The organism is Pantoea sp. ANP04, assembly GCF_041982285.1.
Classification (GTDB): Bacteria; Pseudomonadota; Gammaproteobacteria; order Enterobacterales; family Enterobacteriaceae; genus Pantoea; species Pantoea eucalypti.
The window spans coordinates 1-56,775 of sequence record NZ_JAUTYS010000008.1 but is presented as its reverse complement, the minus strand read 5'-3'; the positions used below and the strand labels follow the sequence as shown (position 1 = coordinate 56,775).

Annotated in this window: 54 protein-coding genes and 1 other RNA gene; 34 read left to right on the top strand and 21 right to left on the bottom strand. The window is 55.5% G+C overall.

Features of this window, described 5'->3' with window-relative positions; translation table 11 throughout:
- The first annotated feature begins 478 nt into the window (after positions 1 to 478).
- The 9 genes from Q7C21_RS12370 (at position 479) to Q7C21_RS12330 (ending at position 9,111) form a co-directional block, all read left to right on the top strand.
- Positions 479 to 1,084, top strand: a complete 606-nt coding sequence (locus Q7C21_RS12370) for a DsrE family protein (protein ID WP_003848761.1) — start codon at positions 479 to 481, stop codon at positions 1,082 to 1,084.
- A gap of 30 nt (positions 1,085 to 1,114) precedes the next feature.
- Positions 1,115 to 1,723, top strand: a complete 609-nt coding sequence (locus Q7C21_RS12365) for a DsrE family protein (RefSeq protein WP_003848763.1) — start codon at positions 1,115 to 1,117, stop codon at positions 1,721 to 1,723.
- Between the two features lie 125 nt (positions 1,724 to 1,848).
- Complete coding sequence (locus Q7C21_RS12360) at positions 1,849 to 2,871, top strand: substrate-binding domain-containing protein (RefSeq protein ID WP_283543906.1); 1,023 nt, start codon at positions 1,849 to 1,851, stop codon at positions 2,869 to 2,871.
- Positions 2,855 to 3,877, top strand: coding sequence for an ABC transporter substrate-binding protein (locus tag Q7C21_RS12355; protein ID WP_003848768.1), 1,023 nt, complete (start codon positions 2,855 to 2,857; stop codon positions 3,875 to 3,877). Before Q7C21_RS12360 ends, Q7C21_RS12355 begins: the two co-directional genes overlap by 17 nt.
- Positions 3,877 to 4,752, top strand: a complete 876-nt coding sequence (locus tag Q7C21_RS12350; RefSeq protein WP_283543905.1) for an ABC transporter permease — start codon at positions 3,877 to 3,879, stop codon at positions 4,750 to 4,752. Before Q7C21_RS12355 ends, Q7C21_RS12350 begins: the two co-directional genes overlap by 1 nt.
- The gene (locus tag Q7C21_RS12345; protein ID WP_008926548.1) at positions 4,749 to 5,564 is read left to right on the top strand and encodes an ABC transporter permease; all 816 of its coding nucleotides are present in this window, start codon (positions 4,749 to 4,751) and stop codon (positions 5,562 to 5,564) included. The genes Q7C21_RS12350 and Q7C21_RS12345 overlap by 4 nt, the downstream gene beginning before the upstream one ends.
- Positions 5,561 to 6,544, top strand: coding sequence for an ABC transporter ATP-binding protein (locus Q7C21_RS12340; protein ID WP_187512848.1), 984 nt, complete (start codon positions 5,561 to 5,563; stop codon positions 6,542 to 6,544). The genes Q7C21_RS12345 and Q7C21_RS12340 overlap by 4 nt, the downstream gene beginning before the upstream one ends.
- A 10-nt stretch (positions 6,545 to 6,554) precedes the next feature.
- Positions 6,555 to 7,385: a phosphodiesterase gene (locus tag Q7C21_RS12335; protein WP_003848775.1), complete on the top strand. Its 831-nt coding sequence runs from the start codon at positions 6,555 to 6,557 to the stop codon at positions 7,383 to 7,385.
- A 160-nt stretch (positions 7,386 to 7,545) separates the two neighbouring features.
- Positions 7,546 to 9,111 (top strand): sensor domain-containing diguanylate cyclase, encoded by a 1,566-nt coding sequence (locus Q7C21_RS12330; protein ID WP_008926546.1) that lies wholly within the window; start codon positions 7,546 to 7,548, stop codon positions 9,109 to 9,111.
- Between the two features lie 93 nt (positions 9,112 to 9,204).
- Here the strand turns inward: Q7C21_RS12330 and bcp are convergent, their stop codons facing one another.
- A complete protein-coding gene (gene bcp, locus Q7C21_RS12325) occupies positions 9,205 to 9,672 on the bottom strand; it encodes a thioredoxin-dependent thiol peroxidase (protein ID WP_003848783.1) in 468 nt (155 codons plus the stop codon).
- A 155-nt stretch (positions 9,673 to 9,827) separates the two neighbouring features.
- Positions 9,828 to 10,409, bottom strand: a complete 582-nt coding sequence (locus Q7C21_RS12320) for a glycine cleavage system transcriptional repressor (protein ID WP_003848785.1) — start codon at positions 10,407 to 10,409, stop codon at positions 9,828 to 9,830.
- A 143-nt stretch (positions 10,410 to 10,552) separates the two neighbouring features.
- On the opposite strand from Q7C21_RS12320, the gene dapA reads away from it, so the two are divergent.
- The 6 genes from dapA (at position 10,553) to ypfH (ending at position 17,073) form a co-directional block, all read left to right on the top strand.
- Positions 10,553 to 11,431, top strand: coding sequence for a 4-hydroxy-tetrahydrodipicolinate synthase (dapA, locus tag Q7C21_RS12315; protein ID WP_003848787.1), 879 nt, complete (start codon positions 10,553 to 10,555; stop codon positions 11,429 to 11,431).
- 14 nt (positions 11,432 to 11,445) lie between these two features.
- Positions 11,446 to 12,477, top strand: a complete 1,032-nt coding sequence (bamC, locus tag Q7C21_RS12310; protein WP_003848789.1) for an outer membrane protein assembly factor BamC — start codon at positions 11,446 to 11,448, stop codon at positions 12,475 to 12,477.
- 145 nt (positions 12,478 to 12,622) lie between these two features.
- Positions 12,623 to 13,336 (top strand): phosphoribosylaminoimidazolesuccinocarboxamide synthase, encoded by a 714-nt coding sequence (gene purC, locus Q7C21_RS12305; RefSeq protein WP_003848791.1) that lies wholly within the window; start codon positions 12,623 to 12,625, stop codon positions 13,334 to 13,336.
- Between the two features lie 140 nt (positions 13,337 to 13,476).
- Positions 13,477 to 14,346 carry a neutral zinc metallopeptidase gene (locus tag Q7C21_RS12300; protein ID WP_110411154.1) on the top strand — a complete coding sequence of 290 codons (870 nt, stop codon included), beginning with the start codon at positions 13,477 to 13,479 and terminating at the stop codon, positions 14,344 to 14,346.
- On the top strand, positions 14,343 to 16,295 hold the full coding sequence (locus Q7C21_RS12295; protein WP_337026979.1) for a GNAT family N-acetyltransferase: 1,953 nt from the start codon (positions 14,343 to 14,345) through the stop codon (positions 16,293 to 16,295). Before Q7C21_RS12300 ends, Q7C21_RS12295 begins: the two co-directional genes overlap by 4 nt.
- Before the next feature lie 97 nt (positions 16,296 to 16,392).
- Complete coding sequence (gene ypfH, locus Q7C21_RS12290; RefSeq protein ID WP_003848796.1) at positions 16,393 to 17,073, top strand: esterase; 681 nt, start codon at positions 16,393 to 16,395, stop codon at positions 17,071 to 17,073.
- 31 nt (positions 17,074 to 17,104) lie between these two features.
- Here the strand turns inward: ypfH and Q7C21_RS12285 are convergent, their stop codons facing one another.
- The 6 genes from Q7C21_RS12285 to narQ form a co-directional block, all read right to left on the bottom strand.
- Complete coding sequence (locus tag Q7C21_RS12285) at positions 17,105 to 17,293, bottom strand: YpfN family protein (protein WP_003848800.1); 189 nt, start codon at positions 17,291 to 17,293, stop codon at positions 17,105 to 17,107.
- A 22-nt stretch (positions 17,294 to 17,315) separates the two neighbouring features.
- A complete protein-coding gene (gene dapE, locus Q7C21_RS12280; RefSeq protein ID WP_105098927.1) occupies positions 17,316 to 18,443 on the bottom strand; it encodes a succinyl-diaminopimelate desuccinylase in 1,128 nt (375 codons plus the stop codon).
- Between the two features lies 1 nt (position 18,444).
- On the bottom strand, positions 18,445 to 18,813 hold the full coding sequence (locus tag Q7C21_RS12275) for an ArsC family reductase (RefSeq protein WP_008926544.1): 369 nt from the start codon (positions 18,811 to 18,813) through the stop codon (positions 18,445 to 18,447).
- 580 nt (positions 18,814 to 19,393) lie between these two features.
- Positions 19,394 to 22,510 carry a multidrug efflux RND transporter permease AcrD gene (gene acrD, locus Q7C21_RS12270; protein ID WP_003848807.1) on the bottom strand — a complete coding sequence of 1,039 codons (3,117 nt, stop codon included), beginning with the start codon at positions 22,508 to 22,510 and terminating at the stop codon, positions 19,394 to 19,396.
- Positions 22,511 to 22,678: 168 nt separating this feature from the next.
- Positions 22,679 to 23,308 carry a response regulator gene (locus tag Q7C21_RS12265; protein ID WP_008926542.1) on the bottom strand — a complete coding sequence of 210 codons (630 nt, stop codon included), beginning with the start codon at positions 23,306 to 23,308 and terminating at the stop codon, positions 22,679 to 22,681.
- Between the two features lie 128 nt (positions 23,309 to 23,436).
- Complete coding sequence (gene narQ / locus Q7C21_RS12260) at positions 23,437 to 25,125, bottom strand: nitrate/nitrite two-component system sensor histidine kinase NarQ (protein ID WP_105098928.1); 1,689 nt, start codon at positions 25,123 to 25,125, stop codon at positions 23,437 to 23,439.
- Positions 25,126 to 25,382: 257 nt separating this feature from the next.
- On the opposite strand from narQ, the gene Q7C21_RS12255 reads away from it, so the two are divergent.
- The 4 genes from Q7C21_RS12255 (at position 25,383) to Q7C21_RS12240 (ending at position 29,418) form a co-directional block, all read left to right on the top strand.
- Positions 25,383 to 25,655, top strand: coding sequence for a DUF1471 domain-containing protein (locus Q7C21_RS12255; protein ID WP_008926540.1), 273 nt, complete (start codon positions 25,383 to 25,385; stop codon positions 25,653 to 25,655).
- A gap of 280 nt (positions 25,656 to 25,935) precedes the next feature.
- Entirely contained in the window at positions 25,936 to 27,432 is a 1,497-nt protein-coding gene (ansP, locus tag Q7C21_RS12250; protein WP_008926539.1) for an L-asparagine permease, read from the top strand.
- 144 nt (positions 27,433 to 27,576) lie between these two features.
- On the top strand, positions 27,577 to 28,155 hold the full coding sequence (nudK, locus tag Q7C21_RS12245) for a GDP-mannose pyrophosphatase NudK (RefSeq protein ID WP_003848817.1): 579 nt from the start codon (positions 27,577 to 27,579) through the stop codon (positions 28,153 to 28,155).
- Positions 28,156 to 28,344: 189 nt separating this feature from the next.
- A complete protein-coding gene (locus Q7C21_RS12240; protein ID WP_039659577.1) occupies positions 28,345 to 29,418 on the top strand; it encodes a DUF1176 domain-containing protein in 1,074 nt (357 codons plus the stop codon).
- Here the strand turns inward: Q7C21_RS12240 and ampH are convergent.
- From ampH to amiA, 5 genes are all read right to left on the bottom strand, one after another.
- A complete protein-coding gene (gene ampH / locus Q7C21_RS12235) occupies positions 29,415 to 30,578 on the bottom strand; it encodes a D-alanyl-D-alanine-carboxypeptidase/endopeptidase AmpH (protein WP_003848822.1) in 1,164 nt (387 codons plus the stop codon). The genes Q7C21_RS12240 and ampH overlap by 4 nt on opposite strands.
- Positions 30,579 to 30,837: 259 nt before the next feature.
- Positions 30,838 to 32,838: a transketolase gene (gene tkt / locus Q7C21_RS12230; RefSeq protein WP_008926536.1), complete on the bottom strand. Its 2,001-nt coding sequence runs from the start codon at positions 32,836 to 32,838 to the stop codon at positions 30,838 to 30,840.
- 57 nt (positions 32,839 to 32,895) lie between these two features.
- Positions 32,896 to 33,846, bottom strand: coding sequence for a transaldolase (gene tal, locus Q7C21_RS12225; protein ID WP_003848827.1), 951 nt, complete (start codon positions 33,844 to 33,846; stop codon positions 32,896 to 32,898).
- 346 nt (positions 33,847 to 34,192) lie between these two features.
- Positions 34,193 to 35,107 (bottom strand): oxygen-dependent coproporphyrinogen oxidase, encoded by a 915-nt coding sequence (gene hemF / locus Q7C21_RS12220; protein WP_105098929.1) that lies wholly within the window; start codon positions 35,105 to 35,107, stop codon positions 34,193 to 34,195.
- Between the two features lie 100 nt (positions 35,108 to 35,207).
- Entirely contained in the window at positions 35,208 to 36,053 is an 846-nt protein-coding gene (gene amiA, locus Q7C21_RS12215) for an N-acetylmuramoyl-L-alanine amidase AmiA (RefSeq protein ID WP_105098930.1), read from the bottom strand.
- Positions 36,054 to 36,260: 207 nt separating this feature from the next.
- Between amiA and Q7C21_RS12210 the strand changes: the two genes are divergently transcribed.
- The 10 genes from Q7C21_RS12210 to Q7C21_RS12165 all read left to right on the top strand — a co-directional run bounded on the left by Q7C21_RS12210 (position 36,261) and on the right by Q7C21_RS12165 (position 45,034).
- Positions 36,261 to 36,686 carry a GNAT family acetyltransferase gene (locus Q7C21_RS12210; protein WP_003848834.1) on the top strand — a complete coding sequence of 142 codons (426 nt, stop codon included), beginning with the start codon at positions 36,261 to 36,263 and terminating at the stop codon, positions 36,684 to 36,686.
- Positions 36,676 to 37,143 carry a DUF2919 family protein gene (locus Q7C21_RS12205; RefSeq protein ID WP_003848836.1) on the top strand — a complete coding sequence of 156 codons (468 nt, stop codon included), beginning with the start codon at positions 36,676 to 36,678 and terminating at the stop codon, positions 37,141 to 37,143. Before Q7C21_RS12210 ends, Q7C21_RS12205 begins: the two co-directional genes overlap by 11 nt.
- Before the next feature lie 65 nt (positions 37,144 to 37,208).
- A complete protein-coding gene (locus Q7C21_RS12200; RefSeq protein ID WP_039659582.1) occupies positions 37,209 to 37,826 on the top strand; it encodes an RpoE-regulated lipoprotein in 618 nt (205 codons plus the stop codon).
- A 252-nt stretch (positions 37,827 to 38,078) separates the two neighbouring features.
- Positions 38,079 to 39,095 carry a sulfate ABC transporter substrate-binding protein gene (locus tag Q7C21_RS12195; protein WP_003848840.1) on the top strand — a complete coding sequence of 339 codons (1,017 nt, stop codon included), beginning with the start codon at positions 38,079 to 38,081 and terminating at the stop codon, positions 39,093 to 39,095.
- Positions 39,095 to 39,928, top strand: a complete 834-nt coding sequence (gene cysT / locus Q7C21_RS12190) for a sulfate/thiosulfate ABC transporter permease CysT (protein WP_003848842.1) — start codon at positions 39,095 to 39,097, stop codon at positions 39,926 to 39,928. Before Q7C21_RS12195 ends, cysT begins: the two co-directional genes overlap by 1 nt.
- Positions 39,928 to 40,803, top strand: coding sequence for a sulfate/thiosulfate ABC transporter permease CysW (gene cysW / locus Q7C21_RS12185; RefSeq protein ID WP_008926532.1), 876 nt, complete (start codon positions 39,928 to 39,930; stop codon positions 40,801 to 40,803). Before cysT ends, cysW begins: the two co-directional genes overlap by 1 nt.
- Positions 40,793 to 41,881 (top strand): sulfate/thiosulfate ABC transporter ATP-binding protein CysA, encoded by a 1,089-nt coding sequence (gene cysA / locus Q7C21_RS12180; protein WP_003848847.1) that lies wholly within the window; start codon positions 40,793 to 40,795, stop codon positions 41,879 to 41,881. The genes cysW and cysA overlap by 11 nt, the downstream gene beginning before the upstream one ends.
- Positions 41,882 to 41,962: 81 nt before the next feature.
- On the top strand, positions 41,963 to 42,847 hold the full coding sequence (gene cysM, locus Q7C21_RS12175) for a cysteine synthase CysM (RefSeq protein WP_003848848.1): 885 nt from the start codon (positions 41,963 to 41,965) through the stop codon (positions 42,845 to 42,847).
- 169 nt (positions 42,848 to 43,016) lie between these two features.
- Positions 43,017 to 43,697, top strand: coding sequence for a response regulator transcription factor (locus Q7C21_RS12170; RefSeq protein WP_003848852.1), 681 nt, complete (start codon positions 43,017 to 43,019; stop codon positions 43,695 to 43,697).
- Entirely contained in the window at positions 43,694 to 45,034 is a 1,341-nt protein-coding gene (locus Q7C21_RS12165) for an ATP-binding protein (RefSeq protein ID WP_003848854.1), read from the top strand. Before Q7C21_RS12170 ends, Q7C21_RS12165 begins: the two co-directional genes overlap by 4 nt.
- A 61-nt stretch (positions 45,035 to 45,095) precedes the next feature.
- Here the strand turns inward: Q7C21_RS12165 and crr are convergent, their stop codons facing one another.
- The 3 genes from crr to ptsH form a co-directional block, all read right to left on the bottom strand.
- Positions 45,096 to 45,596, bottom strand: coding sequence for a PTS glucose transporter subunit IIA (crr, locus tag Q7C21_RS12160; RefSeq protein WP_008926530.1), 501 nt, complete (start codon positions 45,594 to 45,596; stop codon positions 45,096 to 45,098).
- A 42-nt stretch (positions 45,597 to 45,638) separates the two neighbouring features.
- The gene (gene ptsI / locus Q7C21_RS12155) at positions 45,639 to 47,366 is read right to left on the bottom strand and encodes a phosphoenolpyruvate-protein phosphotransferase PtsI (RefSeq protein ID WP_003848857.1); all 1,728 of its coding nucleotides are present in this window, start codon (positions 47,364 to 47,366) and stop codon (positions 45,639 to 45,641) included.
- 161 nt (positions 47,367 to 47,527) lie between these two features.
- Positions 47,528 to 47,785 (bottom strand): phosphocarrier protein Hpr, encoded by a 258-nt coding sequence (ptsH, locus tag Q7C21_RS12150; RefSeq protein ID WP_003848868.1) that lies wholly within the window; start codon positions 47,783 to 47,785, stop codon positions 47,528 to 47,530.
- A 95-nt stretch (positions 47,786 to 47,880) separates the two neighbouring features.
- Here ptsH and Q7C21_RS12145 point away from each other — a divergent pair, with 95 nt between their 5' ends.
- Positions 47,881 to 48,195 (top strand): hypothetical protein, encoded by a 315-nt coding sequence (locus Q7C21_RS12145; protein WP_153574537.1) that lies wholly within the window; start codon positions 47,881 to 47,883, stop codon positions 48,193 to 48,195.
- Here the strand turns inward: Q7C21_RS12145 and cysK are convergent.
- Entirely contained in the window at positions 48,173 to 49,141 is a 969-nt protein-coding gene (gene cysK, locus Q7C21_RS12140) for a cysteine synthase A (RefSeq protein WP_003848872.1), read from the bottom strand. The genes Q7C21_RS12145 and cysK overlap by 23 nt on opposite strands.
- Before the next feature lie 141 nt (positions 49,142 to 49,282).
- Positions 49,283 to 50,050 carry a sulfate transporter CysZ gene (cysZ, locus tag Q7C21_RS12135; protein WP_039659590.1) on the bottom strand — a complete coding sequence of 256 codons (768 nt, stop codon included), beginning with the start codon at positions 50,048 to 50,050 and terminating at the stop codon, positions 49,283 to 49,285.
- Positions 50,051 to 50,268: 218 nt separating this feature from the next.
- Between cysZ and zipA the strand changes: the two genes are divergently transcribed.
- From zipA to Q7C21_RS12120, 3 genes are all read left to right on the top strand, one after another.
- Complete coding sequence (zipA, locus tag Q7C21_RS12130; protein ID WP_008926527.1) at positions 50,269 to 51,273, top strand: cell division protein ZipA; 1,005 nt, start codon at positions 50,269 to 50,271, stop codon at positions 51,271 to 51,273.
- A 75-nt stretch (positions 51,274 to 51,348) separates the two neighbouring features.
- Positions 51,349 to 53,367: an NAD-dependent DNA ligase LigA gene (ligA, locus tag Q7C21_RS12125; RefSeq protein ID WP_182629653.1), complete on the top strand. Its 2,019-nt coding sequence runs from the start codon at positions 51,349 to 51,351 to the stop codon at positions 53,365 to 53,367.
- Between the two features lies 1 nt (position 53,368).
- On the top strand, positions 53,369 to 53,587 hold the full coding sequence (locus Q7C21_RS12120) for a DUF3820 family protein (protein ID WP_003848878.1): 219 nt from the start codon (positions 53,369 to 53,371) through the stop codon (positions 53,585 to 53,587).
- A 27-nt stretch (positions 53,588 to 53,614) separates the two neighbouring features.
- Here Q7C21_RS12120 and Q7C21_RS12115 read toward each other — a convergent pair whose 3' ends face one another.
- The gene (locus tag Q7C21_RS12115) at positions 53,615 to 54,631 is read right to left on the bottom strand and encodes a bile acid:sodium symporter family protein (RefSeq protein WP_003848880.1); all 1,017 of its coding nucleotides are present in this window, start codon (positions 54,629 to 54,631) and stop codon (positions 53,615 to 53,617) included.
- A 95-nt stretch (positions 54,632 to 54,726) separates the two neighbouring features.
- Here Q7C21_RS12115 and Q7C21_RS12110 point away from each other — a divergent pair, with 95 nt between their 5' ends.
- The gene (locus tag Q7C21_RS12110; RefSeq protein WP_008926526.1) at positions 54,727 to 55,647 is read left to right on the top strand and encodes a LysR family transcriptional regulator; all 921 of its coding nucleotides are present in this window, start codon (positions 54,727 to 54,729) and stop codon (positions 55,645 to 55,647) included.
- Here the strand turns inward: Q7C21_RS12110 and Q7C21_RS12105 are convergent.
- Positions 55,644 to 55,982 carry a FlxA-like family protein gene (locus Q7C21_RS12105; RefSeq protein WP_008926525.1) on the bottom strand — a complete coding sequence of 113 codons (339 nt, stop codon included), beginning with the start codon at positions 55,980 to 55,982 and terminating at the stop codon, positions 55,644 to 55,646. The genes Q7C21_RS12110 and Q7C21_RS12105 overlap by 4 nt on opposite strands.
- Before the next feature lie 543 nt (positions 55,983 to 56,525).
- Positions 56,526 to 56,658, bottom strand: a non-coding RNA gene (locus Q7C21_RS12100) — RtT sRNA.
- Positions 56,659 to 56,775 lie beyond the last annotated feature (117 nt).

Sequence of the window (56,775 nt, the reverse complement as noted above, 5' to 3'; positions counted from 1 at the left end):
TACATTGCGTTTCGTTGAATCAGAGCAGAATCTGCTGCCAGACAACCGAAGCCAGTAAGCTTATTTTTATAAAGTTATGTAAATTCACTCAAAAAAACTGAACATGGCATGTGTTTTTCCAGGTCTACTCTGAAAAAATAGCGCACTCTGCGCCGCTAAATGCCTTTCAACCATTGATAAATCAAATCGTCTCTCCCGCCTTATCCCACGTATTCCAAATTAGCCTGGTTGTTATTTTTATATAATAAATAGCATCGAAAAGGAAAAAGAAGAAATAGTTAGGTCCACTTCAGATAAGACTTTTTATTTCTCATCATAAAACTTTTCGATTAATTCCGGCTGTGAATAATTTCAATAGTTATCAGCGCTGCGTTGACCTGAATTTACAGAGGCAAGAATTACACCTGCGCTGTGGTATAGATAGCCGACCTGATTCAATTCTGAATCTGCCAGACATAATATGCCGGAGAAAAGGGTTATGCGTTCAGTTGTTTCATACGCGTTAATCGCCATTATTGGCGGCGTCGTTGGCGCGGCTGTCACACAGAGTGGCGATATTTACGACAAAGTGACACGCCATTTTGCAACCGAGCCACAGGAAGCACCCGGATTCTGGAGCACGCCGGCGATTGAAGGTTACGGAAAAATTCATTACGAGCCTGACGCCGCGTTTAAACCGGTGCCGGGCCTGAGTAACAAAATTGTTTTCCAGATTACCCGAAGTGACGGGGCGATGACCGCACCCAATCTGGGGCTGGAACGTGTAGCCAGGGTGGTCAATCTCTATATCGCCTCGGGTATTCCGGCTGACCAACTGAAGTTTGTGGTGTCAGTCACCGGAGATGCGACGCCCGCCATGCTGGACAATGCCCATTTCAAACAATTTTATGGCATCGAAAATCCAAACCTGAAGCTGATTAATGAGCTGAATCAGGCGGGAGTGAAAGTCTCGGTCTGCGATCAGTCCGTGGCATTCCATCACTATCCCAATAACTGGATTGATAAATCCGTGGTACATGCGCTTTCCAGTCCAACCACCGTATCAACCCTGCAAAATCAGGGATACGCGTGGCTGGCAATGTAATTCATATTTAAATAATTGGGAGAAACGTAAATGCGTCCAGCAGCTTTAGTGGTGATGGCAGCCGTTGCCGGATTTATTGGGGGCAATGTTTTACAGTTGCCGGAATTATACGATAAGGTCAGCGGGAAAATGGCGGATAATAAATCTGAGCCTGCTGATTTCTGGAGTACGCCAGCAATCGAGGGCTACGGTAAAATACATTATGTGGATACGCCCGCATTTAAACCCGGCACGACAGCGGGCCTGAGTAATAAAATTGTTTTCCAGATTAACCGTAATGAAGGCGATATTCGTAAGCCGAATCTGGGTCTGGAGCGCGTAGCGCGCGTCACCAACCTCTATTATGCGGCGGGTGTGCCACTCGACCAGCTGAAATTTGTGGTGTCGATTAACGGTGATGCAGTGTCATCAGCGCTGAATAATGATCAGTTCAGCAAAGCTTATGGCGTCGATAACCCGAACCTGAAGCTGATCAGCGAGCTGAAAAAAGCGGGCGTTCAGGTCACTATCTGTGATCAGTCTGTCGCGTTTCATCAGCTTGATCGCAACTGGATTGACCCGATGGTCACTCATACCATCTCCAGCGGCACCACCGTTGCCACCCTGGAAAACAGCGGTTACGCCTTCCTGATGCTTTAACTCTCCAGCAGCGGCGTCACTGCCGCTGTCATCTGTCAGTCAACTTCCTGAGATACGCCTGTCATATAACGCCACTAGTTTAAACCGCAATGAGATCGATCTCATTGACGATAAACGAGGCAGACATGACCGATTTAATCAGCGTAGCCAGACTGGCAGGGGTTTCCCGCGCAACCGCTGCGCGCGCCTTCTCTGATCCTCATCTGCTTAAACCGGGTACGCTGCAAAAGGTGCTTGCCGCCTCAGAACAGATAGGTTTTCGGCCGAATCACATTGCCCGTCAGCTCCGTACCCGCCACTCCACCACGCTCGGTGTACTGCTGCCTTCTCTGCTCAATCCGGTTTTTGCCATGCAATTGCAGGCGATGGAGCAGCAGGCGCAGCAGGCAGGCTATGCGTTGCTGGTGGCGACCAGTGATTATCAGGCTGAGCGGGAAGCAGCCATTGTCGAACATATGCTGCACCAGCGTGTTGCCGGTCTGGTACTGACGGTGGCAGACGCCGACCGCAGTGCGCTGCTGCCCACACTGGCGGCAGCGAAGATGCCATTTGTACTGACCCACAGCGTGCCGCAACAGCACGCATGGCCTGCTTTGCACGTCGACAACCGCAAAGCGATGGCCGAAGCGACCACCCATCTCATCTCTCTGGGTCACCGTCACATCGCGATGGCCGCAGGCCCAATGCAGCAATCCGATCGCGCGCGTCTTCGTTTTCTCGGCTACTGCCAGGCCATGCAGCAGGCTGGTCTGACGCCGCAGGCGATGATTGAGATGCCCAGCCATATCCACTCCGATTTCAAGCCGCTGCTGCCGCTGATGAATGCACCTTCGCCGCTGACTGCAGTGATTTGCAGTAACGATCTGCTGGCTATCAGCCTGCTGGGGGCGGCTGCGCGTGCAGGTGTCAGCGTGCCGCATCAATTGTCAGTGATCGGTTTCGACGGCATTGCGCTGGGCGAACAGCTTTCACCGTCACTGGCGAGCGTGGTTCAGCCGATTGCGCTGATGGGAACGCTCGCCATTGATCTGCTTCTGAATCCGGGCAGTGAAACCCACCTGCTGCCCCATCATTTACGGATCGGGGAGAGTATCGCCCCGGCATTTTATGGCTCTTCTTCAGGGAAACATCATGTCACTCACGTTTAATCTCAGATATATCGCCAGCGCCGCGCTGCTGGCTGGCTGCACGCTGACCAGTTCATGGGTCCAGGCGGCGGAAAATGCTATCTGCTACAACTGCCCGCCTGAGTGGGCCGACTGGGCCACGCAGCTTCAGGCGATTGAAAAAGCGACCGGGATTCATGTGCCGCAGGACAATAAAAACTCGGGTCAGGCGCTGGCGCAGCTGGTGGCAGAGAAAAATAATCCGGTTGCCGACGTGGTCTATTACGGCGTCAGCTTCGGCATTCAGGCTGTCAGTGCTGACGTGGTCAGCGCGTATAAGCCGGCTCACTGGGATGAAATCCCGGCCGGTATGAAAGATCCGGCGGGCAAATGGGTAGCGCTGCACTCCGGCACCATGGGCTTTATGGTGAATGTTGATGCGCTGGGTGGCGCGCCGGTGCCACGATCCTGGGATGATCTTCTGAAGCCGGAATATAAAGGCATGGTGGGTTATCTTGATCCGGCCAGTGCCTTTGTAGGCTATGTGGCCGCAGTCGCGGTGAATCAGGCCAAAGGCGGCAGCCTGCATGACTTCACTCCCGCCATCAACTGGTTCAAAGCGCTGCAGCGCAACCAGCCCATTGTGCCTAAGCAGACCGCCTATGCGCGGCTGATTTCAGGCGAAATCCCGATTCTTATCGACTATGACTTCAACGCCTATCGCGCCCGCTACAAAGATCACGCCAATGTCGAGTTTGTGATCCCGAGTGAGGGAACGGTGACGGTGCCGTACGTTATCAGCCTCGTGAAGAACGCGCCGCATCCGGCCAACGGTAAGAAAGTGATCGATTTCGTGCTGTCCGATGCGGGCCAGGCAATCTGGGCCAATGCCTGGCTGCGTCCGGTACGGGCTGGCGCAATGTCACCTGAGGCGAAAAAATATTTTCTGCCTGACAGTGATTATGCGCGCGCCCACACGGTCGATTATCAGCAGATGGCCGATGCACAGAAGGGCTTCTCCGCCCGCTATCTGAGTGAGATTCGCTGATGTCACTTTCAGACATTAATTCCTTAACCACGGGCGGGCCGCTTCGCCATCGGCTCCGCCCGCTGGGGGTAAACTGGCCGTGGATGCTGTTGCCTGCGCTGCTCTTCTTTGCCGCCTTCTGGGTGCTGCCGTTTGCCCGCCTGTTGCAGATCGGCATGACGGAGGATCGCACCACGCACCACAGTGGCTACTGGACGGTAATCAGCCAGCCACAATATCTGCAAAGCCTGCTGAATACCGTCCTGCTCTCGGCGGCGGTGACGCTGGTTACGCTGCTGATTGCGGCGGTGGTGGGCTGCTTTCTGGCGCGGCAGCGCTTTACCGGGCGAGGGACGCTGCTGGCGCTGCTGACCTTTCCGCTGGCTTTTCCGGGCGTGGTGGTGGGATTTCTGATGGTTATGCTGGCGGGGCGTCAGGGGGTACTGGCGCAACTCAGTCTCAGTCTGTTTCATGAACGCTGGGTCTTCGCCTATTCACTCAGCGGCTTATTTGTTGGCTATCTCTACTTTTCGCTGCCGCGTGCCATCGTAACGCTGGTGGCGGCCAGTGAGAAACTGGATAGATCACTGGAAGAGGCGGCCCGTTCACTGGGTGCCAGCCAGTGGCGCATCATCATAGACGTCATCATACCCGGACTGAAACCGGCGCTACTCTCCTGTGGCGCACTCTGTTTCGCCACCAGTATGGGCGCGTTTGGCACCGCCTTTACGCTGGGTACCGAACTCGCTGTGCTGCCGCTGACCATTTACGGTGAGTTCACCAATTACGCTAACTTTGCCACTGCGGCGGCACTCTCAGTCGTGATGGGCGCCGTGGCCTGGCTGGCGCTGATGCTGGCTAATGGCCTTACGCGCCGGAAGGAGCATGAATCATGAAACGACGGGGTCTCTTCTGGCTGCAGGTGGCGATCACAAGCCTCACCGCACTGTTTATGATCGTGCCGGTCATGCTCTCGATGCTGGCGGGCGTTACACAGAACTACTTCGCGGGCCTGCGCAGTGGCCTGACACTGAAGTGGGTGGAGCAGGTGTGGCAGATGTATGCCGACACCTTCTGGCTGTCACTGCTGATTGCGCTGAGCTGTCTGGCGGTGACGGTCATTGCTGGCATACCCGCCGCCTGGGGCTTACTCAAGTCACCGTCACGCTGGGCCTCGCGTATTGAGGAGTGTCTGATGCTGCCGGTGGCGTTGCCGGGCCTCGCCACCGCGCTGGGCATCATTCTGCTTTACGGTCAGTTCAGTGCGTTGCGCGACAGCTGGCTCTTTATCCTGATCGGCCATGTGCTTTTTACACTGCCCTTCATGATTCGCCCGGTGCTGTCGGTGATGCAGGCGATTGATCTTCCGCGCCTGGAAGAGGCCGCCGCCAGCCTGGGGGCGAGTTTCTGGCGTCGCTTTTTTACTGTGGTCGTTCCGAACTGCCGTAACGGCATTCTGGCGGGTGCGTTTATGGTCATCACCCTGTCGGTGGGGGAGTTCAACATTACCTGGATGCTCCACACACCGCTGACCAAAACGCTGCCGGTGGGGCTGGCCGACAGCTACACCTCCATGCGGCTGGAAGTCGGTTCTGCCTACACACTGATCTTTATCATGATGATTTTACCGCTGCTGCTGTTGCTTAACGCCTGTAATCACTGGCTGGAACGGCAAACGTCGCGGCAGCAGAGAGAGGAAACCGTATGAATGAGGCCATCAATGTGACGCTGCGCCACTGCTCGCGTCGCTTTAATCAGCAGGTCGCGCTGCATCCGCTCGATCTGCGCGTGCACGCCGGAGAAACGCTGGTTCTGCTGGGACCGTCGGGCTGCGGTAAAACCACGCTGCTGCGCATTATCAGTGGCCTGGAAAGCAGCGATCCGCCGGGCGAGATCTGGTTTGATCAACGTAACGTTACCGCGCTGCCGATTGAGAAACGCAATGTCGGCATGGTGTTCCAGAACTACGCGCTGTTCCCGACACTTAACGTGGCGCAGAACGTCGCCTATGGCCTGAAGGTGCAGGGCGTGCCGCGTGCCGAGCGAGAGGCGCGGGTTGCAGAGATGCTGGCGCTGGTTGATCTGACGCCTCTGGCACATCGCGCGATTGATAAGTTGTCCGGCGGGCAGAAACAGCGTGTGGCGCTGGCACGTGCGCTGGCCGCCCGGCCTAAAGTGCTGCTGTTTGATGAGCCGCTGGCGGCGCTTGATGCCAGGCTGCGCGACCGACTGCGTCTGGAGATCGGTGCGCTGCTTAAGCGGCTGGCGATCACCGCCGTTTACGTCACGCATGATCAGCAGGAGGCGATGGCGCTGGGCGATCGCATCGCAGTGATGGAGCAGGGCCGTCTGGTGCAGCTTGATACCCCGCAGGGCATTTATCAGCGTCCGGCCTCCCGCTTTGTGGCCGATTTTGTGGGTGCGATTAACTGCGTAGCGCACGACCCGGAAGGCAATCCTGTGCGTTTTTGCCGCCCGGAAGATGTTCTGCTGGCCGATGATACGCGCTATGCCCAGCGCGGCGTGGTGGTGGGCAGTATGTTTCTCGGCGCTTCACAGCGCTTACTGATTGATATCGGACTGGATAATCCCATTCAGGTCGATCGTCATGCGCGCGAAATCTGGCAGGCGGGGCAGCGTATCAGCTGGTCGCTGACCAGCCACGCCGCGCTGGAATTCAGTTGCTAAGGAGTCTGTTGTGTCTCTTCAACCCACATTGATTGCTCAAATCAGCGATCTGCATATCAAGGCCCATGGCCGCCTCTCATACAAACAGGTCGATACCCATGCGGCGTTACTGCAGGTTATCGATACCCTCAACTCGCTGCAGCCGCGACCTGATGCAGTGGTAATTACCGGCGATCTGGTCGATTTTGGCAGGCCGGATGAGTATCAGACTTTGCGGGAAGCCCTGCAGCGCCTGCAACCGCCGTTTTATCTCATGGCGGGCAATCACGACGACCGCGAGGCGCTGCGGGCTGCCTTCCCTGATCACGGCTATCTGCAATCCGGACCCACACTGAACTGGCAGCTGAGTGTGGGCGGCGTCAGGTTGATTGCCCTGGATTCCAGCGTACCGCAACAGCCGTGGGGTGAGGTAGATGAGGAACAGTTAGAATGGCTGGACCAGGCGCTGGGCATGTCCGCGGATCAGCCCACCCTGGTCATGCTGCACCATCCGCCTTTTGCCTGCGGCATTGCGCATATGGATCGGCAACGGTTACGCCATCCGCAGGCTCTTGAGGCGATCATTGCCCGTCATCCGCAGGTAGAACGGGTCTTGTGTGGACATCTGCATCGCAGCCTGCAGACCCGCTTTGCTGGCACGCTCGCCTGTGTCGCGCCGGGCGTATCGCATCAGGTCGCGCTGGATCTGCATCCGGAGGGGCCCGCGCACTTTATCCTGGAGCCGCCCGGCTATTTACTGCATTGCTGGCAACCCGGAGAGGGAATGGTCACACATCAGTGCGCGATTGGCCATTTTTCAGGACCCTGGCCATTTTACGATAGTCAGGGATTAATCGATTAGTGCCAGCTAAATCTGTATTAAGCGGGGTAAAATTTGTCTTAGTGCTGCTCAAAAATGCCGACACAGTGTAGACTTAAGCCCGGATATCAGGGCCTCTGGCACACTTAAAAAAATAATCAGGCATTCACGACATGACACTCATCTTCGGCGCGGCGACGCCATGCTAAAGCACATCCGGCCCAAGGCCGATTTGCGCAATCTGATCGCCCTGCTGGTGATTGTCAGCATTGTTATCACACTCGCGAACGCGCTCTACGCTACCTGGCGGGTTCAGCGCCAGGTGCTTATTGACACCACGCTTGAGGCTAACCGGGCGTATGCCGCCAAGCTCGCCTCAACCAGTGAAATTTTCTTCCAGCTGGCGCAGTCTCAACTTCATTACAGCGCCAATCAGCTCAGCCGTGACTTTACTAATCAGGGGCTGCTGAACAATGAAGTCAATCGACTGCGTGAGCAGACCACCAGTTTCAACTCCGTCGCGATCGTGGATGCGCAGGGCGTGATCAAAGCAATTTCCCCCGAGTCACTGACGTTACAGGGTATGCACCTCACCAGTGACGCCTCGCGAGAGGCGCTGACCCTGCGACAGCCGATCATCAGTAAACCCTCCCTTTCTGCCGCCAATAATCTGCTGGTTTTTGTCTCATGGCCTGTCTGGAGTCCCGAGGGTGACTACCTGGGCTACATCGGCGGCACGATCTACCTGAAGAAGAAAAGCATACTCAATGCGCTGCTGGGTGAGCAGTTCTATCGCGATGGCACAACGGTTTATGTGCTCGATAGCAACAATGAGGTGTTGTATCACCAGAATCGTCAACTGATTGGCAAAACGCTGCCTGCCATCGTCAATCCGCGTGATGACCAGACCAATGGCTCGCTGATGCTTGCCGGTCCGGGTAATGCCACACAGCTGGCGGGCTTTGCCGTGGTGCCGACGACCGGCTGGACAGTGGTAGCGTTGAAGCCGATTAACGTCACACTGGATCCGCTGTCCGGTCTGTTGATGAAAGTGCTGAAAAATTCTGTGCCGTTCGCGCTGCTGACTCTGCTGGTGGCCTTAGTCATGGCACGTCTGATTGCCCGGCCACTCTTCCAGCTGGCGCGCAAAGCCAGCCGGATGGATGCGCAGGGCGTATCAAAAGAAATTGGCGGCATCACCGCCTGGTATTTTGAGGCGGCCCAGGTAAAGCGCGCGCTGCTCACCGGTATTGGGCTGGTGCAGGATAAAATTGGTCGCCTTAACTCAGAAGCGCAGACCGATCCGCTGACTCAGGTACTCAATCGCCGGGGTCTGAATGCGGTGCTGGAGTACTATCGGACCCTGCGCCAGCCTTTTTCGGTGCTGGCACTGGATATCGATCATTTCAAAAACGTTAATGACAGCTGGGGCCACGACGTGGGCGACCGGGTCATTCAGCAGGTGGCAAGTACGCTGCGTGCCAGCGCCCGTCAGTCTGATGTGGTCTGTCGCAATGGCGGAGAGGAGTTTCTGATGCTATTGCCAGGAACGGCCCTGGATGAGGCGCAGATCATCGCAGAACGCGTACGGGTGGGCATTGCTGAAGCCTGGCTGACTGACGTGGGGCGCATTACCTTGTCTATTGGCGTGGCGGCCTGGAATGGTTCGCAGGATGCGGGACTGGAAAACAGCCTGAAACAGGCGGATGCGGCGCTCTATGAGGCGAAGAGTGCCGGACGTAACTGTGTGATCGTTGCCGACTCCTAGTCGGGTGAAACCGGATGTTTCATTACGGCAGGGTAAACGTGCGGGAAAAAGAGAAGCAGGGGCGCGGCGGTCAGACTAACGCGCCCCTTAACATCAGGCTGATTTGACGTAATCCAGCACCATGTCGTGGTGATTCGACGTCTTAAAGTTATCAAACACTTTTTCGATCTTGCCCTCGGCATCAACCAAAAAGCTGATGCGATGAATACCGTCATAGGTTTTCCCCATAAACGTTTTTTCACCCCAGACGCCAAACGCCTGGCAGACTTCATGATTTTCATCTGACAGCAGCGTAAAGTTCAGCAGCTCTTTTTCGACAAACTTTGACAGTTTTTCCGGTTTGTCGGTGCTGATACCCAGCACTTCCACGCCCGCTTTTTTCAACTCATCCATGTTGTCACGCAGACCGCACGCCTGCACGGTGCAGCCTGGTGTCATCGCTTTCGGGTAGAAGTACACCAGAACGCGCTGTCCCTGGAAGTCGGTCAGATTCACGTGTTCGCCGTCCTGGTCAGGCAGGCTAAATGCGGGTGCAGTATCTCCGGCTTTCAGTGGATTCATCACATCTCTCCATTTTCTTATTCAGGCTGTGGGTAATACACCATCCGGCCAGAAACGGCCAGCAGCAACATTACCATCAGGGGGTATTTCACCACATAGCCGAGCATTCAGGCGTCAGTAATGTGGAGAAATAACTCCGGTTTAAGGACCAAAGCTTAGCGTATCGCGCTGACAGGTTCGCTGCTGTCGGCGTCTGAGACACTGTAGAGACGTAGCGTTCCCTGGGCATTCAGCTCCTGGCACAGGGTATTAAAAGCCTGCTCAAACGACGTGCCACGGGTTCGCGTTGGACTGTGGGCCGTCATTTGAATATAGAGTGTCGGTGGCAATTCGTGTTGCGCAGGTGTGATTCGCGACACCAGTTCGGCCACGTTCATCTGATGCTTATCAATAAGATCGGTGAAACGCTCAATAATATGCGGCGAATCGGCCACTTCAACCTGGATGAATGCGGTGTCGGGCATCGGCGGACGAAGCCGGGCATTGGTTCGCTTCATGACGATCAGCAGCTCCAGCTCTGCGCCTTTCAGCGGCAATGTCGATTCAATCAGTGTGATTGCGTTCCAGCTGCCCGACAGCAGCATAATAAACGTGAACTCATCCCCGAGCATGGCAAGACGGCTATCTTCAATATTACAACCGCAGCTGCTGACGTGTCGGGTAATGGTGTTGACGATACCCGGACGGTCAACACCAAGCGCGGTGATCACCAGATGATGGGGCTGAGATTGCGGCAAAATGGCTTTTCCTCTGCTTTCGCTAATAACCATAAGGTAAACATAAAAAAAACTGCTGACAAGCGCGGGAATGGCGTGGCTTGCTTGCTTTTCCCTAAGTGTAAAACGTACCATGAAGCACTTGTTTGTCGAGGGGATCGCCAATGTTTACGGGAAGTATTGTTGCACTCGTTACGCCAATGGATGACAACGGTAATGTCTGCCGGTCGAGTCTGAAAAAACTGATTGATTATCATGTCGCCAGCGGCACCGCGGCGATCGTTTCCGTCGGCACCACAGGCGAATCTGCAACCCTGAGCCATGAAGAACATGGTGATGTGGTGATGCTGACCCTGGAACTGGCTGATGGCCGTATCCCGGTGATAGCCGGAACCGGTGCAAACGCCACCGCTGAAGGCATCTCTCTGACGAAGCGTTTTGAAAATTCCGGCGTGGTGGGTTGCCTCACCGTGACGCCTTATTACAATCGTCCGACCCAGGAAGGGCTGTTCCAGCACTTCAAAGCGATTGCGAATAGCACCAGCCTGCCACAGATGCTGTATAACGTTCCCTCGCGCACCGGTTGTGACATGCTGCCGGAAACCGTTGCCCGCCTGGCCGAAATCAAAAATATTATCGGAATCAAAGAGGCAACCGGGAACTTATCGCGTGTTAGTCAGATCCAAGAGCTGGTAAATGAAGATTTCATTCTGGTGAGTGGCGATGACGCGACTGCGCTGGACTTTATGCAACTGGGCGGTAAAGGCGTCATTTCGGTGACCGCAAACGTCGCTGCACGCGAAATGGTTCAACTGTGTCAACTTGCACAGCAGGGCAATTTCGTTGAAGCACGCCGCCTGAATCAGCGTCTGATGCACCTGCACCAGACGCTTTTCTGTGAACCCAATCCTATCCCGGTGAAATGGGCTGCGAAACAGCTAGGATTAATCGCTAACGACACGCTGCGTCTGCCAATGACGCCACTGACTGCAGCTGGCCAGCCGAAAGTGGAGCAGGCGCTGGTGAAAGCGGGTTTGCGATAATTTAGGGAGTTTGAATGAATTACTCAGTAAAGCGGTCAACAGTAGCCACAGTGGTGGGGCTTTCTACCCTGATGCTGTTGTCGGCCTGTTCAAGTGATCAGCGTTATAAGCGCCAGGTCAGTGGTGACGAATCTTATCTTGAAGCCAGTCAGTTAAGTGAACTGAAAGCGCCGGCCGGCATGATCCTGCCGGTACAGCGTGGTGATTACGATGTACCGCGCACCAGCAGTCAGGCACCCACCGGCAAGCAGCTCGACATTCGTCCACCTGCCCAGCCGCTGGCGCTGATGAACGGCACCCGTGCGCAGTTCAGCAACAACACGGGCGCACTGATGATTGATAGTAGCCGTGGTTCAGTCTGGCCCCGCGTCGTGAGCGTCGTGCAGTCAAACAATTTCGCGATTGCTTCACGTAATGACGCCGGCCAGCAGCTGACGACCGACTGGGTACAGTGGAACCGTGCTGATGAAGATCAGCAGTATCGTGGTCGCTACCAGATCAGTGTGCAGTCGCAGAGCTATCAGCAGCAGCTCACCGTACGTCTGCTGGAGCTGCAGCAGGCGGGCAAAACCGTTACCTCACCTGTGCAGATTCAGCGCTATACCGCGCAGATGCTGAATGAAATCAGCACCGGTCTGGACAAGATTGATACCGCCAGTGAAAACGCGGCGGCAGGTCGGGTGAGTGGGGCTATTGATGTGCAGAGCGGCGCAGATGATACCGGCCTGCCAATGCTGATCCTGCGCACGCCATATAATGTGGCGTGGCAGCGTCTGCCTGAAGCGATGAAACGCGTTGGGATGGAGGTGACGGATACCACTCGCTCAACGGGTAGCATGAAAGTGACCTACAAGTCACTGAGCAGCAGCGACTGGGATTCCATTGGCGCAAAAGACCCGGAATTACCTGACGGTGATTACAAAGTGCAGGTCGGTGATTTGGACAACCGCACCAGTCTGCAATTTATCGACCCGAAAGGGCATGTGCTGACCCAGTCGCAGAACGATGCGCTGGTGGCCGTGTTCCAGGCGGCGCTGAACAAATAAAGTTGCCTCAGGCCGGAGATTCTCCGGCCTTTTTATTTTGTTTTTGGCATAATAGCGCGCGGCGAAGTAAACGATTGCGTCAAGGCAATCGCCGCAGCGGCACTGGCCGCTGAACACCCGTTATTTCAAGTCTGGAGTGAATAAGATGCAAAAGCGAGCTGAGTTGTATCGCGGTAAAGCGAAAACCGTATACAGCACCGATAATCCGGATCTGCTGATACTCGAATTCCGCAACGATACGTCAGCAGGTGATGGCGCCCGAATTGAGCAATTTGATCGCAAAGGAATGGTTAACAACAAGTTTAACCACTTCATCATGACCAAATTGCAGGAAGCGGGTATTCCAACCCAGATGGAAGCGCTGCTGTCTGATACCGAAGCGCTGGTGAAGAAGCTGGAGATGGTGCCGGTAGAGTGCGTGGTCCGTAACCGCGCCGCAGGTTCGCTGGTAAAACGTCTGGGCGTGGAAGAGGGCATTGTGCTCAATCCCCCGCTGTTTGATCTTTTCCTCAAAGATGATGAAAAGCATGACCCGATGGTCAACGAATCCTACTGCGAAACTTTTGGCTGGGTCAGCAAGCAGAACCTGGCGCGGATGCAGGAACTGACCTTTAAAGCCAACGAAGTGCTGAGCAAGCTGTTCGACGATGCGGGTCTGATTCTGGTTGATTTCAAACTTGAGTTTGGTCTGTTTAACGGTGAAGTCACGCTGGGCGATGAGTTTTCGCCAGATGGTGCACGCCTGTGGGACAAAGAGACCCTGGATAAAATGGACAAAGACCGTTTTCGCCAGAGCCTGGGTGGCGTAGTCGAAGCTTATGAAGCAGTGGCACAGCGGCTGGGTGTAAAACTCGACTGAGTCAGCCTGCAGTGCAGTAAGTAAGCAGAATAAAACGGAGAGCCCAGGCTCTCCGTTTTCATTTCAGCCTAAAGCTGGTGATTGCCCGGTCACGCAACTAAAATCATGCCATCTGAAAAAAATGACTGAGGGAAGAGAGCATGCGCTGGCAAGGGCGTCGCGAAAGCGACAATGTAGAGGACCGTCGCGATCAATCGTCCGGTTTAGGTGGCGGAGGCCGTCAGATTCGTCTGCCGCGCGGCAAAGGCGGTATCATCCTGTTGGTGGTGGTGGCTATTGCAGGTTATTACGGTTATGACCTGACCGCGCTGCTGACGGGTGGGGACGTTGCACCAACCAGCCAGCAGCAACAGCGCAGCGTCAGCACCAATGATGACGAGGCTGCAAAATTCACTAAGGTGATTCTTGCAACCACGGAAGATACCTGGGGCAAGCTGTTCAAACAGATGAACAAACAGTATGTTGCACCGAAGCTGGTGATGTATCGCGGGGCAACCCGAACCGGCTGCGGCACAGGCCAATCCGTGATGGGACCCTTCTACTGTCCTGCCGATCAGACTGTCTACATCGATCTCTCTTTCTATGACGAGATGAAAAACAAACTCGGCGCTGACGGCGACTTCGCCCAGGGCTACGTTGTCGCGCATGAAGTGGGCCACCATGTTCAGAAACTGCTGGGTATTGAGCCTAAAGTACGTGAAATGCAGCAGGGCGCGAGCCAGACGCAGGTCAATCAGCTCTCTGTGAAAATGGAATTGCAGGCAGACTGTTTTGCCGGTGTCTGGGGACACTATATGCAGCAAGAGAACATCCTTGAAGCAGGGGATTTGCAGGAAGCGCTGAACGCCGCGGAGGCGATTGGTGATGACCGTCTGCAGCAGAAGGGTCAGGGCCGCGTAGTGCCGGACAGCTTTACCCATGGCACCTCTGAGCAACGCTACACCTGGTTTAAGCGCGGATTTGATGGTGGCAATCCAGGACAGTGCAACACCTTCGCCAGTAACGGATGATCGCAACACAGTCTATGCAGCAGGCCGGTGTGCGTCGCCTGGCCGTGATCAGCGGCGACCCGGACTGGTGCCTGGAGCGTGCTGCAGAGTGGCATGAAGCGTTGCCAGGCGACTGGCTGGTGCTAAGCCCGGAGCCGCTCCTTTCTGCTTCCTCTGGTGAGTCACTTATACACAAACAGCCAGGTGCGGTTCGCACGCTGCTTGGCCGTGAATTTCGTCATGGGATATTCGATGCCCGCCAGGGCTTTCATGCCGAGGCTTTCGCTGCGCTGGCTGGCACGCTCACCGCAGGTAGCTGGCTGTTACTGCTGGTCCCGCCCTGGGAACGGTGGTCGCAGCAGCCTGACACCGACAGCCTGCGCTGGGCCGATGTCGCTCAGCCCATTCCAACACCCCGTTTTGTTCACCATCTGCAACAGCTGATCCTGGCGGATGACCAGGTACTGCTGGAGCGGCAGCATCAGCCATGCCGTTTTCCGGTGCAGCCTGACTGGCCAGAATGGCACTGTCAGGCCCCGCAACAGCAGCAGGCGATACTCGATCAACTGATGAGACTGCCATCGGGGATCGCGGTGCTGACCGCCGCCCGTGGACGGGGTAAATCGGCGCTGGCGGGGATGCTGGCCCGCCAGAATCGCCATTGTCTGGTCACGGCACCCGCGAAAGCTTCAACGGAGGTGCTGGCCACCTTTGCCGCTGAGCATTTTCACTTTATGGCGCCGGATGCACTGCTGGCGCTGGAGCCGCCGCCCGAGGCGGATTGGCTGATTGTGGATGAAGCGGCGGCGATACCGGCCCCGCTACTGCAGGCGCTGGTCAGCCGGTATCCCCGTGTGCTGCTCACCACCACTGTACAGGGCTACGAAGGCAGCGGGCGCGGCTTTATCCTTAAGTTCTGCGCCGGGCTTAGCGGGGTGCACTATTTCACGCTGGACGAGCCGCTGCGCTGGTCGCGTTGTGATCCGCTGGAGCAGTGGCTGAATCAGGCGCTGCTGTTTGACGATGCCAGCGCGACGGCACCCGATTCTCCGGCCACACCGCATCCTGTTGAACGTCACGATTTCAGCACGCTCGAAGCCGCCTATCGCCTGCTCACCAGCGCGCACTATCGCACGTCGCCACTTGATCTGCGCCGCCTGCTGGATGCGCCGGGTATGACGTTGTGGCGGGCGGGCGAGACACCTGCATTACAGGGTGCACTCTGGCTGGTGGAGGAGGGCGGTCTTGAGCCAGCACTGGCGCAGGCGGTCTGGGCGGGCACCCGGCGACCACGCGGGAATCTGGTGGCGCAATCGCTGGCAGCCCACGCCGGTCTTGCCGAAGCGGCAATCCTGCGCTCGCAACGAATCAGCCGTGTTGCCGTGGCAACGGAGAGCCGTCGCCGCGGAATCGGTCAGCAGCTTGTGGCCGCCGCGGCCCGTGCGGCTGCCGAACACGACTACCTCTCTGTCAGCTTCGGCTACACTGAATCACTCTGGGCGTTCTGGCGCGCCTGTGGTTTTACTCTGGTGCGAATAGGCAGTCAACTCGAAGCCAGCAGCGGCTGCTATGCGGCAATGGCTATTCTGCCCTGTTCTGCTGCGGGCAGGGCATTAGCGCGCCGGGCGGCAGAACAGCTGGCGCGTGACTGGCCACTGTTGCGACAACATATCGCGCTGGACCTGCAGTTTGATCAGATCCCAGATAATGGATTAACAGCCCAGGATATGCATCTGGCCATCGGTTTTGCCTGGGCGCAGCGGCCCCTGGAGGCGAGCCTGCCGGTATTGCAGCGTCTGGCAGAAGCCAGTGTCGCGCCCGCCCCGTTATTGGCCGCAGTCGTTGCCGCCCCCGATGCGCTAAGCGAGCTTGCCCGGCAGGCAGGCGTGAGTGGCCGTAAAGCGCTGGTCGCGGTGTTACGTCAGCAGGCAGCAACAGCGCTCCAGAGCCTGGGTGTGACTGCGGACTGACTGCACCGGCCGTTGAAATAATTCGACCAGCTGGTTCAAATTATCCCCATATCATTTTTTGCTACGCGGCGTAGAGTGAACACAGGAGGTCAACAACATGACACTGAAATATGTAATCGTTCAACAGCCTGCTACCACAGCACAGCTGTTTCTGCTCTACCATGGCGTTGGCGATAACCCGGATTCAATGGGTGAGATTGGTCACTGGTTTGCGAAAACCTTTCCCGACGCGCTGGTGGTGTCCGTTGGCTCGCCTGGCGCGGTTCGTCAGTGGTTTGGCGAAACTGACCTGCACGATCAGACTATCCAGCAGCGGGTTGATGCGGCGATGCCGCAGTTTGTCGAGTCGGTGCGGCACTGGCAAAAAAAGAGCGGCGTGCGGGCGGAAGCGACAGCCTTAGTCGGTTTTTCCCAGGGCGGCAGTATGGTGCTGGAAGGCGTCAAAGCGAATCCTGATCTGGCGGGCCGCGCGGTGGTGTTCAATGGCAGGTTTATCACGCTGCCGGAGAAAGCCAGTACCCGCACCACGATTCATCTGATCCACGGTGATTATGATGAGCAGATCCCGTTGCACCATGCACAGGAGGCGGAGCAGCGGCTGACCGCCCGCGGGGGCGACGTCACTCTGGACATCGTTGACGATCTGGCGCATGCCATCGATCATCGCAGTATGGAACTGGCGCTGAATCATCTGCGTTATACGGTGCCAAAACGCTACTTTGATGAGGCGTTAAGCGGCGCAAAACCCGGTGACGATGACGTTATCGCGTTGATGTAAAAATGCCCCTGCAGAGCAGGGGCATTTTCGTTTACTTCTTCTTCGGCCAGTTATCGTCGTCATCCCATTTATCGTTGAAATCACGATGCGGCGGCAGGTCTGGTTTGTTATCCATAAACTTCTTGTGATCGATGCGTTTCAGATCTTTATAAACGTTCATCAGCACGCCAACCATCAGCAGGATCACCAGGATCCACCAGTAATCTTTAATAAATTCCATTTGCTGCTCCTTAACATCGCCATCAGGCGATCAGTTGTTCCATGATGCGTTGGTACATCCGGCTCAGCATCTGCAGATCTGAAGCTTTCACACACTCATTGATTTTATGAATGGTGGCATTTACCGGTCCCAGTTCAACCACCTGCGCCCCCATCCGGGCAATAAACCGGCCATCAGAGGTTCCACCCGTAGTCAGCAGCTGCGGCTTAATTTCATTATAGTGCGCGACAGCTTTTACGACGGCATCAACCAGCTTACCGCGCGTGGTCAGGAAGGGTTGACCCGAAAGTTTCCACTCAATGGTGTAACGCAGCTGGTGACGATCCAGCAATGCTTCGACGCGCTGACGAATCAGCTCATCAGTGAGTTCAGTGCTGAAGCGGAAGTTAAACTGCACAAACAGCTCGCCAGGAATCACGTTGTTGCTGCCGGTGCCCGCCTGGACATTGGCAATCTGCATGCTGGTTGCCGGGAAGAACTCATTCCCCTGATCCCACTCCGTGGCGACCAGCTCATTCAGTGCTGGCATTGCCCGGTGGACCGGATTATCCGCAAGGTGCGGATAGGCGACGTGCCCCTGCACACCATGCACCGTCAGGTTGGCAGTAATTGATCCACGACGGCCATTTTTCACCACGTCACCGACCACTTCCGTACTGGACGGCTCACCGACCAGGCAATAGTCGAGCCGTTCCCGGCGCGCCATCAGCCGTTCAACCACTTTAACCGTGCCGTTGGTCCCGCTGGCCTCCTCATCAGAGGTAATCATAAAGGCGAGTCGCCCTCTGTGATGGGGACGTGCTGCAACAAAACGTTCGGCAGCTACCACCATGGCGGCCAGTGAACCTTTCATGTCGGCCGCACCACGACCAAACAGCATGCCATCGCGTATGGTGGGCTCAAAAGGTGGGTTGATCCAGCGACTGGCATCGCCAGGCGGCACCACATCGGTGTGACCGGCAAACGCCAGTGTTTCACCTTCGCCACGGGTGGCCCAGAAATTCAGGGTGTCGTCGATGTTCATCGTTTCAATCTTAAAACCAATAGTTTCAAGACGGGCGATCAGCAGAGCCTGACATCCGGCATCATCGGGGCTGAGGGAAGGGCGACGAATAAGCTGCTGCGTCAGCTCAATGACCGGGCAAAACATATTATGACCTCTCCTGGATAGCATTCTGATAGGTGGCTTCGCTGAAACCGGCGAGCAAACTGCCATCCGGGGTGCGCAACAGCGGGCGCTTAATCATGGCGGGATGCGCCAGCATCAGCGCTTTGGCGCTGCTGGCATCGGTAACCCCTTCACGGTCGGTCTCTGGCAGTTTACGCCAGGTGGTGCCGCGGGTATTAAGCAGGGCTTCGTAGCCCAGCGCATCGATAAATTCCTGCAGCAGGACATCGCTCAGGCCATCGGCACGGTAATCGTGAAAGTGATACTCAACGCCTGCGTCTGTTAAAAAGCGCCGGGCTTTTTTTATGGTGTCGCAATTTTTAATCCCGAACATCACCCACTGCGTGCTCATTGCCCGATCCTTATTGTCCTGTGAGAAGTAAAAGCTAAAAAAGCAGCCAAAGCGCGAGTTTACCATAGTGTGATCCGTTGCGGCAGTTGCCGGGGCGCGGGAATCTGACCCGCGATCGTGTCGTGAAAGCCACCGTTTATCCTCGGGTAACCGCTGTCAATTTCTCAGGTAATCATTACCTTGCTTAGCATTATTTTATTCGGAATTTCGCCATGCAGATAAAATAGTCTACCGCTGGGCTTAAAATAAATTATTTTCAATCGGGTTAAGGAGTTGCTGAAATGTGCGTCAGCTTCCAGAACCGGCAGAATTCATGTTTTTATCAGGCTTGCCGATAAATAAAACAGGTGTAACCGTATTCACCTGATTAAAAAAAGAGCGTAACATCGCCAGCACAATAAGAGAGGGCATCATGATTGACACTGAAATGGGAACCTGGAAAGAATTTATCGAAGCAATGTTACGCAACAAGTAACAGGCTGAGGTAAAGGCGGGGTAAACCTGCTGACTGGAATTCTTACCACACACAGAAATAAGGCGGCCACTGACATCAGTGGCCGCTTTTTATTTGCCTCAGTGATCAGTCGAGTGGCTTCTCTTTAAGCGGGAAGCGACGGCGAACCAGCACAAAGAACAGCGGCACAAAAAAGATCGCCAGCAGCGTGGCGGAGATCATTCCACCCATCACACCGGTTCCTACCGCGTGCTGACTGCCGGAGCCTGCGCCGCTGCTGATTGCCATCGGCAGCACGCCAAAGATAAAGGCCAGCGAGGTCATCAGAATCGGTCGCAGACGCTGACGCGATGCCTCCAGCGTGGACTCCACCAGTTCGCGTCCTTTACTGTTAATCTCATTAGCAAATTCCACAATCAGGATGGCGTTTTTGGCGGATAACCCGACGACTGTCAGCAGGCCCACCTGGAAGTAGACATCATTCTCCAGTCCGCGCAGCCAGGTCGCAATCAACGCGCCGACGACACCCAGTGGGACCACCAGCATCACCGAGAACGGAATTGACCAGCTTTCATACAGTGCGGCCAGGCAGAGGAATACAACCAGCAACGATATCGCATACAGCGCCGGTGCCTGTGAGCCAGAGAGGCGCTCCTGATAAGAAGCACCTGTCCACTGGAACCCGACGCCCAGCGGCAGGGCATTCACCAGCTTTTCCATCTCGTCCATTGCCGTGCCGCTGCTGACGCCATTAGCCGCTTCCCCGACAATCTCCAGTGAAGAATAACCGTTATAGCGTTCAAGACGGGGTGAGCCGGTCTCCCAGCGGCTGGTGGCAAACGCGGAGAAGGGGACCATTTTGCCGCTGCTGTTGCGCACATACCACTTATTGACGTCGTCCGGCAGCATGCGGAATTCGGCGGCGGCCTGTACATAGACCTTTTTCACCCGGCCGCGATCAAGAAAGTCGTTCACATAGGTTGAGCCCCAGGCCGTGGTCATCGTGTCGTTGATGGTATCCAGCGACACGCCCAGCGCCTGCGCTTTACGGGCATCCACATCGATCTGCAGCTGCGGACTGTCATCCAGTCCATTGTGCCGTACCCGTGACAGCGACTTATCGTTGCCGGCCATCTCCAGCAGTTTGTCGCGCATCGCCATCAGTTGGGTATGGCCGATACCGGCGTGATCCTGCAGTTCCATGTCAAAACCAGAGCTGCTGCCCATGCCGGTGATAGCAGGTGGACTGCTGGCAATAACCCGGCCCTCTTTAATCTTCTGAAACGCTTTGGTCGCGCGATCGATAATCGCAAACGAAGTCCGATCGGCGCCGGGCCGCGCTTCCCAGTCTTTCAGACGGACAAACAGACGTGCGACGTTCTGTCCATTGCCGCCCGGCCCGGCACCGATAGTGGAGAAAACCGACAGTACGTTGGCCTTCTCCTCGGTGAGATAATAATTTTCGACTTTGGCAACGACGCTGGCCGTTTGCTCAAGCGTCGCACCTGCCGGAAGCTGAACCTGAGTCAGGAATACGCCGCGATCTTCCAGCGGCAGAAACGACGTCGGCAGACGCAGAAACAGAAACGCCATCAGGCCAATAATCGCGACATAGACCAGCAGCCAGCGACCACCTGTGCGCAGGATGCCCGCAACGCCGCGTTCATAGCGGTCAGCGTTACGATTAAAGTGGCGATTGAACCAGCCGAAGAAGCCGCGACGCTCGTGCACCTCGCCCTGCGTAGCGGGTTTGAGCAGTGTGGCACAGAGCGCTGGCGTCAGGATCATCGCCACCAGCACCGACAGCACCATCGCCGAGACAATGGTGATAGAGAACTGACGATAAATGGCGCCAACGGTACCGCCGAAAAACGCCATTGGCACAAACACCGCAGAGAGCACCAGCGCAATACCCACCAGTGCACCCTGAATCTGTCCCATCGATTTTCGTGTGGCAGCACGCGGCGAAAGTCCCTCTTCATGCATGATGCGTTCAACGTTTTCCACCACCACAATGGCATCATCCACCAGTAGTCCTATCGCCAGCACCATGGCAAACATGGTCAGGGTATTGATGCTGAATCCAAAGGCATAAAGGACGCTAAAGGTGCCAAACAGCACTACCGGCACCGCAATGGTGGGAATTAAGGTGGCGCGGAAGTTCTGCATAAACAGATACATCACGCCAAATACCAGCACGATTGCTTCAAGCAGCGTCTTCACCACATCGGTAATTGATGCTTTGACGAACGGCGAGGTTTCATAGGCAATTTTTGCTTCCAGGCCGTGAGGGAAATAGTGCGAGAGTTCCTCTATACGCGCCCGTACCAGCTTATCGGTGTTCATCTCATTAGCACCGGACGCGAGCTTCACGCCCAGGCCTGACGCAGGCTGGCCGTTATAGCGGCTCAGATAATCATACTTCTCTGCGCCCAGCGCCACGGTGGCAACATCGCCCAGCGTCACCACAGAACCGTCGGGATTGTTCTTCAGGGTAATGGCCCGGAACTGCTCGGGGGTCTGCAGCATCGACTGGGCGTTGACCGTGGCGTTAAGTGCCTGTTTCTCCACCGACGGCAGGCCACCGACCTGACCCACAGCCACCTGGGTATTCTGCGACTGGATTGCATTAACGACATCGTCGGTGGTGAGCGCGTAAGCGATCAGTTTGTTGGGATCGAGCCAGATGCGCATCGCATATTGCGAGCCATAAGCATCAACCTGGCCAACGCCATCAATACGGCTCAGCGGGTCCTGAATATTACTGGCGACATAGTCTGAAATATCCTGCTTATCCATACTGCCGTCGGTCGAGACGAAGGCCACCATCAGAATATTGCTGTCACCGGTTTTGTTGACCGTCACGCCCTGCGACTGCACCGCCTGCGGCAATTTGCGCAGGGCGGACTGCAACTGGTTCTGAACCTGCTGGCGGGCTTCGTCGGGATTGGTCCCGGCAGTAAAGGTGAGGGTGATTTGCGCCTGACCGGTGTTGCTGCTGTTCGAGGACATGTACATCAGATTATCGATGCCGGTCATGTTCTGCTCGATCACCTGAGTCACGGTGTTTTCCAGCGTCTCGGCGGATGCGCCGGGATAGTTAGCGGTGATACGCACATTAGGTGGAGCCAGATCGGGATACTGCTCAACAGGCAGCGAAATAATCGAAAGGGTGCCACACAGGCACAGCAGAATCGCCAGCACCCAGGCAAAAATGGGGCGGTCGATAAAGAAATTCGACATTAAATCGACACTCCTCAGGACTTATTATTATCGGTCAGGCCCACCGGCAACGGGCGCACAGGCAGAAAGGTCGCAGGGTCTTTGCCACGATTCTCCGCCGCCTTTCACTTTACGTGCGGCAGCGAGGGAAATCGTGGAGAAATTGAGGAGAAAATGTAAATTCGTTGGCTATTTGCGGCTTTCAAGCCACATCACCGTGGCGGCAACGCGTGAACGGACATCCAGCTTACGCAGAAGGTTACGGATATGCACTTTCACTGTCTCTTCAGAGATATGCAGAATGGCAGCGATCTCTTTGTTTGACAGGCCACGCGCCACCTCCTGGAGCACGTCGCACTCGCGGTCAGTGAGAAGACGCAGAGGGTCGGCGCTGTGCTGACGGTTATCCAGATAGCTGGCGACGCCCTCACTAAAGACTTTCTCGCCCCGCGATGCCTGCAGAATATGTCCCAGCAGAATCTCTGGCTCGCTGTCCTTGAGCAGATAGCCGTCGGCACCGGCATCCACCATGGCAAAAATATCACTGCGGGCATCGGAGACGGTCAGCACCAGGATGCGCGAGCTGATACCTTCGTGGCGCAGCGCCTTTAGGGTATCCAGCCCGGACATGCCTTTCATATTGAGGTCGAGCAGAATGATGTCAGGTTCCTGACGGCGGGCTTCCGCCAGCGCTTCGGTGCCATTGTTAGCCTCGGCGATCACGTCCAGCCGGGGATCCAGTGCCAGCAGCTGACGAACGCCGCGGCGCATCAGAGGGTGATCATCCACAATCATCAATGTTAATGCGGGCTGTTGCATAATTTCTCCGTTTTATCGTTTCAGACTGCGGCGGGGCAACACGTATCGCGCACCGGTATGCCTGTGTTCAGCCTTTAATAGCCTGCTATCTGTAGCCAGTAGCGTGTTTTAATTATTTGAAGGATAAATTACGTTAGCTGCCGTGCCGGTTGCGGTGGAAAGCGCAGTTCAACCCGTGTCCCTTGATCCTGTGCATGAAGGGTCAGATTACCATTAAGGCGCTGGGCACGTTCAGCCATAATCGTCAGACCGTAATGGCCTGGAGGTTCGTCAGTACTGCCGATGCCCACGCCGTCATCCGTTATCGTAAGTAAGTGCTCACCCTTATTGCTGTGCTGATAGTCCACGTTGATCACCTGCGCACTCGCATGATGGATCGCATTCAGCAACGCCTCCCGGGCGATCTGCAAGACATGCACCTGCTGCTGTGCCTCCAGATTCTGCAGGCCGGTCTGATAGTTGAAATGTATCTCTGCGCCGCTCTTTTCCTGCAACGAGGCGATCATTGCCCGCATCGCCGCCACCAGACCTGCCTGCTCAATGGTCAGGCGGAAGGTGGTCAGCAGTTCGCGCAACTGACGGTAGGCATCAGCCAGCGCCTGATCGAAGTCAGCGATAATCGCATGGGCGGCACTGTCATCCTTGTCCACGGTGCGGCGTAACAGGGTCAGCTGAATACGTAAAAAGGAGAGTGACTGCGCCAGTGAGTCATGTAATTCCCGGGCAATCGTCGTTCGCTCTTCAATCAGCAGCATTTGTTGATACTGCTGCTGTGCCTGCCAGATCCAGATTGCGCGTCCCAGCATCGCCGCAAGACTGCGCATCAGCTCATCCGGTGGGGAAGCGCCACATGTCTGCCAGCGCAATTCGCCAATCTGCTGCTCATCCTGCTGTAATGGCTGACGTTGCCACTCACCAGCCGCCTTTTCGTCACCGGCGCGGAACTGAAACTGGTCGCTTTCGAGCCAGATTGCCGTCAGTTTTTCACGCGTCAGCACCGTGGTCAGCACCGCTTCAAACAACGCCGGATGCAGTGGGCTGGCGGTCAGCATTTGTGAGCTGTCATAGAGTAGCGACAGCGTGCGATTCGCCTGAGTTAAGTCTTCCGTCTTTGCGCGAACCGTACTCTCCAGCAACTGGTAATGCGAATGCAGGCGTGCCGCCATACCGCTAAAGGCATGCGACAGAACCCGCAGCTCATTTTGTTGCTCAACGTGCAACGGCGGAAAAGCAAAGTTGCCATTCTCGACGTAGCGGCTGGCCTTGACCAGCGCATTCAGTGGCCGCACGACATGCAGTCGGGTAAAGCGAATCGTCATGAGCGCCAGCGCCACAATCGCAATAACACCGACCAGGCTGCTGGCGGCCACCAGATGCATTTTTAATTCGGTATAGCGTTGCAGACCCAGAACAAAGCGATCAATTTCCCCGACGTAAATGGGCACCTGCTGCTGCAAGGCCACGCTATCACCCCGTTGCAACGCCTGTTTCAGGAGAGGCCAGGCGGCGCGCAGTCGCTGGTAGCGAACGCCCACTTCGCGTGGTACCCAGGGCCGATCAAGATTGTGCAGCACTGGCGCATCCAGCGTTTGCTGATAGCGCGCGAAATGTTGCGGCAGGTTTTGCGGCTGACGGCTGGCATCCCAGGCCATGCGATAGCTCTGCATGCGCAGTGAACCCGCCAGATTAATCGCCTCGGCGTCGCGCTGACTGCTGAGTAGCGTGACTAAGGCCAGACTGGTGGTGAGCAGCGACAGCAGGACAATGGCGCTGAGGGCCCGAGCGATGCTTTGTGTAACTGAACGTTTAACGATCACATGAATGGCCCTCTTCTGAGTGGGGGGATTATATGAGCGAAGTCACGCAACGCAAATGATCCCTTCCCTGTTTATCGCACAGGACATTACAGGTCGCACATAAAATGACCTCGACTGACACTTCCCAGGATGCGTTACGATTTTACGGTTAAAAAGGGAACAGGTTTACATCGTGCCGATGTTGCTTTTCATTGCAGCGCTAATAATTCACTCAGTCATTAGCAACGCAATCCCGATCACAGATCAAGGAGCATCCAATGAAAAAACTGAGTGCTGTACTGGCGGGTGCTTTACTGGCTACCGCCTCATTTGCCACCTTCGCCGCCGCGCCAGTCGATCGGTCACAGGCGCTGGGTATGCAGAGCATCGGCAGTGTGTCTGTTTCCGGCGTACGCGGTTCACTGGATGATGCGAATCGCCAGTTATCGCAAAAAGCGCAAGAGATGGGCGCCAGCCATTACCGTGTTATCGGTGTCGATAATCCAGGCGATTCCAGCTTGTGGAGCGGCACCGCAGAGATTTATCGCTAACCCAACCCTCCTGTTTCCATCCCTGTAGCTTTTACCGGCCTGAAAATGGCCGGTTTTTTTGTTTTTGTGCATCATGATGGATTCTTACAAATCAGCCTGTGCATCTGCCCGGTATATTTTGCTTCGTTCTTGCAGAACGGGTAGGATTCATCGCCGTAAATTCCCGCGTTGCCCGGCACTCACTCACGGGCAAAGGCACAGAGGAAAATCCCCCATTTTGCAGGACGTTACGTCCGCATTGGGGAGACGACGACTGATAGTCCGGACAAACAGGAATGCTATGAAATCCAAAAAGAAAACCCCAGGTGAGATGCGCGCTGCGAAACGGCGCTGGCTGAATTCTCACGATGCTGGCTACCAGAAAGCGATGGGTAACCGTCACGTTCAGATGATTGCGATCGGCGGTGCTATCGGCACCGGTTTGTTCCTGGGTGCAGGTGGCCGCTTGCAGGCTGCAGGCCCCGCGTTAGCCCTCATCTATCTGGTGTGTGGCATCTTCTCCTTCTTCATTCTGCGTGCGCTGGGCGAACTGGTGTTACACCGCCCGAGCAGTGGCAGCTTTGTCTCTTATGCCCGTGAATTCCTGGGTGAGAAAGCCTCCTACGTTGCAGGCTGGATGTATTTCGTCAACTGGGCGATGACCGGTATCGTCGATATCACCGCCGTTGCGCTTTACATGCACTACTGGGGCGCGTTTGGTGATGTGCCACAATGGGTCTTTGCACTGGGCGCGCTGGCAATTGTCGGCACCATGAACATGATTGGCGTTAAGTGGTTTGCCGAGATGGAGTTCTGGTTTGCGCTGGTGAAAGTGCTGGCGATTGTGATTTTCCTGGTGGTGGGTGTGGTGTTTCTTGGCACCGGCAAGCCGCTGGATGGCAACAGCACCGGTTTCCATCTGATTACTGATAACGGCGGCCTGTTCCCGCACGGCCTGCTGCCCGCGCTGGTGCTGATTCAGGGCGTCGTATTCGCCTTTGCCTCAATTGAGCTGGTCGGTACGGCGGCCGGTGAATGTAAAGACCCGCAAACCATGCTGCCGAAAGCGATCAATAGTGTGATCTGGCGTATTGGTCTGTTCTATGTCGGTTCGGTTGTGTTGCTGGTGCTGCTGCTGCCATGGAATGCCTATCAGGCGGGCCAGAGTCCATTCGTGACATTCTTCTCGAAACTTGGCGTGCCTTACGTTGGCAGCATCATGAACATCGTGGTCCTGAGCGCAGCGCTCTCCAGCCTGAACTCCGGCCTCTATTCAACCGGGCGTATTCTGCGTTCCATGTCGATGGGTGGCTCTGCACCGAAATTCATGTCAAAGATGAACGGTCAGCAGGTCCCTTATGCCGGTATTCTCGTCACCATTGCCGTTTATGTCATTGGTGTAGTGCTTAACTACTATGTGCCTTCTCAGGTATTTGAGATCGTCCTGAACGTTGCCTCACTGGGCATTATCTCCTCCTGGGCCTTTATCGTGGTCTGCCAGCTGCGTCTGCGCAAAGCGATCAAAGAAGGCAAAGCAGATGATGTCAGCTTCAAGCTGCCAGGTGCGCCGTTCACCTCATGGCTGACGCTGCTGTTCCTGTTCAGCGTGCTGGTGCTGATGGCGTTTGACTACCCGAACGGGACGTACACCATTGCCTCTATTCCGCTGATTGCAGTGCTGCTGGTGCTGGGATGGTTTGGTGTGCGTAAGCGTGTTAACGCTATCGCGCAGACCGAACAGGATCATCATGAGGATGAGCCTCAGTCAACCCGACTGGCTGACGATACGTCACGCTGATCAGGTCTGCATCAATCAGGGCCAGCCTTCGGGCTGGCTTTTTTTTGGCCGCTAATCGCCTATCTGGCAATGCGAATTAGGATAGTTTTCCGGCAAGCCTGGCCCTATGATGAATAACTCCCTTTATGCGGTAGCGGAGTCTCCATGTCGTTTAAGATCAACATCATCAAAAATAAGCTCCTGTCTGAAAACTGGTTTGTGCTGCGCAACTACACCTATGACATCACCGATCGCCGTGGCGAGGTTATCCGTCATAAACGCGAAGTCTACGATCGCGGAAACGGGGCGACCATCCTGCTCTATAATCGCGAAAAGAACAGCGTCGTCCTGACGCGCCAGTTCCGCATCGCGACGTACGTCAACGGCAACGACGGCGGCATGTTAATTGAAGCCTGCGCGGGCTTGCTGGACGACGACTCCCCGGAAGATTGCATCCGCAAAGAGGCGATTGAAGAGACCGGATATGCAGTCGGTGAGGTGGAGAAAATTTTTACCTGCTATATGTCGCCGGGCGGCGTCACGGAATTGGTCCACTTTTTTGCGGCAGAATACAACGAATCACTGCGCGACAACCCAGGCGGTGGCGTTGAGGATGAGTCAATTGATGTGCTGGAACTGAGCTTCCCTGATGCGCTGGCGATGGTGGCCGATGGCCGTATTCGCGACGGTAAAACCATTATGCTGCTACAGCATGCGCAGATTGCGGGATGGCTGAGGCCTTAGGAAACCCATCTGTCATACCTGTTGCCGCGCAGCAGCGCTGAACGTGGAAGGATGCAGCTTTATCCACCTTATGTACGCTTTTTAAGCACTTAACTGCGCTTTTTGCACAGGTTCACAGAATGCGAACCCTGCCAGGCCCGTTGATGCGCTATCCTCTCCATTCTGGTTATTCGGGGATCGATTTTCTTAATGTCGTATTGGATGAAATCGCTGTGGCTGTTGCCGTCTTTGTGGGTTGCCTGTGTTCAGGCGGAACCGTTGCAAAAGTCATTCAACGACTGGCAAATTACCTGCAACAATGTCGCCTTTTGCGTGGCGCGCAATATTCCAGGCGACAAAGGGTTGGTGATGACGATTTCGCGTCATGCGGGCGTCAACGATCGCCCCTTGCTGCGTATTGACTATGGCAGCGCCTACAGTGGTGCGCTGCCTGGCGGTCCGCTTCAGGATAACCTGCTGCTCGATCAGCGCCGCCTTAAGCCCGACCTCAAACACTGGACGGTAGAACCTCATCATCTCGCCACCAGCAATACCATCGCGATAGATGAGTTCCTTGATCTGGTGATGGAGGCGAAAACCCTGCAGCTCACCTTTGATCCCAATGCGCTGATCTCGTTGCGCGGCATGAAAGCTGCACTGTTGCTGATGGATGACACCCAGGGTCGGGTAAACAGCCTGAGCGCGTGGATCAAACGTGGCGACCGTGCCAGCTGGGACGTTCCGCCGCCGCCTGCGCTGCCGCCATTGCCGCCTGCTGTCGAGCCGCCCGCAGCACTGACGCGCGATGAGACCAGCGGACTCATTGATTACGGCACCTGGCGGGTCAATACCGATTCCTGTTCACTCGATCCGCTACGCCGGGAAGTCAGCGTGGCTCCCCTTACTGACCAGCGCGCGCTGCTGCTGGTCAGTTGTGAAATGGGGGCCTATAACGTGATCGATTTGGCGTTTGAAGTGACGCGCAGCCAGCCTTACGTGGCGCGGGGTATTACCTTAACGTTGCCGTTTACACCGCCGGGTGCCAGCGATCGTCAGCTGGAGCTGATTAACGCCGAGTATGATGCGGCCAGCGGCCAGCTCTACACCTTTGGTAAAGGACGGGGACTGGGCGATTGTGGCAGTGCGACACGCTGGCAGTTTGATGGCACGCGTTTTGTGTTAGCGGAGTATGCGGAAGAGTCGACCTGTGACGCCTGGCACAGCAGTGATGACTGGCCAACCCTGTGGGTCAGCCAGTCTGACGGTAGCGTACAGCAGCGTTAAGGAATGGCCTGCACCATCATCGGTGAGCCCAGTTGGTTACCCACCAGTTCGGCCAGCATATTGTTCACGCCGTCGCTCATTGGCGTAAAGCGGGTCAGCGGCGAGCGCGTCACCACGACAAACACCCCAACGTTATGCTGCGGCACCATCGCCATATAGGTGATGAAACCGCCACCGCCGCCGGTTTTCTGAATAATGCCCGGGCGACCATTTTTTGGCCCCATATAGACCCAGCCCATACCCAGTGCATCCGCTTTACCTGGCACATCCATGCCTTCAACTTTGTGCAGCTGATCGCGACGGTAAATCAGCGTTTGCAGTCTATCGATCTGCGGCGTGCGATGGTTTACCGAAGAGTTAAGGAACTGCTGCATCCAGCGGCCCATATCATCCGGCGTGGAATAGACGCCGCCGCTGCCGATCGCCGCCAGCGTGTTATTACACGGGCTGGCACCTTTCTCCGCCACCATCAGGCGTCCGCACTGCTCAGGCGACGGCGTAAAGGTGGTGTCTTTCATGCCCAGCGGGCGGGTTATCAGTTGCTGAAACAGCGCCGGATAAGGGGTGCCGGCGGCGCGTGACAGCGCATCGCTCAACAGATCGTAGCCCAGGTTGGAGTAGGCGGCACTGCTGCCGGGTGCCGCTTTAAGGCTGGCGCGCGCCAGCCATGTCCAGCGCTCGCTTTTCGTCGGCCAGACAAACACCGGACGCTGCGCTTTGCCGCCTGGCTGTTCGCGCGGCAGTCCGCTGGTGTGGGTTGAGAGATTAATCAGGCGAATAGGCTGGCCGTTATACGTGGGCACGCGTGCACCTGGAGGCGCATATTTACTCAGGGGATCGTCAAGGCGAATCTGTCCGCGTTCAGCCATCTTCACCATCACTTCACTGGTCATCAGCTTACTCAGCGAGGCGATGCGAATCAGTGAATCTTTCTGTGGACGCACATTGTTGCCGGGACGGGTGTCACCGAAGCTGGCGAACACCCGCTGATTGCCATCTATCGCCACCAGCGCCATGCCGGTTGCACCGCTGCCATAAAAAATATGTTCCGCATAGCGATCAACAATCTGAGAAGCCAGCAGCGGATCGGGCGCGACCTGCGCCATGCTTTTTAAAGGAAGCAGTGAAACCATCAGGGCCAGTAAATAGGGTGTACGCATGTTCAACGGAAGTGGCTTCGCTATAGATATCGGAGAAAATCTGCCTTCACTCATCAGAATGCGGCAGGTCAGACCCGTTTTTATCCCGGCAGGAACAACAGCAGGAAAAGAGGGCCAGCCAGCGTACAGGCAGCATTGAATAGGACGGCTCTATAGTAATCAGTTTGCGCGGGGCGTGAAGAGGGGAATAGAGGTTTTTTTCTGTTTCAGTTTTTAAGATGAAATGGCCCTTCCCGGTGAGCCGGGAAGGGCGCAGGCCTTAAACGGGCTTGAGTAATGCTTCAGCATGGCTGACGATATTCTCAACCGTGAAGCCAAACTCTGCGAACAGCTGGCTGGCAGGGGCGGACTCACCAAAGGTGGTCATCCCGACAATTGCACCATCCAGACCGACATACTTGAACCAGTAGTCAGCAATACCTGCTTCGACTGCCACACGCGCTTTCACGCCGCTCGGCAGAACAGATTCGCGGTAAGCGGCATCCTGCGCATCAAACAGGTCAGTTGAAGGCAGTGAAACCACCCGCACCTTGTGACCGCCCGTGGTGAGCTTTTCTGCTGCACCCAGCGTGATCTCAATCTCAGAACCGGTGGCGATCAGAATCACGTCTGGCGTGCCGTCGCAATCCTTCAGCACGTAGCCGCCGCGTTTGATATTTTCGATCTGCTCCGGCGTACGTTCCGGCTGCAGCAGGTTCTGACGGGAGAGGATCAGCGCGGTTGGACCGTGATGGCGCTCAATAGCCGCTTTCCACGCCACCGCCGTTTCCACCTGGTCACAAGGACGCCATACGCTCATGTTTGGTGTCAGACGCAGGCTGGCGATCTGCTCAACCGGCTGGTGCGTCGGGCCATCTTCACCCAGACCGATGGAGTCATGGGTATAGACCAGAATCTGACGCGCCTTCATTAACGCCGCCATACGCGCGGCGTTTCGCGCATATTCAACAAACATCAGGAAGGTGGCAGTGTAAGGAACGAAACCGCCATGGTGCGCGATACCGTTACCAATCGCCGTCATACCAAATTCACGTACGCCGTAGTGAATGTAGTTACCGGCCGGATCCTCTTTGATCGATTTGGAGCCTGACCAGATAGTGAGGTTACTCGGCGCCAGATCAGCTGAGCCGCCAAGGAATTCCGGCAGCATTTTACCGTACGCTTCCAGCGAATTTTGTGACGCTTTGCGGCTGGCGATTTTCTGCGGATTAGCCTGCAGTTCCTGAATGAAACGGGCTGCTTCAGTTTCCCAGTTGGCCGGCATTTCGCCATTCATGCGGCGTTCATACTCTTTCGCCAGCTCAGGATAGGCCGCTTTGTAAGCGGCAAATTTCGCATCCCAGGCTTTTTCACGTTCAGCACCCGCCGCTTTGGCATCCCACTGCTGGTAGATTTCAGCCGGGATTTCAAACGCCGGGTAGTTCCAGCCCAGCTGCTTACGGGTCAGGGCAACTTCAGCCTCACCCAGCGCTGCGCCGTGCGACTCCTCTTTACCGGCTTTGTTCGGTGACCCGAAACCGATAATGGTGCGGCAGATAATCAGTGAAGGCTTATCGGTAACGCTCTGTGCTTCTTTAATGGCGTCACGAATAGCATCAGCGTCATGTCCGTCGATGTCGCCAATCACATGCCAGTTGTAGGACTCAAAGCGTTTGTGGGTGTCGTCGGTAAACCAGCCTTCGGTCTCACCATCGATTGAAATACCGTTATGGTCGTAGAAGCCGATCAGTTTACCCAGGCCCAGGGTGCCCGCCAGTGAACAGACTTCGTGCGAGATCCCTTCCATCAGACAGCCATCGCCCATAAACACATAGGTGTGGTGATCGACGATGTCATGGTCCGGACGGTTAAACTGCGCGGCCAGCGTGCGTTCTGCAATCGCCAGACCCACGGCATTAGCCAGTCCCTGACCCAGCGGGCCGGTGGTGGTTTCAACGCCTGGGGTGTAACCAATTTCCGGGTGACCTGGCGTTTTAGAGTGCAGCTGGCGGAAATTTTTCAGCTCTTCAATTGGCAGGTCATAGCCGCTGAGGTGCAGCAGGCTATAAAGCAGCATGGAGCCGTGGCCGTTGGAGAGGATAAAGCGGTCGCGATCAAGCCAGGCGGGATTGGTCGGATTGTGCTGGAGGAAGTCGCGCCACAACACTTCGGCGATATCGGCCATACCCATCGGCGCACCGGGGTGGCCTGAATTTGCCTTCTGAACGGCATCCATGCTCAGTGCACGGATCGCGTTTGCCAACTCTCTGCGTGAGGACATACAGTTCTCCCTTGTTATGCATCAGGGCGGGAATGTCCCGCCCGATTAAAATGAGGACTACAGACGTGCGGCGAGCACATCTTCCAGTTTCTGCTGGTCAACCGCGAACTGGCGGATGCCGTCAGAGAGTTTCTCAACGGCCATCGGGTCCTGGTTATGTTCCCAGCGGAACTCCGCTTCGGAGAGCGGCGATGGCTGATGGAAGCCTTCTGTGGAGGGCTCCAGTTTGCGCTCCAGCGGCGCATCACTGTTCTGCATCTCTTCCAGCAGGTTAGGGGAGATCGTCAGGCGATCGCAGCCCGCCAGCGCGATAATCTGCTCCACTTTACGGAAGCTGGCACCCATGATGATGGTGCTGTAACGGTGCTTTTTGTAGTAATCGTAAATGCGACGCACAGACTTCACGCCGGGATCTTCATCCGCCACATAGGGTTCCATCGGCTTGCGTGAGTTGTACCAGTCATAGATGCGGCCAACAAACGGGGAGATCAGGAACACGCCCGCTTCGGCACAGGCACGCGCCTGGGCAAAGGAGAAGAGCAGTGTCAGGTTGCACTTAATGCCGTTTTTCTCCAGCTCTTCTGCTGCACGGATACCTTCCCAGGTCGACGCCAGCTTAATCAGTACGCGAGAGCGGTCGATACCGTGCTCTTCATACATCCGAATCAGTTTTTCTGCTTTGGTGACACACATGCCACGATCGAAGGAGAGGCGCGCATCCACTTCGGTCGAAACACGGCCCGGTATGCTCTTCAGGATTTCCATACCGAGGTTGATCGCCACTTTGTCGCTGGCATTAATAATCTGGGTCTCTTTGCTGCCACCCTGTTTTTTGGCGTACTCAATCGCGTCATCCATCAGGTGTTTATACCCTTCGAGACCGGACGCTTTCAGAATGAGTGAGGGGTTGGTGGTAGCATCTTCCGGATGGTAATTACGAATCGATTCGATATCACCACTGTCCGCCACCACGGTGGTGAACTGTTTTAGGGCTTCTAACTGATTCATCTCTAAACTCCTTGAAAAGAAAAATGAAAGCGAACAGGGAGCACCTCAGGCCTCGCAGCCGGTCTGTGGCATGTTCTGCTACCGGTAACGCGAACCCATAACATTGCAACAGAGACTTTCTGATGGAAATGCGGTTTCTCTGATTGTTGCGCTGCGAGGCGGTGCGAAGGAGCCGTCATGCGGTTTTTACCGTGGGATGCGCCATATTCCATCTGTAAGCATAGCAGTCACGCGGAATGACGCAGGCTGCACTGTAGCAATCCGTGCCCTGTAAAAAAGAATAAACCGATCAGGAGAGAGGTAAGCGCAGCGCGGAGGCAGGCTCGCGCTGCAGCGGCAGAAGAAATCAGACGGGCAGGTTCAGCCAGTTTTTCACCGGCAGGAAATCGCGATAGAGAGCCGCTTCAGGAGAGCCGGCCTCGGGCTGGTAATCATATTCCCAGCGCACCAGCGGTGGCATCGACATCAGGATCGATTCTGTGCGTCCACCGGTCTGCAGGCCAAACAGCGTGCCACGGTCCCACACCAGATTAAACTCCACATAGCGACCACGGCGGTAGAGCTGGAACTGGCGCTCACGATCGCCCCAAGGATGATCTTTACGGCGCGCCACAATGGGCCGATAAGCATCGATAAAGCCGCGGCCTACCGACTGCATAAAGCTGAAGCTCTGCTCAAAGTCGGGCGTATTGAGATCGTCAAAAAACAGACCGCCAATGCCGCGCTGCTCATCACGATGCTTCAGATAAAAATAGTCGTCGCACCATTTTTTGTAGCGTGGATAAACATCTTCACCAAAAGGCTGACAAATATTTGCTGCAGTCTGATGCCAGTGCAGCGCATCTTCTTCGAAGCCATAAAAGGGGGTCAGGTCAAAGCCGCCGCCAAACCACCAGACTGGATCGGCACCCGGTTTCTCGGCGATAAAGAAGCGCACGTTGGCGTGACTGGTGGGCACATAGGGATTGTTCGGGTGGATCACCAGAGAGACCCCCATCGCTTCAAAGCTACGACCCGCCAGCTCTGGCCGGTGCGCGGTCGCTGATGCTGGCATCTGATCGCCATGCACATGCGAAAAGTTGACGCCTGCCTGCTCAAAGACCGCGCCATTGCGCAGGACGCGGCTCTGACCGCCGCCGCCGCCAGGACGCTGCCAGCTATCCTCGGCAAACTGTGCGCCGCCATCTTCAGCTGCCAGCTGGTTACAAATCTCATCCTGCAGTGCGAGCAGGAATGCTTTTACGCGTGAAATATCAGCCATCTTTTCGCTTATCGTTTGTCAAAGTCTGACGCGATTATACGCAAAACCGCGCCGCTTGCATGAGTACGGCGAGTGCCCGGACCTAAACCGGCTATCTGCATCAGGCGTTGCGGCGGTCAAACTCATCAAAGTAATTGACGATGCCGCTGGCAATTGCAGAGGCAATTTTCTGGCGAAACGCCGTCGTGCCGAGTAATTGCTCTTCGTGCGGATTGGTAATAAAGGAAGTCTCAACCAGCACCGAGGGGATCGACGGTGACTTGAGTACCGCAAAGGCCGCCTGCTCGGTGTGCTGGCTATGAAGATGATGCACCGGTCGGATCTGGTCCAGCACGTGCTTGCCCAGTGTCAGGCTGTTCTTAATGGTGTCAGTCTGCACCAGGTCGAACAGGATCTGCTGCAGATAGTGATCCTGCTGCTGCGCTTTCACGCCGCCCAGTTTGTCTGCATCGTTCTCGCGCTGTGACAGGTAACGCGCCATGGAGCTGCTGGCCCCACGATTAGAGAGCGCAAATACGGAGGCGCCACTGGCGTCGGGGCTGGTAAAGCCGTCGGCATGAATCGACATAAAGAGATCGGCGCCGTGCTGATGCGCGATCTCGACGCGCTGATAGAGCGGGATAAAATGGTCGCTGTCGCGGGTCAGGCGCACTTCAATGCGCGGATGGCTCTGGAGCTGGCGCTGCACGTTGCCAGCGATCTCCAGCACGATGTGTTTCTCTTCTGAACCCTCTTCGCCAACAGCACCGGAGTCGATGCCACCGTGGCCAGGATCGATCATGACGATGCGTTTGCCGTTTTTCGCTGGTGGAGCCGGGCGCGTATGAGGATTTGCTCCGGTCAGGGTTTTTTCTTTAGCCTGAACCGCACGCGGCGTTAAAATGGCTAGCGCCAGCCCGGAAAGCAGTAACTGACGACGATGAATCAAACGTTTAAGCAGGTGCATGTGGGGGTCCGGTAACAGGAATCTTGCCGGTGTTATAGCCTAAGCCTCTGCTGCCTGCGATCACAGAACCATTTCAGGGCATTACTTTGTATTGCAGGTCGCGAACAGGAAATTTGCGCTTTTTTATTTGTCCCTCGCCATGGAGGGTTGCGTGCAGCAGAGAATGCGTGATAATCAGCAAATTGTGCTTATTTGCAGGTAAAGAAGATGGAAATCCGCGCCTTCCGCCAGGAAGATTTTGAAGAAGTGATCACCTTATGGGAACGTTGCGATTTGTTACGGCCATGGAACGATCCGGAGCTGGATATCGAACGCAAAATGAATCACGACCCCGATCTCTTTCTGGTCGCTGAAGTGGGCGGTGTCGTCGTTGGCACGCTGATGGGCGGTTACGATGGTCACCGTGGCGCGGCGTATTACCTGGCGGTGCATCCTGACTATCAGGGACGCGGCTTCGCGAATGCGCTGATGAACCGTCTGGAGAAAAAGCTGATCGCGCGAGGCTGTCCGAAACTGCATCTGATGATCCGTGAAGAGAACGATCAGGTGGTGGCGTTTTATGAGAAGCTCGATTATGAGCCGGTTGATGCGCTGCTGTTTGGTAAGCGTCTGATTGAAGATCGTGAATACTAATCCGTTACCTGGCTATCAGCCGGACGAATACGACGCGAAAGGGCAGCTACGGCTGCCGTTTCTTTTTTGGCTAATCCTGTTGCTTCAGGCCCGAACCTGGCTGCTGCTGGCGATGGCTGGCGCGTCACGGCAACAGGGCAACGATCTGCTGGCGCTGTTCTATCCGGATCGTCAGGCGTTCTGGATTGGACTGGCACTGGGTTTACCCGCGCTGGCGGGCCTGCTGCTGACCGGCTATCGCACGCGCCTGCCGCGACTCTGGCAGCACTGGCGCAGCGTACTGGCGCTGTCGCTGTTGGTGAATCTCCTCTGGCAGGGCTGGCAGTTTGTGCAGGGTGATCTGCTCAGCTCACCGCTGCCCTTGTTGCTGACGCTGTTCGACCTGCTGGCGCTGATCTGGCTGCAGTTTAATCGCCGCTGCCGCGACTGCTTTCTGCCCGAGCACCATCTCAACTAAACTTTTTGTCGCTTTGCGACTCCAATCATTTCCGCCTTTCCGGCATCGTATTTACAGGAGTTCTCATGAAAGCTGTTCGTTCCACGCTACTGATCGCCGCCGTTGCACTGAGCGGCTGTGCCAGTTCGGGTTCCGGCGCTGACAGCAGCCAGCAGGCAAGCTGGTGGAATCCGCTGACGTATCACTGGTCTTCTGCGCTGCCATGGAACTGGTTTGGTTCCACGCTGACCGCGACTGAACAGGGCGTGGGTGGGTTAACCGCCTCGACCGCCATGAAAGAGGACGCGATCAGTGCCGGACTGAACGGTGACTATTCGCTGCGACAGGGCATGCGCAGCGAGAATGGTCAGGTGATTTCATTCTGGCAGGCGCTGAATGATGGCAAAGTTAAGCTGGTAATTTATGGAGAGTCGCAGGTCGATCGTATCGAGGTCATGGATAGCGCGATCGCCAGCAGCGACGGCAGCAAAGTGGGTGATGCCTTCAGTAATAAGTTCAGCAAAGCCTTCGACAACTGCACCTTAGCCAGCGGCCCCGACGCGCGTGACGTGGCGTGCCGTGCGCCAGGCAGTCAGCATCTGACTTATGTCTATCATGGCGACTGGCACGGGCCGGAAGGATTGATGCCTTCTGACGATACCCTGAAAAACTGGAAAATCAGCAAGATTGTCTGGCAGCGTTAAGCCTGCCTTATCAGCGCGCCGCCCCCTGGCGGCCGCTGAACAGCTCAGAACCCCTGCCAGCCCACGCTGCACGCGGTTCCCTCTCCCCATCGGCTTTTGCTGATTTGTGCATAAACTCTGCCGTCGTCTTATGCTTTTTTCGACTTTGAAATCATTAAACGATATATAAAACCGTTACTGGTTTTCACTGAGTTATAAATAAACTGATGCCTCAGCGGGTGAGATCCGCATCAAACTTTTTCAGGGTGCCAAATGACATTACAAGCGATGAAAAAAATCGTGAGCGGTATCGCGTTGTCGCTGAGCCTTGCTGGCGCAGCCAACGCCACTGAACTTCTTAATAGCTCTTACGATGTGTCGCGGGAGCTGTTTGTTGCCCTGAATGCTCCGTTTGTTAAACAGTGGGATGCCACACATCCAGGCGATCCGCTCACTATCAAGATGTCACATGCCGGTTCATCAAAACAGGCGCTGGCTATCCTGCAGGGACTGCGCGCGGATGTGGTGACCTACAATCAGGTGACGGATGTGCAGGTGCTGCACGATAAAGGCAATCTGATTGCTGCAGACTGGAAAAGCCGTCTGCCGAACAACAGCTCACCTTTCTACTCCACCATGGCGTTTCTGGTGCGCAAAGGAAATCCAAAGCAGATTCATGACTGGTCAGATCTGACCCGCAGCGATGTAAAGCTGATTTTCCCGAATCCGAAAACGTCCGGTAATGGCCGCTACACCTATCTGGCCGCCTGGGGCGCAGCGGACAAAGCTGATGGCGGCGATCAGGCCAAAACGCAGGCCTTTATGACGCAGTTCCTGAAAAACGTGGAAGTGTTTGATACCGGTGGTCGTGGCGCGACGACGACTTTTGCTGAGCGCGGTCTGGGCGACGTCCTGATTAGCTTTGAGTCGGAAGTGAATAACATCCGTAACCAGTACGGCAAAGATGAATATGAAGTCGTGGTGCCGAAAACCAATATTCTGGCGGAGTTTCCGGTGGCGTGGGTGGATAAGAACGTCGCCACCAACAAAACCGCAGATGCGGCCAGCGCATACCTGAACTATCTCTACACCCCAGAAGCGCAGAATATTATTACGCACTACTACTATCGCGTGAATAATCCACAGCTGATGGCAGCGCAGAAAGATCGCTTCCCGCAGACCAGCCTGTTCCGGGTGGAAGATGCCTTTGGTGGCTGGGACAAAGTAATGAAGACGCACTTTGCCAGCGGTGGTGAGCTCGATAAATTGTTAGCGGCGGGGCGCGGATAATGTTTGCAGCCAGCCATAAACGCGTATTGCCCGGCTTTGGTCTCAGCCTTGGCACCAGCCTGCTCTTTACCTGCCTGATTCTGCTGCTGCCGATCAGCGCGGTGATCATGCAGCTGTCGCAGATGACGCTGCAGCAGTACTGGGATGTGGTGACTAACCCGCAGCTGATTGCCGCCTATAAAGTGACGCTGCTCTCTGCCGGTGTTGCGTCACTGTTTAATGCCGTGTTCGGCATGCTGATGGCGTGGATTCTGACCCGTTATCGCTTCCCGGGCCGTGCACTGCTGGACGGTCTGATGGATCTGCCCTTTGCACTGCCTACCGCCGTAGCGGGTCTCACCCTGGCCGGACTCTTTTCGGTCAACGGCTGGTACGGACAGTGGTTCGCCCATTTCGACATCAAAATTTCCTACACATGGATTGGTATCGCCATTGCCATGGCCTTTACCAGCATTCCGTTTGTGGTACGAACCGTACAGCCGGTGCTGGAAGAGTTAGGCCCGGAGTATGAAGAGGCCGCCGAAACCCTGGGTGCCACACCGTGGCAGAGCTTCCGCCGCGTGGTGCTGCCAGAGGTAGCCCCTGCGCTGCTGGCCGGTACGGCACTCTCCTTTACGCGCAGCCTGGGTGAGTTTGGTGCGGTGATTTTCATTGCCGGTAACATCGCCTGGAAAACCGAGGTGACCTCCCTGATGATTTTTGTCCGGCTGCAGGAGTTCGACTATCCGGCGGCCAGCGCCATCGCCTCGGTGATCCTGACGGCCTCGCTGATTCTGTTATTCGCCATTAACACATTACAGAGCCGCTTTGGCCGTCGTCTGGGAGGTCACTAATGGCTGAGGTTTCACAACTTAATCACGCGGCGCGTCAGCCGGTGAACTGGGGCAAGTGGCTGCTGATTGGTACTGGCGTACTGATTTCTGTTCTGCTGCTGGTGGTGCCGATGGCCTCCATCTTCTGGGAGGCGCTCAATCAGGGCCTGATCGTGGCGCTCAGCAATCTGGCCGACCCGGACATGCTGCACGCTATCTGGCTGACTGTCATGGTGGCACTGATTACCGTTCCGGTTAACCTGGTATTCGGCACGCTGCTTGCCTGGCTGGTCACGCGCTTTACCTTTCCGGGACGTCAGCTGCTGCTGACCCTGTTCGATATTCCTTTTGCCGTGTCGCCGGTTGTCGCCGGTCTGATGTACCTGCTGTTCTGGGGCGTGAATGGTCCGGCAGGCGGCTGGCTGGATGCGCATAACATCCAGATTATGTTTGCCTGGCCGGGTATGGTGCTGGCGACGGTGTTTGTGACCTGTCCGTTTGTGGTCCGCGAACTGGTTCCGGTGATGCTGAGTCAGGGCAGTCATGAAGATGAAGCGGCGGTGTTGTTAGGCGCCTCTGGCTGGCAGATGTTCCGTCGTGTGACGCTGCCGAACATACGCTGGGCGCTGCTGTACGGCATCGTGCTGACCAACGCCCGTGCGATTGGTGAATTTGGTGCGGTCTCGGTGGTCTCGGGATCGATTCGCGGTGAGACCTATACGTTACCGCTTCAGGTTGAATTATTGCATCAGGACTACAACACCGTTGGCGCGTTCACCGCAGCCGCACTGTTAACCCTGATGGCAATTGTGACGCTGTTTCTGAAAAGCATTGTGCAGTGGCGTTTAGAGCAACAGCACAAACGCCTGCAACAGGAGGGAAATCATGAGCATTGAGATTAACAAGATCAACAAGTCCTTTGGTCGCACCTCGGTGCTGAACGATATCTCTCTGGATATTGCCTCGGGTGAAATGGTGGCGCTGCTTGGCCCATCAGGCTCGGGTAAAACCACGCTGCTGCGTATTATCGCCGGGCTGGAGCATCAGAACAGCGGTCAGATCCGTTTTCATGGCAACGATGTCAGCCGCCTGCATGCGCGCGACCGTCAGGTCGGTTTTGTGTTTCAGCACTATGCGCTGTTCCGTCATATGACAGTGTTCGACAACATCGCCTTTGGCCTGACTGTCCTGCCGCGTCGTGAACGTCCTTCAACGGCAGAAATCAAACAGCGTGTTACGCGTTTGCTGGAGATGGTGCAACTGGCCCATCTGGCGAATCGCTTCCCGGCACAGCTGTCGGGCGGCCAGAAACAGCGTGTGGCACTGGCGCGTGCATTAGCGGTTGAACCGCAGATTCTGCTGCTGGATGAACCCTTTGGCGCGCTGGATGCTCAGGTACGTAAAGAGCTGCGCCGCTGGCTGCGTCAGCTGCATGAAGAGATTAAATTCACCAGTGTGTTTGTGACCCATGACCAGGAAGAGGCGATGGAAGTCGCCGATCGCGTGGTGGTGATGAGCCAGGGCAACATCGAACAGGTCGGCACGCCAGATGATGTGTGGCGCGATCCGGCAACCCGCTTTGTGCTGGAGTTCCTGGGTGAAGTGAATCGCTTTGATGGCGAAATTCAGGGATCGCAGTTCCACGTGGGCGCGCATCACTGGCCGCTGGGCTATACCTCGGCACATCAGGGCGCCGTGGAGCTGTTCCTGCGTCCGTGGGAAATCGACGTGTCGCGCCGCAGCAGCCTGGAAACCCCGTTGCCGGTGCAGGTGCTGGAAGTGAGCCCGCGTGGCCACTTCTGGCAGCTGGTGGTGCAGCCTGCTGGCTGGCAGAGCGAGCCGTTCTCGCTGGTGTTTGAAGGTGATCAGACGGCCCCGATTCGTGGCGAGCGTCTCTTCGTAGGCCTGCAGCAGGCGCGCCTCTATAAAGGTGACACACCGTTGCGCCCGGTTGCCTTTGCACAAAGCGCCTGATATTTTCTCATCAACAACGGGCGGGAGTGTGACTCCCGCCTTTTTTTCGCCTCTCGTTTGTAACAGGCCAGGAAGCAGACCGTGACGACTCTTGAAAATACCATCGGCAATACCCCGCTGATTAAGTTGCAGCGCCTGACGCCTGCCAACGGCAGTGAGGTCTGGCTCAAACTGGAAGGTAATAATCCGGCGGGTTCGGTAAAAGATCGCGCAGCCTGGTCGATGATCAATCAGGCAGAGCTGCGCGGTGACATTTCACCCGGCGATCAGCTGATTGAAGCCACCAGCGGCAATACCGGCATTGCACTGGCGATGATCGCAGCGATGAAAGGCTATCGTCTTCGCCTGCTGATGCCAGACAACATGAGTCAGGAGCGGCAGGATGCGATGCGTGCCTACGGCGCGGAGCTGATTCTGGTGCCGCGAGAGCAGGGCATGGAAGGCGCACGCGATCTGGCGCAGGCAATGGCCGCGCGTGGTGAAGGGCGGGTGCTGGATCAGTTCAATAATCCTGATAACCCGCTGGGCCATTATCAGACGACCGGGCCAGAGTTGTGGCAGCAGTCGAATCAGCGCATGACCCATTTTGTCTCCAGCATGGGCACGACCGGCACCATCACCGGCGTAGGGCGTTACCTGAAAGAGAACAACACGGGCGTGAAGGTGATCGGTTTACAGCCGAGTGAAGGCAGCAGCATTCCGGGCATTCGCCGCTGGCCACTGGCCTATCTGCCGGGCATCTACCGTCCCGATCTGGTGGATGATGTGATGGATATGGCGCAGAAAGAAGCGGAAGAAACGATGCGGGCGCTGGCACGCCGTGAAGGTATTTTTTGTGGCGTCAGTTCAGGCGGCGCGGTTGCGGGCGCGCTGCGCATTGCGCAGGCTAATCCGGGCAGCGTGGTGGTGGCGATCGCCTGCGATCGCGGCGATCGCTATCTCTCTACCGGACTCTATCATCAGTAGTCTTTGCTGATGCGGGAACCCAGCCTGTGCGCAGCGTTTGCTGCCCACAGGCTTTTTTTTAACAGTATTTCACGCGCCAGATAGACTGAATCTGTAAGGATCGCGTAAATCAGGCTGCACGAACGCCCGGTACAGGACAAAATAGCGCCAATTCTGTCGAGAGATAAACATGAAAATTTTGCTTGTTGATGATGACGTTGAATTAGGCACGATGCTAAGCCAGTACCTGATCGCCGAGGGGTTCGATGCGCAGCTGGTTCTGACCGGCAGCGCCGGCATTCAGGGCGCGCTATCAGGTGAGTTCACCGCCATGATTCTGGACATTATGCTGCCCGACATGAGCGGTATTGATGTACTGCGGCAGGTACGCCAGAACAGCCGGATTCCGGTGATTATGCTGACCGCCAAAGGCGATAACATTGATCGGGTGATCGGTCTGGAGATGGGTGCAGATGACTATATGCCAAAGCCCTGCTATCCCCGGGAACTGGTGGCCCGCCTGCGCGCCGTATTGCGTCGTTTCGAAGAGCAGGTTCCGCAACCTGATGCCAGAGAGCCGCTGCGCTGGGGCGAGCTGACGCTGAATCCGGCTACCCGCATGAGTGAATGGCAGGGGCGAGCCTTCGATCTGACGGCATCGGAATTTAACCTGCTGGATTTACTGCTGCGCGCCCCGGATCGGGTGGTGTCGAAAGATGAGCTCTCTGAGAAGGGGCTGGGTCGTCCGCGTGAAGCCTATGACCGCAGTGTCGATGTGCATATCAGCAATATCCGTCAGAAGCTCAGTGCATTAACTGCTGACAGCATCAACATTGAAACCGTTCGCAGCATCGGTTACCGCATTCGATGAAACAGAGTTACCGTGGACGCATGTTCTGGAAGATTTTTATCGGCTTCTGGATTGTTTTTGTCATCATGAGTCAGCTTATCTGGCTGGGTTTTACGCTCTCCGGTAAACGTCACGAACCGCCTGAAATTGTGGCTATCCGGCGCATTGTCGATCTGCAGATGACTTCTGCTGCATCGGTGCTGGCGCGCAGCGGGCCCGACGCGCTGAATGCGATGCTGTCGGACTGGGATAACAGCGATCGACAGTTTTTCCATGTGACGCAGCAGGCAAAATCGCCACAATCACAAAACAGCGGCAATCTGGATTATGTGGGGCGTCTTCCTGAAGAGGTGGTGCGCTGGGTTCAGGGTGCTGATGGCAAAGAGTATCAGCTGCGTTACGACCTGGATGGCATGCGCAAAGACAGCATGCATAATCTGATGCCACGCAAATTTCTGAATATTCCTGAGCCGATTTTCATCTTTGCCGGTTCGGTGGGATTGCTGTTCAGCCTGTTGCTGGCCTGGAATCTGACGCGGCCTATGCGTCAGCTGTGTGAGGGATTTTCCCGCGTCGCCGAGGGTGATTTACGTGTGCGGCTATTCCCGATCATGCGAAAGCGCCACGACGAGATCTCAAACGTTGCAGAAGCCTTTGATGCCATGGTCGAGCGGCTGGACACCCTGGTGCGCGCCCGTGAAGAGCTACTGCACGATATCTCGCATGAGCTTCGTTCACCGCTGGCACGACTTCAGCTGGCTACCGGACTGGCCAGACAGACGCCAGAGAGCGTAAACAGTTCGCTTGATCGCATTGATGAAGAGGCGCGTCGGCTGGACAAGATGATTGGCGAACTGCTGACGCTGTCGCGGGCCGAGCATGAAAGCATTCCGGATGAGCAATATTTTGACCTGACTGGTTTACTGGAGGCAGTCCTTACTGATGTCCGTTATGAAGCGCAGATTCCCGGTGTGCAGGTTGAGCTGCATGTCGATGCCGAGGCTGATTACACCGTGCGAGGCAATGCCGAGCTGATACGGCGCGGCGTAGAGAACGTGTTACGTAACGCGCTGCGTTTCTCTCTGCCAGGACAGCGGATTGAGGTGCATTTGCGCGCAGAAGCGCAGTGGCTGGCGATTCAGGTGTGCGATCAGGGGCCGGGTGTCGACGAGGATAAACTCTCCAGCATCTTTGACCCGTTTGTGCGGGTAAATTCGCCGCTGATGGGTAAAGGGTATGGTCTGGGTCTGGCTATCGTGCGCAAGGTCGTACTGGCGCATCACGGTGAGGTTGATGCCCGGAACCGGCCAGAAGGTGGACTTGAACTGACGCTGCGTCTGCCACACTGGCAGCCCTGAACAGGTGTATTGCAGAAACGATAACGGCACCCGCAGGTGCCGTTATGATATCAACGCATACTTACTTTCTGATGCGAATCACCGGCGTTTCGCCGACGGTGACCTGGCCAGACAGCTTAATCAATTCCTTGATTTCATCCATGTTGGAGATAACAACCGGTGTCAGGGTTGATTTCGCTTTCTCTTCCAGCAACGGCAGATCGAACTCGATAACCACATCGCCTTTTTTGACCTTCTGGCCTTCTTCAGCGATGCGTTTGAAGCCTTCACCTTTCAGTTCTACCGTATCGATACCGAAGTGGACAAACAGCTCAATGCCGTTGTCTGATTCGATCGAAAAAGCGTGATTGGTTTCAAAAATCTTACCGATAGTGCCATCAACAGGCGCAACCATTTTGTTGCCGCTGGGTTTGATAGCAATACCGTCGCCCACGATTTTCTCTGCAAACACCACATCTGGTACGTCTTCAATATTCACGATTTCGCCTGACAGAGGCGCTACGATGTCAATTGTCCCAGCGCTATCCGTTTTTTCGCCAAAAAGTTTAGAAAACAAACCCATGATCTTCTCCTAAGCAGTAATTTGGGGCCAGCATCATGCAGATTAGCAGAGCGTTTTTTCCTTAATAAACTTGTTTACCAGGTTCATCAGGTCTTCCGCTGTCGGTTGAGCCAGTGCCTGCTCTGCCAATGCCTTCGCATCTTCAAAATTAGTATTACGAATGATTTTCTTGATGCCAGGGATAGAAATGGCACTCATGCTGAACTCGTCCAGCCCCATTCCCAGTAACAGTAGTGTAGCACGTTCATCACCTGCCAGCTCACCACACATGCCGGTCCATTTACCTTCAGCGTGAGATGCATCAATGACTTGCTTGATTAAGTTAAGCACAGACGGCGTCATTGGGTTGTACAGGTGCGAGATCAAATCATTACCACGATCGACCGCCAGAGTATACTGCGTCAGATCGTTTGTCCCAATACTGAAGAAGTCGACTTCTTTCGCCAGATGATGCGCAATCACGGCTGAAGCCGGGGTTTCCACCATGATGCCGACTTCGATGCTTTCATCAAAGGCTTTACCTTCTTCGCGCAACTGCGCTTTCAGCAGTTCCAGTTCCGCTTTCAGACTGCGAACTTCTTCAACCGAAATGATCATCGGGAACATGATGCGCAGTTTACCGAAGGAGGAGGCGCGCAGGATAGCACGCAGCTGCGCATGCAGAATCTCTTTGCGATCCATAGCGATGCGGATAGCACGCCAGCCGAGGAACGGGTTCTCCTCTTTCGGCAGGTTCATGTAAGGCAGATCTTTGTCACCGCCGATGTCCATGGTACGAACGATAACGGCTTGTGAACCCATCGCTTCAGCAACGGCTTTGTACGCCTGGAACTGCTCTTCTTCGCTTGGCAGAGAGTCACGGTCCATGAACAGGAATTCGGTACGATAAAGACCAACGCCTTCAGCGCCATTGCGCTCAGCACCGGCGATATCGCGCACGGTACCGATGTTGGCGCAGACTTCAACCTGGTGACCATCCAGCGTGACGGCTGGCAGATCTTTCAGCTTGGCTAATTCGTGTTTTTCCGACAGATACTGATTCTGTACGGCTTTCAGCTCTTCCTGAATCGCTTCAGAAGGATTGACGTGAATCGCATTGTTAACGCCATCCAGGATCAGGAAATCGCCGTTTTTAACCGTGACGGTCACATTGCCGGTGCCGACAATGGCTGGGATCTCCAGCGAGCGCGCCATGATTGAAGTGTGTGAGGTACGGCCACCCAGATCGGTGATAAAGCCCAGCACCTTTTTCAGGTTCAGCTGTGCGGTTTCTGACGGCGTTAAATCTTTTGCCACCAGAATGGATTCGTCCGGAATAGCGCTCAGGTCAACAATGTGCAGACCGAGGATGTTTTGCAGCAGACGTTTACCGATGTCACGTACGTCAGCCGCACGCTCTTTCAGGTATTCGTCATCTAACTCTTCCAGAGCTTTCGCCTGGCCATCAATAACAGAGTAGGCAGCAGCATCGGCAGAAGCGTGATCTTTTTTAATCAGATCGATGATTTCCTGCTCCAGCTCTTCATCTTCCAGCAACATGATGTGGCCTTCGAAGATGGCTGCTTTCTCTTCACCGAGGGTTTCACCCGCTTTGACGCGAATCGCTTCCAGTTGTAATGCCGCTTTGCTACGGCCATCAAGGAAGCGTTGTACTTCCTGCTCAACCTGATCATCAGAAATTTTCTTGCGGTTGATGACGATCTCGTCTTCTTTCAGCAGCAGTGCTTTGCCGAAAGCGATACCTGGTGATGCTAAAATGCCTGAAATCATAACGCTACCTTTTAATCACGATGGCTGATGGGACTCTATGCGGTGCCATTGTCGCGGGACACGTACTCTACGAAAGCAATAACGCGGACAGGTTGTCCGCGATCAAGATGTTTGCACTCAATGGCGCAGAGGAGTCGATTGGCTGGAGAGCTGAGCGGAGATTACTCCAGTTCAGCCATCAGTTTGACCAGATGCTCAACTGCTTTCTGCTCATCTTCGCCTTCTGCAGAAAGCGTCACAACCGTTCCCTGGGTTAAACCCAATGTCTGCAGCTTGAACAGGCTTTTCGCGCTTGCTGATTTACCGTTAGAGGTCACGGTAATTTCTGACTGGAAAGCTTTGGCTTCTTTTACGAATTGCGCAGCTGGGCGAGTATGCAGACCGTTTGGTGCAGTAATGGTAACTTCTTGCTGGAACATTCTATTTCCCCAACGTTATCAGGATGAGTGTTATGGATCTAAAGTCTAGCCTGGAGCCTTCACTTTAGCCTGTGTAGGTGCGCGGGTATAGCATCATGCTGACCAAAGACGCGCAGGCGTCAAATCTACATTCCGTTGCTTCTCAAAACCGATTCTACACGTCACCGGTTAATTATGCCGTGATTCGCCGTTTCACTGAATCCGTAAATCGATTCAGCTTGATCCACTTCAAAGGCGGATTAATTTCAGGCATCGAAATAATTGGCAGTCTGAATACCAGATCGGCGTCACTGAAATCAATCTGCCGGGTTATGAAAGTGAGATCTGCACCACAAAAAAGCACCCAGGCGGGTGCTTTTTTCTCCATTTTCAGACTATCTGCCGCTGCTACTGCAGCTCTTTTTCTGTGAAGAGATCGGCAAACAAAGCCGTACTCAGATAGCGTTCGCCGGAGGAGGGGAGAATGACCACAATATTTTTATTCGCGAAGGTTTCGTCTTCCTGCAGCTTCAGCGCGGCGGCGACGGCAGCACCGGATGAGATACCGGCCAGAATGCCTTCCTCTTCCATAAGCTTACGCGCTGTGCTGATCGCTTCATCATTGGTGATCGCCACTACGCGGTCCACCAGATTCAGCTCAAGGTTGCCCGGAATAAAGCCTGCGCCGATACCCTGAATTTTGTGTGGACCAGGCTTGATCTCTTCACCCGCCAGCGCCTGAGCAATTACCGGTGAATCCGTTGGCTCAACGGCGACGGTTATCAGGTCTTTCTTACCTTTGGTGTTTTTGATATAGCGGCTCACCCCGGTCAGCGTACCGCCGGTGCCGACACCTGCGATAAAGACATCCACTTCGCCATCCGTGTCTTCCCAGATTTCCGGGCCGGTGGTCTTCTCATGGATTTCCGGGTTAGCCGGGTTGCTGAACTGCTGCAACAGGACATATCGGTCCGGATCGCTGGCGACAATCTCTTCCGCTTTGCTGATGGCGCCTTTCATGCCTTTAGCACCTTCGGTCAGCACCAGCTTAGCACCCAGCGCTTTCAGCAATTTACGACGTTCCACTGACATGGTTTCTGGCATCGTCAGGGTTAATTTGTAGCCGCGCGCTGCGGCAACATAGGCCAGCGCAATACCGGTGTTACCGCTGGTCGGTTCAACCAGTTCAACACCGGGCTTCAGAATACCGCGTTTTTCTGCGTCCCAAATCATATTGGCACCGATACGGCATTTTACGCTGAAGCTCGGGTTACGGGATTCAACTTTCGCAAGGATGCGGCCGTTACCGATGCGGTTCAGTCGAACCAATGGCGTATGACCAATTGTCAAAGAGTTGTCTTCATAGATCTTACTCATAGCCTGTCCTTAACTGTATGAATTATTGGGAACGCTATGAGCATACCTGTTCTGCCTGGGGGCGGAAGGAAAGAAATCGTATATCTATATTTCGCCCGGCAATAAGCCCTGCTAAAAAGAGCATAAGGCGTGCGGGTGTGACTAGCGCACCTCACTGCGGGCCAGTTGCGGCCGGTAACGGTCAACCCACATGGCGGTGGCACCACAAACGGCAACCGGCATAATCACCAGATTAAGAATCGGAATCATGGTGAACAGGCTGGTTAGCGCGCCAAACTGCATGTTGGCCGTTTTGTGCCGGCGCAGGGCGTTTCGCATTTGCTGAAAAGGCACTTTGTGGTTGTCGAACGGGTAGTCGCAATACTGAATGGATAACATCCAGGCACTGAACAGGAACCACAGCACGGGCGCCACCGTCTGACCAAATCCCGGAATAAAGTAGAGCAGCAACAGTCCCAGCGCGCGGGGCAGGTAATAGCCCAGTTTTTGCATCTCGCGCTTCATAATGCGCGGCACATCTTTAATCATTCCCGCCCAGCCACTGTCGGGCAGAGGCTTACCGGTCAGGCGGCCTTCGAGCTGTTCGGCCAGCAGGCCGCAGAATGGAGCAGCAATCAGGTTTGCCAGCGTTGAGAAGAAATAGCTGAACACCAGTACAATCGCAATCACCGACAATGGCCACAACAGATAACTCAGCCACTGCAGCCAGTCGGGAATATGGGCCATCAGGCGTGGAATCCAGTCGCCGAGGCGATAGAACAGCCAGACGAATGCGCCGCCCAGCATAATGATGTTGATCAGCAGTGGCATCACCACAAAGCGGCGAATGCCAGGCAGACGGACCAGTTTCCAGCCCTGGCTAAAGTAGTGCATGCCGTTAAAATTTGAGACGGAATTCTCAAGGGCCATAAAGCCAATTCTCCTGAAGGTGTTAAGGCGCGCTCACTATAACCTGGCTTTTTCTCCAGGCCAGGTGCCGTTTGGGTAAAAAAACAGCGAAAAAGCGTGGGTTGCCTATCTTATTTGTCAGAAAATACTGCACAGACTTGCACTTGTGTAGCAGGGCAAATACAGTTAGAGGATAAAGTTTGCCGCGGTGGCAAGGTATTGGAACAACAGAGAATACAATGATGCAGGATTTGCGTCTGATATTAATCGTTGTTGGCGCGATCGCCATTATAGCGCTCCTTCTTCACGGGCTGTGGACCAGCCGTAAAGAGCGTTCGTCAGTGTTCCGCGATCGCCCGCACAAACGTCTAAAACAACGTGATGACCATGATGAGCAGGACCTGATTGACGACGAAGATGACGGCGTCGGCGAGGTTCGTGTTCGTTCTGAGCGCAACGTCCATCAGGAACCGCGTTTCGATGAGATCCGCGAACCACAGCCAGAAGCGCCGCGTAAGCAAGCGCCCGCTGAGCCTGTGCGTCAGCCTGCGCCACGACCCGCACCGCAACCCGAACCTGACAGCGATCCGCTGTTCACTACGGCACCGAAGCCTGCTCCACAGCCGCGCCCTGAACCGGTGCGTCAGCAGCCAGCGCAGACTTTCGTCGCGCCGCCTGTTCAGGCCGACCCGTTGCTGGATCTGGATCCGCTGGAGTCTGTGCAGCCTGCGCCGCAGTACCAGGCTGAACCTGAGCCACAACCGCAGCCTGAGGTGTCAGCGCCTCCTGCGCCTGAACAACCCGCGGCTAAAGCGCCAGCAGAAAAACCGAAAGAAGCCGTACTGGTGCTGCATGTTGCTGCCCATTCGGGCGGCGAACTGAACGGTGAAGCGTTGCTGCAGGGTATTCTGCAGGCGGGCTTCCAGTTTGGTGAAATGAATATTTTCCATCGTCATCTTAGTCCGGCAGGCAGTGGTCCGGTGCTGTTCAGTCTGGCTAACATGGTCAAGCCAGGTTCGTTCAATCCTGACATGATGACCGATTTCAGCACGCCTGGTATCTCCATCTTTATGATGGTGCCCTCTTATGGCGATGCGAATCAGAACTTCAAGCTGATGCTGCAGTCTGCACAGCGTATCGCTGATGATGTTGGTGGCGTGGTGCTGGACGATGAGCGTCGCATGATGACGCCACAGAAGCTGGAAACTTACAAAGCGCGTATCCGCGATGTGGTTGGCGTCTGACACCTGCGCTAAACGCTATCTGAATTGTTAAAACAAACCCCCGCCTGTCGGGGGTTTTTTATCTGATGGGGCTTTATGAAATCCGTCCAGGATCACATCACCGAACTGCGCACCACGCTGCGCCATCACGAATATCTCTACCACGTCATGGATGCGCCGGAAGTGCCGGATGCTGAATACGATCGCCTGATGCGTGAACTGCGTCAGCTGGAAGAGGAACATCCCGATCTCATTACACCGGATTCGCCCACCCAGCGTGTGGGTGCTGCGCCGCTGACGGTATTTGAGCAGGTTCGCCATGAAGTGCCGATGCTGTCGCTGGACAACGCGTTTGATGAAGCCACATTTATGGCTTTCAACAAGCGGGTACAGGATCGGCTGAAAAACAGTGAGGACATTACTTACTGCTGTGAACTCAAGCTCGATGGCGCTGCGGTCAGCCTGATGTATGAAAATGGCCTGCTGGTTCAGGCCGCGACGCGCGGTGACGGCACGACCGGTGAGAACATTACCGCCAACGTCCGGACCATTCGCGCTATCCCGCTGCGGCTGAAGGGCGACAACATCCCGGCCCGGCTGGAAGTGCGCGGCGAGGTGTTTATGACGCAGCGCGGCTTCGAGAAGCTTAATGAAGAAGCGCGACGCACAGACGGCAAAGTTTTTGCTAACCCGCGTAATGCAGCAGCAGGTTCCCTGCGTCAGCTTGATCCACGCATTACCGCCAAACGTCCGCTGACGTTTTTCTGCTACGGTTTTGGCCTGCTGGAAGGCGGTGAGATGCCACACAGCCACATGGAGCGCCTGCAACAGTTTAAAGCCTGGGGCCTGCCGGTCAGCGACCGCATTAAGCGGGTGCATAATGCGGAGGAAGCCCTGGCGTTCTATCGGGAAATTGAGCAACAACGTCCGAACCTGGGTTTTGATATCGATGGTGTCGTAATCAAAGTCGATTCACAGGCGCTGCAGGAGCAGCTGGGCTTTGTGGCGCGAGCGCCGCGCTGGGCGATTGCTTTTAAGTTCCCGGCACAGGAACAGCTGACCTGGGTGCGCGACGTCGAATTTCAGGTTGGCCGCACAGGCGCTATCACGCCAGTAGCTCGCCTGGAGCCGGTGCAGGTCGCAGGCGTTATCGTCAGCAATGCCACACTGCATAATGCAGACGAAATCGAACGGCTGGGTTTACGCATCGGTGATCGAGTTGTGATTCGCCGCGCCGGCGATGTGATTCCGCAGGTCGTCAACGTGGTTATCGCGGAGCGACCTGAAGAGACGCGGGAGGTGGTATTTCCTGCCCATTGTCCGGTCTGCGGTTCTGAGGTTGAACGGGTTGAAGGCGAATCAGTCACGCGCTGCACCGGCGGCTTGATCTGCGGCGCACAGCGCAAAGAGGCACTGAAGCATTTTGTCTCACGTCGGGCGCTGGATGTGGATGGCATGGGCGATAAGATTATCGACCAGCTGGTGGAGAAAGAGTACGTCAGTACGCCAGCCGATCTGTTCCGTCTCACGGCGGGCAAGCTGACCGGACTGGATCGCATGGGGCCGAAATCAGCGCAAAACGTTGTAGATGCGCTGGAGAAAGCGAAGTCGACCACGCTGGCACGCTTCCTCTATGCGCTGGGCATTCGTGAAGTGGGTGAAGCTACCGCCGCTAATCTGGCTAACCATTTTGGTGAGCTGCAGAAGGTGATGGATGCCGATCTTGAGGCGCTCATTGCGGTACCGGATGTGGGCAAAGTTGTTGCCACACACGTTCGCAACTTCATGGAAGAGGAGAGCAACCGTGAGGTTATCCGTCAGCTGACCGACGAGATCGGCATTCACTGGCCGCAGGTGGTGGTGGTGAAAGCCGAAGAGATCGACAGTCCGTTCGCGGGGAAAACGGTGGTGCTGACCGGCTCGCTGTCGCAGATGAACCGTGATGATGCCAAAGCGCGGCTCGTCGCACTGGGCGCAAAAGTCAGCGGCAGCGTATCGAAGAAAACCGATCTGCTGATTGCCGGCGAAGCTGCCGGTTCCAAGCTGGCGAAAGCCCAGGAACTGGGCATAGAGGTAATTGATGAAGCGGAAATGATTCGACTGCTGGGGGCCTGAGATGGATGAACATCAGCTGGTGGCGATAGCCAATACGCCGATGCCGTTTGGGAAATATAAAGGGCGGATGCTGATCGATCTGCCTGAGCCTTATCTGCTGTGGTTTGCCCGCAGTGGCGACTTCCCGTCGGGGCTGTTGGGGGATTTGATGCAGTTGACTCTGACAATAAAAATTGAAGGTCTGGAGGGATTAGTTAAACCGCTCCAGACCCGCAAGTAACTGTGCCCGCGCAGGCGGGCACCTGTTCTACTTCTGTGACTCCATCACCGAATCTTTAACCTTCAGCGTCTGCTGTTGCTGTTTCTCATTGGTCTTCTTGTAACGGCCGGCAATAAACGAGCAGACCATCAGCTGAACCTGATGGAAAATCATCAGCGGCAGCACGATAATCCCCACGGTGCTGGCCGGGAACAGAATATTCGCCATGGGCACCCCGTTCGCCAGACTCTTCTTCGAGCCACAAAACAGCACCACAATCTCGTCGGCACGTTTAAAGCGGAACAGGCGCGAGGCCAGCAGGTTGATAATCAGCACGGCGGTCAGCAGGATGATTGAACCTGCCACAATCCACAGCAGCGTAGTCAAGCCAACGCGATGCCAGATGCCATTCACCACGGCTTCACTGAAGGCGGAATAAACGACCAGCAAAATCGAGGTCTGGTCAGTTTTGCCAATCAGGCTGCGATGTTTCTCAACCCAGCCACCGATCCAGCGACGAGAGAGGTGGCCCAGAATGAATGGCACCATGAGTTGCAGCATAATTTTACCGATCTGCTCCAGACCGTCGCTGGGCGCGCTGCTGTGTATATCCATCACCAGGTTCACCAGCAACGGCGAAATAAATACACCCAGCAGGCTTGATGCCGAGGCGCTGCACACCGCTGCTGCAACGTTACCGCCTGCCATAGAGGTAAACGCGATAGCGGACTGAACGGTGGCTGGCAGGATACAGAGGTAGATAAAGCCGGTATAAATTTCCGGACCGACATCAACCGGATGCCACCAGACCAGCAGCAGACCCAGCGCGGGAAACAACACAAAGGTGCTGAACATAATCCACAGATGCAGCTGCCAGTGGCTGCTGCCTGCGATGATTTTTTCACGCGAAAGTTTGGCACCGTGCATAAAGAATAACAGTGCTATCGCTGCCGTCGCGAGGTAGCTGAAGACATCGACGTAGATCCCTTTCGCTGGCAGGAACGACGCCAGCAGCACGGTGATGATGAGTTTGACCATCATCGGATCGAGTTTTAAAAAGCCCATTGTTAAAATCCGGTAAATTTTTCAATAGCGCGATTGTGCGTGAATTGGTTTTAGAAATAAAATTGATTTATTGAATTAATCTATGAGCATAATCGATGAATTATACCCTGCGTCAGCTTCGGACTTTTATTGCAGTGGCACACTACGGTGGTTTCAGTCAGGCGGGGCAGGCGATAGGTCTGAGTCAGTCCGCAGTCAGCCACAGTATTAAAGAGCTGGAAGCGGAAACCGGCGTCCGGCTGCTGGATCGCACCACGCGTGAGGTGATGCTGACCGAGGCAGGCAAGCAGCTGGCGTCACGGATGGAGCGCCTGCTGGAGGAGATTCATACGACGCTGCTGGATATCCGCAGTTTTGGGGAGCAGCGCAGTGGCACCGTCAGAGTGGCAGCCAGCCAGACCATCTCTGCGCATCTTATGCCGCAATGTCTGGCTGCCAGTCAGCAGCACTTTCCCGATATCAAAGTGATACTGCACGATCGCGCTCAGCAGTGGGTGCTGCAAAGTGTGCGTAACGCCGAGGTCGACTTCGGGATTGTGATTGGGCCGCTCAGCGACAGTGATTTTGATAGCATCGCGATTCTGGATGAGCCTTTCCTGCTGTTGTGCCGCGATGATGATCCGCTGGCGCAGGTGGAAAGGGCTGAATGGTCGATGCTGGATGGTCGCACCATGGTGCTGCAGGATTACGCGTCCGGCAGTCGGGTACTGATTGATGCGGCGATGCAGCAGCAGAACATCAGGGCGCAAGTGGTGCAGGAAATTGGCCATCCCGCTACGCTGTTTCCGATGGTAGAAGTGGGGATCGGCATCAGTATTCTGCCCGCGCTGGCCTTACCGTTACCGGCCGATCGTGACCTTAGTGTGCGTCGTCTTTATCCGGAAATTAATCGCAGCCTGACGCTGATCAAACGTAAAAACCGCTCGCTGACGCCTGCTGCCGAAGCGATCTGGCAGGAGGTGCGCCAGCAGGCAGCGCTGCTGGCGCAACAACGCGAAGCCAGCCCCGCGTTTTAGATATAGACGTCCACTTTATTGGTGTCGGTAGGGCGGTTAATGCCGTCTGCTTTGTTCGCACTGACAGGCGTGCTGTCACTTTTTGGCTGATCCTGCTCCGCCTGCTTCTGCTCCAGCTGCGCAATCTGTGCCTGCAGCATGGTGAGCTGTGACTGATACATCTGCTGCATTTCAGCTTTCTGTTCGTCAGTCAGCTCTTTGTTGTCGGCCAGCTCTTTGACCTGCGTTAAGACATTCTGAATCTGTTTATTCAGGGCTGCGACCTGAGAGGCAACACTGCCGCCGCTGTCACCGCTACTGACCGCACTGCTTAAAATTCCGGAAATTGAGGACATCATTTTCTCCCTGTAAGTCGTCACATACGTTATCGGCACGCTGTGAAACGACTTTAGCGCGGAGATTGTTAAGGTTTGGAAAAGAAGGGAGCTTATCTACAAGCCAATGTCTAAACAGCAGAAACGAAAAAAGCGCCTTACAGGCCTTCAGATTGTCGACAAAGTCTGGACTGATGGCAGTGAGAGCGAGCCAGCGCAGGAAACAGGGTCAGTTCGGAAAGACGCTAAAACCGCCATCCATGGCTCGCTCGGCCCGCGCGATTACTTACCTCATCCCTGAGGTGCGCCCGTTGCCGGGCCAACGCTCTGCGTTGTTCAAAAACGCTCCCGGCGTTTTTGTCCATGGCGCGGGACGCTTTCCTCCTCTGACCCTGTTCCCTGCTAGTTGAGCTATTCATCGCTGCAAGATGCGCCCTGATTTGAGTTTGTCCGTAATCTGAATCGCCAGCGATTCAGTCGAACCTGCAGCAGGTTCTCATCCCGCACGGTCACGTCCGTGCCCCGGAAACGAAAAAAGCGCCCAAAAGGCGCTTTATTCTGAATTGGTGGGTCGTGCAGGATAGCCTCGGCCCATCGTGGGCCTCGCCCTCCGGGTGATGCTAACGCATCAGCCTGAATCGCCAGCGATTCAGTCGAACCTGCAGCAGGTTCTCATCCCGCACGGTCACGTCCGTACCCCGGAAACGAAAAAAGCGCCCAAAAGGCGCTTTATTCTGAATTGGTGGGTCGTGCAGGATTCGAACCTGCGACCAATTGATTAAAAGTCAACTGCTCTACCAACTGAGCTAACGAC

What these genes read in the sequence shown, in the direction of transcription:
- Q7C21_RS12370 (WP_003848761.1), top strand. Translation starts at nt 479, where the DNA reads ATGCGTTCAGTTGTTTCATACGCGTTAATCGCCATTATTGGCGGCGTC.
- Q7C21_RS12365 (WP_003848763.1), top strand. Translation starts at nt 1,115, where the DNA reads ATGCGTCCAGCAGCTTTAGTGGTGATGGCAGCCGTTGCCGGATTTATT.
- Q7C21_RS12360 (WP_283543906.1), top strand. Translation starts at nt 1,849, where the DNA reads ATGACCGATTTAATCAGCGTAGCCAGACTGGCAGGGGTTTCCCGCGCA.
- Q7C21_RS12355 (WP_003848768.1), top strand. Translation starts at nt 2,855, where the DNA reads ATGTCACTCACGTTTAATCTCAGATATATCGCCAGCGCCGCGCTGCTG.
- Q7C21_RS12350 (WP_283543905.1), top strand. Translation starts at nt 3,877, where the DNA reads ATGTCACTTTCAGACATTAATTCCTTAACCACGGGCGGGCCGCTTCGC.
- Q7C21_RS12345 (WP_008926548.1), top strand. Translation starts at nt 4,749, where the DNA reads ATGAAACGACGGGGTCTCTTCTGGCTGCAGGTGGCGATCACAAGCCTC.
- Q7C21_RS12340 (WP_187512848.1), top strand. Translation starts at nt 5,561, where the DNA reads ATGAATGAGGCCATCAATGTGACGCTGCGCCACTGCTCGCGTCGCTTT.
- Q7C21_RS12330 (WP_008926546.1), top strand. Translation starts at nt 7,546, where the DNA reads ATGCTAAAGCACATCCGGCCCAAGGCCGATTTGCGCAATCTGATCGCC.
- bcp (WP_003848783.1), bottom strand. Translation starts at nt 9,672, where the DNA reads ATGAATCCACTGAAAGCCGGAGATACTGCACCCGCATTTAGCCTGCCT.
- dapA (WP_003848787.1), top strand. Translation starts at nt 10,553, where the DNA reads ATGTTTACGGGAAGTATTGTTGCACTCGTTACGCCAATGGATGACAAC.
- bamC (WP_003848789.1), top strand. Translation starts at nt 11,446, where the DNA reads ATGAATTACTCAGTAAAGCGGTCAACAGTAGCCACAGTGGTGGGGCTT.
- purC (WP_003848791.1), top strand. Translation starts at nt 12,623, where the DNA reads ATGCAAAAGCGAGCTGAGTTGTATCGCGGTAAAGCGAAAACCGTATAC.
- Q7C21_RS12300 (WP_110411154.1), top strand. Translation starts at nt 13,477, where the DNA reads ATGCGCTGGCAAGGGCGTCGCGAAAGCGACAATGTAGAGGACCGTCGC.
- Q7C21_RS12295 (WP_337026979.1), top strand. Translation starts at nt 14,343, where the DNA reads ATGATCGCAACACAGTCTATGCAGCAGGCCGGTGTGCGTCGCCTGGCC.
- ypfH (WP_003848796.1), top strand. Translation starts at nt 16,393, where the DNA reads ATGACACTGAAATATGTAATCGTTCAACAGCCTGCTACCACAGCACAG.
- Q7C21_RS12285 (WP_003848800.1), bottom strand. Translation starts at nt 17,293, where the DNA reads ATGGAATTTATTAAAGATTACTGGTGGATCCTGGTGATCCTGCTGATG.
- dapE (WP_105098927.1), bottom strand. Translation starts at nt 18,443, where the DNA reads ATGTTTTGCCCGGTCATTGAGCTGACGCAGCAGCTTATTCGTCGCCCT.
- Q7C21_RS12275 (WP_008926544.1), bottom strand. Translation starts at nt 18,813, where the DNA reads ATGAGCACGCAGTGGGTGATGTTCGGGATTAAAAATTGCGACACCATA.
- acrD (WP_003848807.1), bottom strand. Translation starts at nt 22,510, where the DNA reads ATGTCGAATTTCTTTATCGACCGCCCCATTTTTGCCTGGGTGCTGGCG.
- Q7C21_RS12265 (WP_008926542.1), bottom strand. Translation starts at nt 23,308, where the DNA reads ATGCAACAGCCCGCATTAACATTGATGATTGTGGATGATCACCCTCTG.
- Q7C21_RS12255 (WP_008926540.1), top strand. Translation starts at nt 25,383, where the DNA reads ATGAAAAAACTGAGTGCTGTACTGGCGGGTGCTTTACTGGCTACCGCC.
- ansP (WP_008926539.1), top strand. Translation starts at nt 25,936, where the DNA reads ATGAAATCCAAAAAGAAAACCCCAGGTGAGATGCGCGCTGCGAAACGG.
- nudK (WP_003848817.1), top strand. Translation starts at nt 27,577, where the DNA reads ATGTCGTTTAAGATCAACATCATCAAAAATAAGCTCCTGTCTGAAAAC.
- Q7C21_RS12240 (WP_039659577.1), top strand. Translation starts at nt 28,345, where the DNA reads ATGTCGTATTGGATGAAATCGCTGTGGCTGTTGCCGTCTTTGTGGGTT.
- ampH (WP_003848822.1), bottom strand. Translation starts at nt 30,578, where the DNA reads ATGCGTACACCCTATTTACTGGCCCTGATGGTTTCACTGCTTCCTTTA.
- tkt (WP_008926536.1), bottom strand. Translation starts at nt 32,838, where the DNA reads ATGTCCTCACGCAGAGAGTTGGCAAACGCGATCCGTGCACTGAGCATG.
- tal (WP_003848827.1), bottom strand. Translation starts at nt 33,846, where the DNA reads ATGAATCAGTTAGAAGCCCTAAAACAGTTCACCACCGTGGTGGCGGAC.
- hemF (WP_105098929.1), bottom strand. Translation starts at nt 35,107, where the DNA reads ATGGCTGATATTTCACGCGTAAAAGCATTCCTGCTCGCACTGCAGGAT.
- amiA (WP_105098930.1), bottom strand. Translation starts at nt 36,053, where the DNA reads ATGCACCTGCTTAAACGTTTGATTCATCGTCGTCAGTTACTGCTTTCC.
- Q7C21_RS12210 (WP_003848834.1), top strand. Translation starts at nt 36,261, where the DNA reads ATGGAAATCCGCGCCTTCCGCCAGGAAGATTTTGAAGAAGTGATCACC.
- Q7C21_RS12200 (WP_039659582.1), top strand. Translation starts at nt 37,209, where the DNA reads ATGAAAGCTGTTCGTTCCACGCTACTGATCGCCGCCGTTGCACTGAGC.
- Q7C21_RS12195 (WP_003848840.1), top strand. Translation starts at nt 38,079, where the DNA reads ATGACATTACAAGCGATGAAAAAAATCGTGAGCGGTATCGCGTTGTCG.
- cysT (WP_003848842.1), top strand. Translation starts at nt 39,095, where the DNA reads ATGTTTGCAGCCAGCCATAAACGCGTATTGCCCGGCTTTGGTCTCAGC.
- cysW (WP_008926532.1), top strand. Translation starts at nt 39,928, where the DNA reads ATGGCTGAGGTTTCACAACTTAATCACGCGGCGCGTCAGCCGGTGAAC.
- cysA (WP_003848847.1), top strand. Translation starts at nt 40,793, where the DNA reads ATGAGCATTGAGATTAACAAGATCAACAAGTCCTTTGGTCGCACCTCG.
- Q7C21_RS12170 (WP_003848852.1), top strand. Translation starts at nt 43,017, where the DNA reads ATGAAAATTTTGCTTGTTGATGATGACGTTGAATTAGGCACGATGCTA.
- Q7C21_RS12165 (WP_003848854.1), top strand. Translation starts at nt 43,694, where the DNA reads ATGAAACAGAGTTACCGTGGACGCATGTTCTGGAAGATTTTTATCGGC.
- crr (WP_008926530.1), bottom strand. Translation starts at nt 45,596, where the DNA reads ATGGGTTTGTTTTCTAAACTTTTTGGCGAAAAAACGGATAGCGCTGGG.
- ptsI (WP_003848857.1), bottom strand. Translation starts at nt 47,366, where the DNA reads ATGATTTCAGGCATTTTAGCATCACCAGGTATCGCTTTCGGCAAAGCA.
- ptsH (WP_003848868.1), bottom strand. Translation starts at nt 47,785, where the DNA reads ATGTTCCAGCAAGAAGTTACCATTACTGCACCAAACGGTCTGCATACT.
- Q7C21_RS12145 (WP_153574537.1), top strand. Translation starts at nt 47,881, where the DNA reads ATGCTGACCAAAGACGCGCAGGCGTCAAATCTACATTCCGTTGCTTCT.
- cysK (WP_003848872.1), bottom strand. Translation starts at nt 49,141, where the DNA reads ATGAGTAAGATCTATGAAGACAACTCTTTGACAATTGGTCATACGCCA.
- cysZ (WP_039659590.1), bottom strand. Translation starts at nt 50,050, where the DNA reads ATGGCCCTTGAGAATTCCGTCTCAAATTTTAACGGCATGCACTACTTT.
- zipA (WP_008926527.1), top strand. Translation starts at nt 50,269, where the DNA reads ATGATGCAGGATTTGCGTCTGATATTAATCGTTGTTGGCGCGATCGCC.
- ligA (WP_182629653.1), top strand. Translation starts at nt 51,349, where the DNA reads ATGAAATCCGTCCAGGATCACATCACCGAACTGCGCACCACGCTGCGC.
- Q7C21_RS12120 (WP_003848878.1), top strand. Translation starts at nt 53,369, where the DNA reads ATGGATGAACATCAGCTGGTGGCGATAGCCAATACGCCGATGCCGTTT.
- Q7C21_RS12115 (WP_003848880.1), bottom strand. Translation starts at nt 54,631, where the DNA reads ATGGGCTTTTTAAAACTCGATCCGATGATGGTCAAACTCATCATCACC.
- Q7C21_RS12110 (WP_008926526.1), top strand. Translation starts at nt 54,727, where the DNA reads ATGAATTATACCCTGCGTCAGCTTCGGACTTTTATTGCAGTGGCACAC.
- Q7C21_RS12105 (WP_008926525.1), bottom strand. Translation starts at nt 55,982, where the DNA reads ATGTCCTCAATTTCCGGAATTTTAAGCAGTGCGGTCAGTAGCGGTGAC.